This window comes from Tenacibaculum profundicola, assembly GCF_057220795.1.
Genome location: NZ_CM170137.1, coordinates 1733358 through 1790519, shown reverse-complemented (window position 1 = coordinate 1790519; position 57162 = coordinate 1733358). Strand labels below are relative to the sequence as shown.

The following is a 57162-nucleotide window of genomic DNA, read 5'->3' as shown; positions in this document are numbered from 1 at the left end:
TCAAAGGAATGCGTATGGCAGGTCGCATGGGTGGAGACAAAGTTAAAGTTCAAAATTTAAGAGTACTAAAGGTGGTTGCTGAAAAAAACCTTATTGTTGTTAAGGGCGCAATTCCAGGACACAAGAACTCTTATGTAACTATCTAGAAATAATGAAAGTAGCAGTATTAGATATTACAGGAAAAGATACTGGTAGAAAAGTTGAACTTTCTAGCGAAGTATTCGGTGTTGAACCAAATGATCATGCAATCTATTTAGATGTAAAGCAGTATTTGGCTAATCAAAGACAAGGTACACACAAGTCTAAAGAGAGAGCTGAGATTACTGGTAGTACAAGAAAGATTAAGAAACAAAAAGGTACAGGTACTGCGCGTGCAGGAAGTATTAAATCTCCAGTTTTCAGAGGAGGAGGACGTGTATTTGGTCCAAGACCAAGAAACTATTCTTTCAAGTTAAACAAAAACTTAAAGCGTTTAGCACGTAAATCAGCTTTGAGTATTCAAGCAAAAGATAACAATTTAGTAGTAGTTGAAGATTTCAATTTTGAAACTCCAAAAACGAAAGAATTTGTTAATGTATTAAAAGCTTTAGAGTTAGATACTAAAAAATCTTTATTCGTTTTAGGTGAGGAAAGTAAGAATGTTTACTTATCATCTCGTAACCTAAAGAAATCTAAAGTAGTTAATGCCACAGGTATTAACACATACAATGTTTTAAACGCTAACAGAGTAATTATTTCTGAGAGCTCATTGGAAGGTATTGAATCTAATTTAAGTAAATAGGGAAGAAATGAGTATTTTAATTAAACCTATTATTACGGAAAAAGCTACAAATGATAGCGAGGTATTTAACCGTTATACATTTGTTGTAAATAAAAAGGCTAACAAAGTTGAAATCAAAGGAGCTGTTGAAGCTACTTATGGTGTTGCAGTTGCTGCAGTAAGAACTATGAATCATCCAGCAGAACGAAAAACTAAGTATACTAAGAAAGGTTTAGTTTCTGGATTGACAGGTGGTTACAAAAAAGCAGTTGTACAGTTAGCAGAAGGTGAAACTATTGATTTTTATAACAATCTTTAAGAAAAGACAGAATGTCAGTTAGAAAATTAAAACCAATAACACCAGGTCAGCGTTTTAGAGTTGTAAATGGGTTCGACACCATTACTACTGATAAGCCGGAGAAATCATTATTAGCTCCGAAAAAACGATCTGGAGGTCGAAACAATCAGGGAAGAATGACTACACGTAATATAGGTGGAGGTCATAAACAAAAGTACCGTATTATTGATTTCAAAAGAAATAAAGAAGGTATCCCTGCAACAGTAAAAACTATTGAGTACGATCCAAATCGTACTGCATTTATTGCTTTAGTAGTTTATGCTGATGGAGAAAAGCGTTATGTAATTGCACAGAACGGATTAAAAGTAGGTCAAAAGATCCTTTCAGGAAAAGAGGCTATCCCAGAGGTAGGTAACGCTATGTATTTAAGCGATATTCCTTTAGGTACCACTATTTCTTGTATAGAATTACACCCTGGTCAAGGAGCAGTTATGGCTCGTTCAGCGGGTTCTTTTGCACAATTAATGGCAAGAGACGGGAAGTATGCGACTGTTAAATTACCTTCAGGAGAAACAAGATTAATCTTATTGACTTGTAAGGCAGCTATAGGAGTTGTTTCTAATTCTGATCATCAATTATTAGTATCTGGTAAAGCAGGTAGAAGTAGATGGTTAGGTAGAAGACCTAGAACGAACGCTGTAAGAATGAACCCAGTTGATCACCCAATGGGAGGTGGTGAAGGACGTTCTTCAGGAGGTCATCCAAGATCTAGAAATGGTATTCCAGCTAAAGGATTTAAGACTAGATCGAAAACTAAGGCTAGTAACAAGTATATTATAGAACGTAGAAAGAAATAATAAATCATGGCAAGATCATTAAAAAAAGGACCTTACGTTCACTATAAGTTAGAGAAAAAAGTGTTAGCTAACGTTGAATCTGGTAGTAAATCTGTTATTAAAACTTGGTCTAGAGCAAGTATGATTACACCTGATTTCGTTGGACAAACTGTTGCTGTTCATAATGGACGCCAGTTTGTGCCTGTATACGTTACAGAAAACATGGTAGGTCATAAATTAGGAGAATTTTCACCAACTCGTTCATTTAGAGGACATGCTGGTGCGAAAAATAAAGGTAAAAAATAGTAGGAAATTATGGGAAGTCGTAAACGAAACATGGCAACACAGTTAAAAGAAGCTAGAAAGCAAAAAGCTTTCGCTAAGCTTACTAACTGTCCTACATCACCAAGAAAAATGCGCTTGGTAGCAGACTTAGTTAGAGGAGTAGAAGTCGAAAAAGCTTTACAAATCTTAAAATTCAGCCCTAAAGAAGCATCTCGTAACTTAGAAAAGTTATTATTATCAGCTATTGCCAACTGGCAAGCTAAGAATGAAGATGCAAGTATAGAAGAGGCAGGATTATACGTGAGATCTATTTATGTAGATAGCGCAGGAATGTTAAAGAGATTAAGACCTGCTCCACAAGGACGTGCTCATAGAATTAGAAAACGTTCTAATCACGTAACTTTAGAGTTAGGAGCTAAAAATAACAGTAATTAATCAAGGTAGAAATGGGACAAAAAACAAATCCAATAGGAAATCGTTTAGGAATTATCAGAGGATGGGAATCTAACTGGTATGGTGGAAATGACTACGGAGATAAAATCGCTGAAGATGACAAGATAAGAAAGTATATCTATGCTAGATTATCTAAAGCAAGTGTATCTCGTGTAATCATTGAGCGTACTTTAAAACTTGTAACCGTTACTATCACTACGGCACGTCCAGGTATCATTATTGGTAAAGGAGGTCAAGAGGTAGACAAGTTAAAAGAAGAGCTTAAAAAGATTACTGGGAAAGAAGTTCAAATTAATATTTTCGAAATTAAACGTCCAGAACTAGATGCAAGATTAGTTGCTTCTAGTATAGCACGTCAAATTGAGAACAGAATTTCTTACAAGCGTGCTACGAAAATGGCTATCGCAGCAGCAATGCGTATGAATGCAGAAGGAATTAAAGTGCAATTATCAGGTCGTTTAAATGGTGCTGAAATGGCACGTTCTGAGCACTATAAAGAAGGAAGAATACCTCTTTCTACCTTTAGAGCAGATATCGATTATGCACTTGTTGAATCACATACTACATACGGAAGAATCGGTATTAAAGTATGGATAATGAAAGGTGAGGTTTATGGTAAACGTGAATTATCTCCATTAGTTGGATTGTCTAAACAAAAAGGGAATTCTAACAAAGGAGGAAAACGTCAACCTCGCAGAAGAAAATAATTTTTTAAAAGAAATTACACATGTTACAGCCAAAAAGAGTAAAGTTCCGTAGAGTTCAGAAAGGCAAGGGTAATATGAGCGGTAACTCTGGTAGAGGTACTCAGCTTTCAAATGGAATGTTTGGTATCAAGTCATTAGACCAGAACTTACTAACATCTCGCCAAATTGAAGCAGCTCGTATCGCAGCAACTCGTTATATGAAAAGAGAAGGGCAACTATGGATTAAAATTTTTCCAGACAAGCCAATTACTAAGAAGCCTTTAGAGGTACGTATGGGTAAGGGTAAAGGTGCTCCTGATCATTTTGTTGCCGTAGTAAAACCAGGTAGAATTTTGTTTGAAGTTGGCGGAGTGCCAATGGAAGTAGCAAAAGAAGCTTTACGTTTAGCAGCACAAAAACTTCCAGTAAAAACGAAGTTTGTTATCGCAAGAGATTATGATTTTAACGCTTAATTCTATATAAAATGAAACAATCAGAAATTAAAGAATTATCAATCGCCGACTTACAAGAAAAGTTTGGAGCGTTAAAGAAAAATTATACTGATCTTAAGATGGCTCATGCCCTAACTCCATTGGAAAACCCATTAGAGTTACGTAGCCTAAGAAGAACTGTGGCAAGAATTGCTACAGAATTAACTAAAAGAGAATTACAATAATTCTAGTCAGTTTTAAAGATGGAAAAAAGAAATCTTAGAAAAGAGAGAATAGGTGTTGTATCTAGCAATAAGATGGAGAAATCTATCGTGGTAAGCGAGGTAAAGAGAGTAAAACACCCAATGTACGGGAAGTTCGTATTAAAAACGAAGAAGTATGTTGCGCATGACGAGAATAACGATTGCAACGAAGGTGATACTGTAAAAATAATGGAAACTCGTCCATTAAGTAAATCTAAACGTTGGAGATTAGTAGAAATCCTAGAAAGAGCTAAATAATATGTTACAAACAGAATCAAGATTAAAAGTAGCAGACAACACTGGAGCAAAAGAGGTTTTAGTGATTAGAGTTTTAGGAGGAACAAGAAAGCGTTACGCTAGCGTTGGAGATAAAATCGTAGTTACGGTAAAGTCTGCAACTCCAAACGGAACTGTGAAGAAAGGTCAAGTTTCTCGCGCAGTTGTTGTTCGTACTAAGAAAGAAGTTAGACGTAAAGACGGATCATACATTAGATTTGATGATAACGCTTGTGTACTATTAAATCCTACTGAGGAGATGAGAGGTACACGTGTGTTCGGCCCTGTGGCTCGTGAGTTACGTGAGAAGCAATTTATGAAGATCGTATCATTGGCACCTGAGGTGCTTTAATAATGTATTTAAGATGAAGAAGTTCAAAATCAAATCAGGGGATACTGTTAAAGTGATAGCAGGAGCGCACAGAAGTACTAAAGACAATCCTATTACAGGTAAAGTCTTAACGATACTTAAGGATAGAGATATGGTTATTGTAGAAGGAGTTAATAAAGTGAAGAAACACACGAAGCCATCAGCAACTAACCCACAAGGAGGAATTGTTGAAAAGGAAGCTCCAATTCATATTTCAAATGTATCTTTAATTACTTCAAATGGAGAATCAACACGTGTTGGTTATAGATTTGAAGATGGAAAAAAAGTAAGATTTTCAAAAAAATCAGATAAAGCAATATAACCATGAGTTACGTACCAAGATTAAAAGAAGAGTACAAGAGCAGAGTTATCAAGGCTCTTACTGATGAATTTGGTTATAGCAATGTAATGCAAGTACCTAAACTACAGAAGATTGTGGTTAGTAAGGGTGTTGGTGCAGCTATAGCAGATAAGAAATTAATAGAGTATGCTATTGATGAGTTAACAACGATTACAGGTCAAAAAGCAGTTTCAACAATTTCTAAAAAGGACATTGCAAACTTCAAATTACGTAAAGGAATGCCAATTGGGGCTAAAGTTACGTTAAGAGGTGATAAAATGTACGAGTTTTTAGATCGTTTAATAACTGCTTCTTTACCACGTGTAAGAGACTTTAACGGAATTAAAGCAAATGGTTTTGATGGTCGAGGTAATTACAATTTAGGAATTACTGAACAAATCATTTACCCAGAAATTAATATTGATCAAGTGAAGAAAATTAGTGGTATGGATATTACATTTGTAACGTCAGCAATTACTGATAAAGAAGCTAAATCATTATTAGGAGAATTAGGTTTACCATTTAAAAAGAATTAAAAGATGGCTAAAGAATCAATGAAAGCGCGTGAGCGCAAAAGAGCTAAAATGGTAGCTAAATACGCTGAAAAGAGAAAAGCTTTGAAGGAAGCTGGAGACTATGAAGCCTTACAAAAGTTACCAAAGAATGCATCTCCAATTAGAATGCACAACCGTTGTAAATTAACGGGACGTCCAAAAGGATATATGCGTCAGTTCGGTCTTTCACGTGTTACTTTTCGTGAAATGGCTAATCAAGGTTTAATACCAGGAGTTAAAAAAGCGAGCTGGTAAAATAATCTTAAGATAATATTAAAAAAGTCATACTTATTATAAGTATGACTTTTTTCTTTTTAAAGATTTTGTGTCTCCACAAAAAAAGTACACATTACTATTTGTGATTTGAAGTTAGGTGTAACAAAAAATGACGTTTTATTGCGGTAAATTCAAATAGAAAATGGTATTAATTTTAGGTTAAAAATGGTTGATCAAAAATAATCGAAGATCTGATAACATTTTCGAAATCATTCATATCCCTATTGCTATAATTTTATAAAAGCTAGCTTAATAGATGTGTTATTTTTGTACGGACCATTAGTTTTTAGCTTAGATTTTTAATCTTTTGAAGTAATTTATACTGAATTAAATTTCCCTGTTTTGCTATTTCCTTCATACACTCGATCCTCTCACTGTTTTTATTTGGAATAGCTTTTCTTATTCAGAAATATGAATCAAAGATAAAACACGAATTCATTTTTCTTCTGACAGTTCTTATAGCTGTTTGAATTTGTTAATTTTAGATTCGTGACTTAATTTATAATCATAATACGAATTGTTCGCTAACATATATGTACGAATGAATACGAAATATTCTTTAGGTTTGTGAATTAGTGTTTTTTTCATAACATATATTAACCTATAATAATTTAAATTGTTGTTTTCAAAGTGAAAAGGAAAACTACTTTTAAACAGAACCTATAATTCTCTTCATGAAAATTTTGTTCCTATAGATAGGGAGGTTATATCGGATGATTTTTTGCTATAAGTTAATGATTTTATGTTTTTTTGGGGCCGGAATACGTAGGACTTCAGATACTGTTTTTTGGGTTCTGTGACGGAACCAAATAAAAAAAATGAAGTTAGCCTTTTTTTCTCTGTGATGTTTTATGGTTATGAGTTTATACCTTCAACATATGCAGAACCAATTCAATTTATAGAAAATAGCTGGAGTTCATGGTATGTGTTTTGCTCTTTTCTAGTATGAGCTGCAGTGCTAACTGTTTTAGTGTAAAGTCAACAATTTTTGAATAATAAGACAAGCTGTTATCAAATTAGGATAAGGCAGTTTATCCATTCTATATGCTTAATCTAATAGTAATTATTACTGTTGGATGTTATATAAAGAGTATATTAATATTTATAAGCTCTCTAATCATAATTTATGGTATATACCCTTTTAAAATCATGAGGTTTTTATTTGTGTAAAATACAACGTTGCTAAGACAGTTACATATAGAAAGTAAGATATTCAAAAGTTGAAGTTACTGATTAGAAAGCATTCATTGTATATTGACTAGGTTTATGGTTTATAAGATTAAGACCTGATTTCCATCGGTTTTATTTCAACAGAGGTCTTAAAAACAGTGTGATTTGATTAAAAAGTGTCATGTTAAGCCTTTAATTCAAGCGTTTTTCTAGTAACTATTGTTGTTTAACGATCCTTGTTCCATTAACTTTCTTCTTATGTGTTTTTATGTTTTTTTCAATTATAAGCAGCCCTTTAAAACGATCCCTAGCCTGAGATAATCAAAATAAGCTGTACGTGTATGATACATCGAACTGAGATATAAAACGTTACTTAGAATATACGGGCAAATATGTTATAATATTGATGTCACCCCAAGTTTATCTCATTGTTGATCTATATAAATATCAGATATAGTTATTTGGTTTTGGATGGTGATAGTTTTTTTAAAAGCAAAAAAATAGTGCGTACTAAGAATAAAAATATTCAATAAATTAACACTCAAAACGATAATTGCTAAAATCGTTTGATTTTCGAAAAGTTTATGTATATTTGCACTCTGTTTTTTATAGGCTGGTTATGTCTTTTCAGTAAGTACTCTGAATAAAACGCTATGTAGAATAGCATTTTGAAGAAAAATGAAGCTATAAAAACAAAAAACAAATATTAACTGGTTTCAGGTTTAATAGCTACGATTTTTCGTAGGAACAATAGAAGTTATTAAAAACCAAAACCACAATTTAATTAATTATGTACACAGATCCAATCGCGGATTTCCTTACTCGTGTGAGAAATGCTATTGCAGCAGGTCACAGGGTGGTTGAAGTTCCTGCTTCTAAATTGAAGAAGGAAATGACCAAAATTTTGTTCGATCAAGGGTACGTTTTAAGTTATCAATTTAATGATGATTCTGTTCAAGGGGTCATTAAGATAGCTTTGAAGTACGACAGACAAACAAGAGAATCGGTTATTAGAAAAATTCAAAGAGTTTCTACACCAGGTTTACGTAAGTACGTTGGCGCTAAAGAAATGCCAAGAGTATTAAACGGACTAGGTATTGCTATCGTTTCTACATCGAAAGGTGTAATGACGAACAAAAAGGCGCGCCTAGAAAACGTAGGTGGGGAAGTATTATGTTACGTTTACTAAAAACATTTTGTACAAATGAGTAGAATAGGAAATAATCCAATCGCATTGCCACAAGGTGTTGAAGTTAAAGTAAACGATAATGTGGTCACAGTAAAAGGTAAATTAGGAGAGTTAACGCAAAAGTTGACCTCTGATATTGCTGTTAAGATAGAAGATGGTAATGTATCAGTAGCTAGACCATCAGATAGTAAAGAGCATAGAGCAGCACATGGTTTATACCGTTCTTTAATCAGAAACATGGTTGAAGGTGTTACAAAAGGCTTTACTAAAGAACTAGAATTAGTAGGTGTAGGTTATAGAGCATCTAACCAAGGTCAAAAATTAGATTTAGCTTTAGGTTTTTCTCATAACATTATTTTAAATTTAGCTCCAGAAGTTAAGATTGAGACGGTATCTGAAAAAGGTAAGAACCCGATTATCAAATTAACTTCACATGACAAGCAATTAGTAGGTCAGGTTGCAGCAAAGATCCGTTCTTTACGTAAGCCAGAACCTTACAAAGGAAAAGGAATTAAGTTTGTAGGAGAAGTATTAAGAAGAAAAGCAGGTAAATCTGCATAATAAATAAGAGAAATTATTATGGCATTATCAAAGCTTGAAAGAAGACAACGAATTAAACATAGAATTAGAAAGATTGTTACAGGAACATCTGACAAACCAAGGTTGTCAGTGTACAGAAGTAATAAAGAAATATATGCTCAGGTAATAGACGATGTGTCTGGCGTTACTTTAGTATCTGTTTCATCAAGAGATAAGGAAATTGTATCTAGTTCTAAAGCGGAAGCTGCAGTAGCAGTTGGTAAAACGATTGCTGAGAAAGCTACAAAAGCTGGTGTAGAAACTGTTGCTTTTGATCGTAATGGATATTTATATCACGGAAGAGTAAAAGTATTAGCAGATGCTGCTAGAGAAGCTGGTTTAAAATTTTAAGAAATTATATTATGTTAGGATATAAAAACGTAGAAAGAGTAAAACCAAGCGGATTAGAGCTTGTAGATAAATTAGTAGGAGTTCAACGTGTTACCAAGGTAACGAAAGGAGGTAGAGCATTTGGTTTCTCTGCTATCGTTGTAGTTGGAGATGGTAACGGAGTTGTTGGACATGGATTAGGGAAATCTAAAGATGTTGCATCTGCTATTGCAAAGGCAGTAGAAGATGCTAAGAAGAACTTAATTCGTATTCCTATTTTGGATGGAACTTTACCTCACGAACAGAAAGGTAAATTTGGAGGAGCTAAGGTATTCTTAAAACCTGCTTCTCATGGTACAGGGGTTATTGCTGGTGGTGCAGTCCGCTCAGTATTAGAATCTGTAGGAATCAAAGACGTATTATCTAAGTCTCAAGGGTCTTCAAATGCACATAACGTTGTAAAAGCAACATTTGATGCGTTATTACAATTACGTAGTGCAGAGACAATAGCAAGGCAAAGAGGGATTTCTTTAGAGAAAGTTTTTAACGGTTAAAATTTAAGACGATGAGTAAAATTAGAGTTACACAAGTAAAAAGCCAAATTGGTCGCCTTAAAAACCAGAAAAGAACCTTAGAGGCGTTAGGTTTACGTAAAATTAACCAAACTGTAGAACACGATGCATCGGCTACAATTTTGGGTATGGTAGATAAAGTTAAACACTTAGTTTCTGTAGAGGAAATTAAATAAGATAATATAAAATGAGTTTACACAACTTAAAACCAGCAACTGGTTCTACAAAGAGCGGTAAAAGAATCGCTCGTGGAGAAGGTTCTGGTCACGGAGGTACTTCTACAAGAGGTCATAAAGGAGCTAAATCTCGTTCAGGATATTCTCGTAAAATTGGATTTGAAGGTGGGCAAATGCCACTTCAAAGACGTGTGCCTAAATTTGGTTTCACTAACATTAACCGTAAGGAATATGTAGGTGTTAATTTAGATAAATTACAAAATTTAGTAGATAGCGGAAAAATTACTGATACGGTTAGTTTAGACGTTTTAGTAGAAAACCGTTTAGCTCGAAAAAACGACTTGGTTAAAATATTAGGTCGCGGAGAGTTAAAAGCTAAATTAAATATTACTGTACATAAATTTACTGCTACAGCTAAAGCTGCTATTGAAGCTGCTGGAGGCGAAGCGGTTACCTTATAATAAAACTGTAAATGATGAATTTTATAAATACTTTAAGAGACATTTTCAAGATTGAAGAGTTAAAAGAAAAAATCATTTTAACTATTTTTTTAATCGCTGTTTATAGGTTTATGGCTTCTGTTCCTTTACCAGGAATTGATCCTACTCAATTGACGGCATTAAAAGATCAAACCGGAGGTGGTCTTTTAGGTTTATTAAACGCATTTACAGGTGGGGCATTTGCTAGAGCGTCAGTAATGGCACTTGGTATAATGCCTTATATTTCTGCGTCTATTGTAGTTCAATTAATGGGTATTGCTGTACCTTATTTGCAAAAACTGCAAAAAGATGGAGAAAGTGGAAGAAAAAAGATTACACAAATAACAAGATGGTTAACAATTTTAATCACGATGTTCCAAGGACCTGGTTATATTGGATTGATCCAAACTCAATTTGGGTTACCTGATTCAGCTTTCTTAGTTGGAGGCGCTACTTTTTGGATATCATCTATGATTTTGTTAACAGCAGGAACCATATTTGCAATGTGGTTAGGAGAGCGTATTACTGATAAAGGAGTTGGTAACGGTATTTCGTTATTAATTACCGTTGGTATTATCGCTAATTTCCCTGTAGCCTTCTTACAAGAAGTGGTTTCTAAAACAGAAAACGCTGGTGGAGGTGGAATCATGATGATTCTAATTGAATTAATCGTTTGGTTTGTTGTAATTCTATTAACCGTATTATTAGTTACTGCAGTACGAAAGGTTGCAGTTCAATATGCGCGTCGTACTGCGGTTACCAACATAAAAGATGTTGATGGTGCACGACAGTACATACCGTTAAAACTAAATGCAGCAGGAGTTATGCCAATTATATTTGCACAAGCAATCATGTTTTTGCCTGTAGCATTAGGGCAAAAATACCCGGCTTTAAATAGTTTGGCTGATAATTTCGGGTTATGGTATAACGTTATATTTGCAATCTTAATTATTGTCTTCAGTTATTTTTATACGGCGATTACAATTCCGACCAATAAAATGGCAGAAGATTTAAAAAGAAGTAATGGATTTGTTCCAGGCTATAAGCCAGGAGAAGAAACAGCGAATTATCTAGACTCTGTATTGTCTAAAATAACATTCCCTGGATCTTTGTTTTTAGCGGCTTTATCAATTTTGCCAGCAATCGTTGTAAAGTTTGGTGTTACGCAAAATTGGGCAATGTTTTATGGAGGAACTTCTCTAATCATTATGGTTGGAGTTGCCATTGATACAATTCAGCAAATTAACTCGTACTTATTAAACAGTCGTTATGACGGTTTAATGAAAACAGGTAACAGTAACAGAAAATCATTAAAATAATATGGCTAAGCAACCAGCAATTCAACAAGACGGAACCATTACAGAAGCATTATCAAATGCAATGTTTCGTGTAGAATTAGAGAACGGACATATTGTAACGGCACACATTTCGGGAAAAATGCGTATGCATTATATCAAATTATTACCAGGTGATAAGGTGAAATTAGAAATGAGTCCGTATGATTTATCGAAGGCAAGAATTACTTACAGATATTAAAAAACAAAACTGATGAAAGTAAGAGCATCATTAAAGAAAAGAAGTGCCGACTGCAAAATCGTTCGCAGAAAAGGCAGATTATATGTAATAAACAAAAAGAATCCTAGATTTAAACAAAGACAAGGGTAGTTATGGCAAGAATAGCAGGTATTGACATTCCAAAGAATAAAAGAGGAGTTATCGCTTTAACTTACATCTTTGGTATAGGAAGTAGCAGAGCTAAAGAAGTATTAGCAAATGCAAAAATAGAAGAGAGCATCAAAGTTCAGGATTGGACAGATGATCAAATCGCAGCAGTTCGTGAGCAAGTTGGAAGTTTCACAATTGAAGGTGAATTACGTTCTGAAGTTCAGTTAAGCATTAAACGTTTAATGGACATCGGATGTCAAAGAGGTATTCGTCACAGACTTGGACTACCATTAAGAGGTCAAAGAACGAAGAATAACTCTCGTACAAGGAAAGGTAAGAGAAAAACTGTAGCTAACAAGAAAAAATAATCGTTAGATTATTTTTACTAATAGTAAAGAATTATGGCAAAGTCTAAAGTAACAAAGAAACGTAAAGTTGTAATCGAGTCAGTGGGTGAAGCTCACGTAACGGCATCGTTTAACAATATCATTATATCTTTAACAAACAAAAAGGGAGATGTTATCTCTTGGTCTTCAGCTGGAAAAATGGGCTTTAGAGGTTCTAAAAAGAATACTCCATATGCGGCTCAATTAGCAGCAGAAGATTGTGCAACAGTAGCAAAAGATGCTGGACTGCGCAAAGTTAAAGTATATGTGAAAGGACCAGGTAACGGTAGAGAATCTGCGATCAGATCAATTCATAATGCAGGTATCGAAGTAACAGAGATTATTGATGTTACTCCAATTCCACATAATGGATGTCGTCCACCGAAAAGAAGAAGGGTATAAGCTATTATAGTTGTTTTATACTTTTTAACATACCAACTATTTAGCAATAGGTAGTTAATGATAATAAATTTTAACCTAAGTAGGAATAAGATTATCGAAGGAGTAAGCCTTAATTCATAATCCCTACTCAATTAATAAGAAATGGCAAGATATACAGGACCAAAAACTAAAATTGCTCGTAAATTTGGCGAGGCAATTTTCGGAGAAGACAAAAACTTCGAAAAAAGAAATTACCCTCCTGGACAGCACGGTGTTGGTAAAAGAAGAGGGAAAAAATCTGAATATGCTATCCAGTTAATGGAAAAGCAAAAGGCAAAATATACGTATGGTATATTAGAGCGTCAATTCAGTAACTTATTTAAAAAGGCATCTGCGTCTAAAGGGATTACAGGTGAAGTTTTATTACAATTATGTGAATCTCGTTTAGATAACGTTGTTTTTCGTTTAGGTATTGCTACATCACGAAGAGCTGCACGTCAATTGGTATCACATCGTCATATCACTGTTAACGGTAGTATAGTAAACATACCTTCTTATAATTTGAAAGAAGGAGATGTTATCGCTGTTAGAGAGAAATCGAAATCGTTAGAAGCTATAGAGAATGCTTTAGCTGGAAATAGTAGTGTTTACGAATGGTTATCTTGGAATGCCGATCAGAAATCAGGAACATTTGTTAAAGTTCCAGAAAGGTTGCAAATTCCTGTAAATATCAAAGAGCAATTAATCGTAGAATTATATTCTAAATAATCCTGATAAACTTATTATGGCAATTTTAAATTTTCAAAAGCCCGACAAAGTAATAATGATAGAATCTACCGATTTTACCGGAAGATTTGAATTCAGACCTTTAGAGCCTGGTTTTGGCTTAACAGTTGGTAATGCTTTACGAAGAGTATTATTATCTTCTCTAGAAGGGTTTGCCATTACATCATTACGTATTGATGGGGTTGATCATGAGTTCTCAACTATAGAAGGAGTTGTAGAAGATGTTACTGAAATCATCTTAAATTTGAAACAAGTTCGTTTTAAAAAGCAGATTGAAGAAACTGATAGAGAAACTGTTGCTATTGCTATATCAGGACAAGAGCAATTAACTGCTGGTGATTTACAAAAATTTATTTCAGGATTCCAAGTATTGAATCCTGATTTGGTAATTTGTAATATGGATAAATCAGTTAGTCTTAATGCAGAAATCAATATTGAAAAAGGTAGAGGTTTCGTTCCAGCCGAAGAAAATAAGAGAGCAGGAAGTCCATTAGGAACAATTTTCACTGATTCTATTTACACTCCAATTAAGAATGTAAAATACGCAGTAGAAAATTTTCGTGTTGAGCAAAAAACAGATTACGAAAAATTAGTTTTCGATATTGATACGGACGGATCTATAAACCCTAAAGAGGCTTTAACGGAGGCTGCTAAAATTTTAATTCACCACTTTATGTTATTCTCTGATGAGCGTATCACTTTAGAGGCTGATGAAATTGCCCAAACTGAAACATATGATGAAGAATCATTGCATATGCGTCAGTTGTTAAAGACGAAGTTAGTAGATATGGATTTATCGGTTCGTGCTTTAAATTGTTTAAAAGCAGCGGAAGTAGATACTTTAGGAGATTTAGTATCATTCAATAAAAGCGACTTAATGAAGTTCAGAAACTTTGGTAAAAAATCATTAACTGAATTAGAAGAGTTAGTGCATAACAAAGGTTTAAACTTTGGAATGGATTTAGGTAAATACAAATTAGATAGAGATTAACCTTTCATATTTTGCTCCTCCTAAAGAGTTGAAGCAAGATGGAAGCTAAACCCAAATGTCATGAGACACGGAAAAAAATTTAATCATTTAGGAAGAAAGACAGCGCATAGAAAGGCTATGTTGTCTAATATGGCTTGTTCTTTAATAGAACATAAGCGTATAAATACAACTGAGGCTAAAGCGAAAGCTTTACGTCAGTTTGTAGAGCCTTTAATAACTAAATCTAAAACGGATACAACGCACAATCGTCGTGTTGTATTTAGTTACTTGCGCGATAAATTTGCGGTTACAGAATTATTCAAAGAAATTTCTGTAAAAGTAGCAGATAGACCAGGAGGTTATGTTCGTATTATCAAATTAGGAAATCGTCAAGGAGATAATGCTCCTATGGCAATGGTTGAGTTAGTTGATTACAACGAGTTATATGACCCTAAAGGAAACAAAGCTAAAAAATCTACTCGTCGTAGTCGTCGAGGAGGAGGGAAAAAAGCGGAGACTCCAGTGGCTGTTGAAACTCAAGCAACTCAAGAAGAAGAGTAGAAATGAAAATTTTTATCAATCATATAAAAGGGATGAACAATTAATGTTTGTCCCTTTTTTTTATATATTTTTGCAACCAAATTATACAATAAATTAAATGAAATACCAGTCACGTAAAAAAGCTTTAGTATTATTAGCTGATGGAACGATTTTTTATGGTAAATCGATTGGAATAGATGGTACAGCTACAGGTGAAATCTGTTTTAATACGGGAATGACCGGCTATCAGGAAGTATTTACTGATCCGTCTTATTTTGGACAAATGATGATTACTACAAACGCGCATATTGGAAATTATGGCGTTAACAATGAGGAGGTTGAATCTGATGGGATTAAGATTTCTGGCTTAATTTGTAGAAATTTTAGTTTTACGCATTCTAGACCTTCTTCGGATGGTAATTTAAAGGAATGGTTTGAACAACATAATTTAGTAGCGATCTCTGATGTTGATACAAGGGCATTAGTGTCATATATTAGAGATAATGGTGCCATGAATGCTATTATTTCTACAGAAGTTAATAATATTGAAGACCTGAAAAAGCAATTAGCTTTGATACCTAATATGGAAGGTTTAGAGTTGGCGTCGAAAGTATCGACCAAAGAGCCTTATTTTATTGGAGATGAAAAAGCCCCAATTAAAATAGCGGCACTTGATATCGGAATTAAAAAAAATATACTTCGAAACTTTGTAAAAAGAGATGCTTATATTAAGGTATATCCCTATAACACTAGTTTTGAGCAAATGAGTGATTTTAATGCAGATGGTTACTTTATTTCTAATGGACCTGGAGATCCAGAGCCTCTTGTAGATGCTCAGAACACAGCCAAAGAGATAATTGATAGAGACTTACCATTATTTGGTATATGTCTAGGACATCAGATCATTGCATTAGCAAATGGAATTTCTACGTACAAAATGCATAATGGACATAGAGGAATTAACCACCCTGTGAAAAATCTAATCACCGGAAAGGGAGAAATTACTTCTCAAAACCATGGGTTTGCTATTAGTAGAGAAGAAACTGAAGCACATGGAGATGTTGAGATAACTCATGTGCATTTAAATGACAATACAGTAGCGGGGATTAAAATGAAGAACAAAAATGTTTTTTCAGTACAATACCACCCTGAAGCTAGTCCGGGTCCTCATGATGCAGAATATTTATTCGATCAATTTATAGAGAACATTAAGAAAACAAAAGCTTAGAATAAATTCCCGTTGAAATGCGGGAATTTGTATTTGATAACGTTTTCGCAAAATCACAACAATTTAAAATGATAAAAAGGTAGTATTTTGTAAATTGGCTACCTTAAACTACTAATAAATAAAACAACTATGAGTATTATAATCAACGTTCATGCACGTCAAATTTTTGATTCAAGAGGAAATCCTACGGTAGAAGTGGATGTAACTACTGAAAATGGTGTGTTAGGTAGAGCGGCGGTGCCTTCTGGTGCTTCTACTGGAGAACATGAGGCGGTTGAATTGCGTGATGGTGGAGATACATATATGGGAAAAGGTGTATTAACTGCAGTTGAAAATGTTAATACACTTATAGCTCAAGAATTATTGGGAGTATCGGTTTTTGAACAAAATATGATTGATAAAATCATGATTGACCTTGATGGAACCCCTAACAAATCTAAATTAGGAGCAAATGCGATATTGGGTGTTTCTCTCGCAGCAGCAAAAGCAGCCGCGACTGAATTAGGGCAGCCTTTATATCGTTATGTAGGAGGTGTTTCGGCAAACACATTGCCTGTTCCAATGATGAATATTATCAATGGAGGTTCTCATTCTGATGCACCAATTGCATTTCAAGAATTTATGGTGATGCCTGTAAAAGCTATAAGTTTCACGGAAGCTATGCAAATAGGTTCTGAAATTTTTCATCACTTAAAGAAAGTTTTGCACGACAGAAATTTATCTACGGCGGTTGGAGATGAAGGAGGTTTTGCGCCGACATTAAACGGAACTGAAGATGCTATCGAAACAATTGCGTTGGCAACGAAGAATGCAGGATATAAATTTGGAGAAGACATTATGATTGCTTTAGATTGTGCGGCAGCCGAGTTTTATGTAGATGGTAAGTATGATTATACGAAGTTTGAAGGAGCTAAAGGTAAGGTACGTACGAGTCAAGAACAAGCAGATTATTTAGCCGAATTATGTGAAAAGTATCCTATCATATCAGTAGAAGATGGTATGGATGAAAATGATTGGGATGGGTGGAAATATTTAACAGATAAGGTTGGTAGTAACGTACAATTGGTTGGAGATGATTTATTTGTTACCAATGTAGAACGTTTGTCTCGAGGAATTGAAAATGGAATAGCAAACTCAATTTTAATAAAAGTTAACCAAATAGGTACGTTAACCGAAACTATTGCAGCGGTTAATATGGCGCATAATGCCGGTTATACCTCGGTAATGAGTCATCGATCAGGAGAGACGGAAGACAATACTATTGCTGATTTGGCGGTAGCGTTGAATACTGGTCAAATTAAGACAGGGTCAGCTTCACGTTCCGACCGTATGGCAAAATATAACCAATTATTGCGTATAGAAGAAGATCTTGAAGAAGTTGCTTTTTATCCGCAAGAAAAAGCATTTAAAATTAAAAAATAATCTTAAAAAGCTACGTGCTAAGGTTTACAGAAGAACTCATATAATTTTTATATGAGTTTTTCTTTGGATATAAAACAAATACCTTTAAAAACGAATATGGTAATAATACCATTTCTAGTGTTACTTTGTCGACCATAATTGTTGATGACAATGTTAATTAGGAAAAATTCCCTACAAAAACGTTCTTAATTTATCGGTGTAAATGATCTTTATTAGCTGATAATGACATTTTTGTAAATTGAAAGATCTAGTGAACATACTCGTCATTCCACGTGTTATTTAGTTGTAGCGTTGTAGTTTTACTATAGAATTACTTTTCATCCATAATAAAAAGTATTGAATATTTAAATTGAAGTGCCTTTCTTTAACAATTTGCTAAATGGTTATGGTCGTCTGATATCATAAAAATGAACGATTATCAATTTTTTAAATTTTATAAAAAATGGTATCTTCGCGACTCACTTCAATTATAAAAATTTTAGATAAAAAATGTCAGACATAGCAAAATTACAAATTGGCGAAAATACGTATGAATTTCCTTTAGTAAAAGGAACAGAAAATGAAACGGCAATCGATATAAAAACGTTAAGAGGAGCATCAGAAGGAATTGTGACTATCGACCCAGGGTTCAAAAATACTGGTTCTTGCCAAAGTGCTATCACATTTTTAGATGGAGAGAAAGGAATTTTAAGATATAGAGGCTATTCTATTGAGGAATTAGCGGATAAAGCTGATTTTTTAGAAGTTGCGTATCTTCTTATTTTTGGAGAATTACCTACCAAAGAACAATTAGATAAATTTTACAATGATATTTTAGAAGAGTCGATTGTAGATGATGATATTAAAAAAATTATTGATGCATTTCCTAAGAATGCGCATCCAATGGGAGTGTTGTCGTCACTAACCTCTTCATTAACAGCGTTTAATCCTACTTCTGTAAATGTTGACTCAGAAGAAGAAATGTACAATGCAATTGTTAAAATTATGGGGAAATTCCCTGTTTTAGTTGCTTGGACAATGCGTAAGCAAAAAGGGTTACCATTGCATTATGGTTCTCGAAAATTAGGATATGTAGAAAATATCATGAAGATGATGTTTGAAAAACCAAATGAAGAGTATGAAATTAATCCAATTGTAAAAGACGCACTAGATAAGTTATTAATATTACATGCTGATCATGAGCAAAACTGTTCTACATCAACAGTTAGAATTGTAGGCTCATCTCAAGCAGGATTATTTGCCTCATTATCTGCTGGAATTTCTGCACTTTGGGGCCCTTTACACGGTGGAGCAAACCAAGCTGTTCTAGAAATGTTAGAGGCTATTAAAAAAGATGGAGGTGATACAAAAAAGTATATGGGTAAAGCCAAAGACAAGGAAGACCCTTTCCGTTTAATGGGATTTGGTCATCGTGTTTATAAAAACTTTGATCCACGAGCTAAAATAATTAAAGTATCAGCTGACGAAGTTTTAGCAGATTTAGGAATTGAAGACCCTGTACTAGATATTGCCAAGGGATTAGAACAAGAGGCATTAAATGACGATTATTTTGTAAAAAGAAAGTTGTATCCGAATGTTGATTTTTATTCTGGAATTATATATCGTGCGATGGGAATTCCTGTTGAAATGTTTACCGTAATGTTCGCTTTGGGACGTTTACCGGGTTGGATTGCACAATGGAGAGAAATGCGCTTACGCAAAGAGCCAATTGGAAGACCACGCCAGATGTATGTGGGAGAAAATTACCGTCCATTCGTTAAAATTAGTAAGAGATAAAACTGATAAAATGTCATTTAATGTTAAGATTAGATGACATTTTTTATTCAATTCAGACTTGCAAAATGAAAGAAGTAAAAATTATAAAAAATAGATCCGATATAGGAGCTGGAACAAGAGGTTCTGATATGGGAGTTGATGCGGTTGAAATAGCAGCAATAAATAAAGGAAGTAATTATTTTGAGAGATTTGAATTCGAGGATGTAATTACAGAGAATGAATCAATTTACAATAGAGAGAATAATTCGTTTGCGAAAAGAATTGAAAACGTTTTTAATCAGTGTAAACGATTATCGAATCACGTAAAGGTGAATTTACAGGAAGGAAAATTCCCCTTAGTAATTTCAGGTGATCACTCATCAGCTTTGGGAACGATAAGCGGGATAAAAGCCGCAAACTCAACTAAAGAGGTTGGGGTGGTTTGGATTGATGCCCATGGAGATTTACATTCACCATATACCTCTCCGTCAGGAAATATTCATGGTATGCCTTTAGCCGCTGCAATTGCGGATGATAATAAAGAATGTCAAGTCAATGATGTTGATAGAGAAACATCGGAATTATGGGAAAGAATGAAAAATGTTGGTGTGCCAGGACAAAAGGTGGCGCCTGAAAATATTGTCTTTTTTGGAGTAAGAGATACTGAGGCTCCAGAAGAAAAGCAAATGGAAAAGCACGGAATTAAAAATTATAAAGTAGCTGAAGTTCGTTTTCGTGGATTAGAAACTTGTGTAGCTGAGGCGCTCGATAGATTAAAAAACTGTGATGTGATTTATGTTTCATTTGATGTAGACGCAATGGATTGCGATATGGTGTCTTACGGAACGGGAACTCCTGTTCCTAAGGGTTTTGATCAATATGAAGTAATTGACATAATAAATCAATTATTAGAAAGTAAAAAAGTTGCTTGCTTAGAACTGGTTGAAGTAAATCCACTATTAGATTTGAGAGGAAATAAAATGGCAGAAACTGCTTTTGAAGTTCTTGAAGGTGTTACCAAGACAATAGAGAACTTATAGTTATTATAATGTAAAAATCTACATAAAAAACGAGCCTTTGTAAGAAGGCTCGTTTTTTATGTAGATTTTTTTTAAAAGAATAACAGGTATAATAATTACAATACGGATCTTACTCGTCGATCGTTTTTGACTTCTGCGATAGTATAAAAAATCTCTTTTTTGTTTCATAATTCGGGGTTAATCTTTTTATGGAGGAGCCTTCGTCCTATGGTTATGATAATCATTTACATATTTTAAAAATTTGAAAATAAAGGGTTTAACTTGTTTGCAGAGGTTTTGTGATAAGTGCTTTGAAATGAGGAACTAAAAAACACCAATCATAAAAATAAACTACTATATTTGCCATGGTAAACTTTAGGAGTAGCTAGGTAACTAGTTTGAGACATATCCTTAGAACCTGATATGGTTAACACCAGCGTAGGGAAAAGTTATAACATTCTTTTTAGCATTATGTAAAAAACTGAGCTAAAATTTCTTCTATAGTTTACTTTAAATAAATGAACATGATTGCCATTAAAGTAAACGATATTCAAAAATATTTTTCTAAAACATTAACTGTTATTGAATTGGTACACGAACTTAACGTTCGAACAAACGGTATTGCAATTGCAATTAATAACAATGTAGTTAAAAGAGAAAAATGGGCTTCTCAATTAATACAAAATAATGATAGTGTTCTAATTATTAAATCAACTCAAGGAGGCTAACAATAATAAAAAGTTATATAGTAACAAGCTAACAATAACCTTAAAATGAAGAAAAAAGACACAGCACCAAAACGAGATGGGATTACTAGAAACCCGTTTCCTAGTTCTAAAAAGGTATACGTAAAAGGGAAAATGTATCCGCAAATTAAAGTGGCGATGCGCGAAATTGAGTTGAGTGATACCATTGATTCTATGACTAAAAAAAGATCTCCAAATGAACCAGTCACTGTTTATGACACTTCAGGGCCTTATACGGATCCAAACAAAGAGATACATATTCATAATGGTATAGAACGTATTCGTGAACCATGGGTTCTAGAGAGAGGAGATGTTGAACAATTAGTAGATTTTTCATCAGAATATTGTAATAGCAGACTGAATGATTCGAGTTTAGATCATTTACGTTTTAATCACCTCAAAAAACCTTTGAAAGCAAAGAAAGGAAAAAATATAACACAATTACATTACGCAAAAAAGGGAATTATTACCCCTGAAATGGAATATATTGCTATTCGTGAAAATCAACGAATAGATGAAATGACCCGTTTATCCAAGCAACATCCTGGGCAGGATTTCGGTGCTAGTATTCCTGCTAAAATAACTCCTGAATTTGTAAGAGATGAAGTAGCAAGGGGCCGTGCCGTGATTCCTTCAAATATTAATCACCCAGAGGCAGAGCCAATGATCTTAGGACGTAATTTTTTGGTAAAAATAAACGCAAATATTGGTAATTCAGCAACCACTTCTTCTATTGAAGAGGAAGTTGAAAAAGCCGTTTGGGCTTGTCGTTGGGGTGCAGACAACATAATGGATTTATCTACAGGAAAAAATATTCATGAAACGCGTGAATGGATTATTCGTAATTCACCAGTACCCGTAGGAACAGTTCCTATTTATCAAGCCTTAGAAAAAGTAAAGGGAATAGCCGAAGATTTAACGTGGGAAATATTTCGTGACACGTTAATTGAACAAGCCGAGCAAGGAGTAGATTATTTTACAATTCATGCAGGAGTCCGACTGCGTTATGTACCTATGACGGCAAAACGAATTACAGGAATTGTATCACGTGGAGGTTCTATTATGGCAAAATGGTGTTTAGCACATCATAAAGAGAGTTTTTTATATACGCATTTTGAGGAAATTTGTGAAATTATGAAATCATACGATGTGGCTTTCTCGTTAGGGGATGGTTTGCGTCCAGGATGTATTGCAGATGCCAATGATGAGGCTCAGTTTGCTGAATTAGAAACTTTAGGAGAGCTAACAAAAATAGCAAGAAAGCATGAAGTACAGTGTTTTATTGAAGGTCCTGGACACGTACCGATGCATATGATAAAAGCGAATATGGACAAACAATTGGAAGCTTGTGATGAAGCTCCTTTTTATACGTTAGGCCCTTTAACAACAGATATCGCTCCGGGTTATGATCATATTACTTCTGGTATTGGAGCAGCTATGATTGGCTGGTTTGGCTGTGCTATGTTGTGCTATGTAACACCAAAAGAACATTTGGGCTTGCCTAATAAAGAAGATGTTCGTACAGGCGTGGTTACCTATAAACTAGCAGCTCACGCAGCTGATTTAGCAAAAGGACACCCAGGAGCGCAACATAGAGATGATGCTTTGAGTAAAGCACGTTTTGAGTTTAGGTGGGAAGATCAGTTTAATTTAGGGTTAGACCCTGAGTTGGCAAGAGAGTATCATGATGAAACATTACCTGCTGAAGGAGCCAAAATTGCTCATTTTTGCTCTATGTGTGGACCTAAATTTTGTTCTATGAAAATTTCACAGGAAGTACGTGATTTTGCTGCTGAAAACAAGGTAGAGGGAGATCAGGTTTTTGCCAAAGGAATGGAAGAAAAATCTAAAGAATTTAAAAGCAAAGGTTCAGAAGTATACTTATAATTAAATGTTAAACAGATAGTATGAATTGCAAATAAATATATAAAACTATTTGTAATTCATAATTCTCAAATTGAAATTTGTGATTGTTTTAATAGCACCAGAGAAAGATATTCATAATGAAATCAAGATCTTACATCAGCTTTTTGATGAAGGGTTAGAGTACTATCATGTTAGAAAACCTGATAAAAGTTATAAAGAACATGTAGCGTATTTACATCAGGTAAATAAAAAATATCATGATAGGATTGTAGTACATTATTTCCATGAATTGGTCAATGACTTTACTATAAAAGGAATTCATTTGCAAGAGCAATCTAGAATTGACTTGGGAGATAAACTAGTAGAATACTGCTTACGGTTTACCAATAAAGGATATACCGTAAGTAGTTCTTTTCATGAGCCTACCGTATTGGAAAATGAAATCTATGTTTTTGATTATCATTTATTAAGTCCGGTGTTTTCATCTATTTCGAAACATGGCTATGAAGGAAGAAGGTTCGATGTTACGCATATTAAGAAAAACATTGTCGGTATGGGAGGGATTAATACAGAAACGCTTCAAGAAACAATGAGGCTTGGTTTTCAGGGTGTTGGTGTTTTAGGCGGAGTTTGGAATACAGAGAATCCTGTTGACAGTTTTATAAAAATTAGAAATGGATACCAAAAATTAAATAGTAGTAATAAGATAAGAGGTAAATTTTGGAACAACAAACGTACATACTGACCATTGCAGGTTTCGATCCGTCCAATGGGGCAGGACTCACATCAGATGTTAAAACGTTTGAAGCCTATAATTTGTATGGATTATCCGTGTGCACGGCAATAACAATCCAAAATGATATAGAATTCAAGGATTGTTTTTGGGTAGAGGAACAGATAATTATCTCTCAATTAGAAACTTTATTTGAGCGCTTTTCTATTTCTACGGTTAAAGTAGGAATTATTCAATCATGGAAGGTTTTAAGTAATGTAATCCAGAAGCTTAAAGACTTAAATCCAACAATAAAAATTATACTAGATCCGGTTTTAAAGGCCAGTGCAGGGTTTAATTTTCATGAGAACCAAGAAATTGAAGTGCTTGAAAGTGTACTAAGAAGCTGTCATTTTGTAACGCCAAATTACGATGAAATAAAAGCGTTGTTTCCTGAGAAGTCCGTTGAAGAAACCATTGAATTTATAGCAGAAAGAACTAACGTGTACCTAAAAGGAGGTCATAGAACGGATAAAAAAGGATGGGATGAAGTGTATTTTTACAAAACAGAGCAATTATCAATAGAACCAAAAGAAATTCAAATATTCGAGAAACATGGAAGCGGCTGCGTTTTATCTGCAGCTTTAGCAGCTAACTTGGCAGTAGGGCTATCCATAGAAAAATCCGCTATAAACGCCAAGAGATATACAGAACAATTTTTACATTCAAATCAATCCCTTTTAGGGAATCACACCTATCAACATGATAAGTAAATTACATTATATCACTCAGGGTACAAAACCAGAGGAGCATTTAGAAAACATTCAGAAAGCATGTGCTACAGGAGCAGAATGGGTACAGCTTCGTATGAAAGATGTTGACGATAAAACAGTACTAAAAACTGCTCAAAAAGCCAGAGAAATTACGGCTCACTATCAAACAAGGTTAATTGTAAATGATTACTATAAGATTGCCAAAGAAGTAAAGGCAGATGGAGTACATTTAGGAAAAACAGACGCATGTCCATTAAAAGTAAGAAGCTATTTAGGAGAGCTGTATACAATAGGTGGAACAGCTAATACTCTAGAAGATTGTAAAGAACTTCTTGAAAAGAAAATAGACTATATAGGGTTAGGCCCTTATCGATTTACAGACACGAAGAAAAAATTAAGTCCAGTTCTAGGGTTAGCGGGTTATAAAATGTTGATGGAAATGCTACAAACAGAAATTCCGATTGTAGCCATAGGAGGAATAACTGTACAAGATGTTCCGGGAATTTTGAAAACAGGAATTTATGGCATAGCCGTATCAGGGGAGATTACAAGAAACTTTAATACAATACCGATACTCCATAAAATATTAAAAACAGATAGTACACGAGAGAAAGTGTACAAAATTTAGTAAACCATTAATTAGGGTGTTAAAAAACGTAATAAATGAAAACATTACAAATAGGGGACAAAGAATTTAACTCAAGATTATTTACAGGAACAGGAAAATTTAGCTCGTCACAATTAATGAAAGAAGCTTTATTAGCTTCAGAAAGTGAATTAATAACAGTGGCTTTAAAGCGCGTAGATGTTCAGGATGATGAAGATGATATGCTAACCCATCTAGGTCATTCAAGAATAAATTTATTACCGAATACATCAGGTGTTAGAACAGCAAGAGAAGCGGTTTTTGCGGCAGAATTATCACGAGAGGCTTTAGAAACCAATTGGATTAAGTTAGAAATTCATCCAGATCCTAAATATCTATTACCAGACCCTATTGAAACGCTTAAGGCTGCTGAAGAATTAGTAAAAAAAGGGTTTATAGTAATGCCTTATATTCATGCTGATCCAGTGTTGTGTAAACGACTGGAAGAGGTAGGAACACAATGCGTGATGCCTTTAGGGGCACCTATAGGAAGTAATAAAGGATTGAAAACACTCGAGTTTTTAGAGATTATTATAGAACAGTCTAATGTACCAGTTATTGTTGATGCGGGTATTGGAGCTCCATCACATGCTGCCTGTGCTATGGAGATAGGAGCCGATGCAGTGTTGGTAAATACAGCTATTGCAGTATCTCAAAATCCAGTAATCATGGCCATAGCATTTAAAAAAGCCGTGGAAGCAGGAAGGATGGCTTATGAAGCTAAATTAGCACCAGTAGCACATAAAAAGGCTGTGTCAAGTAGCCCTTTAACGAGTTTTTTGAGTTAAAGGATGGGGAGCTTCAAAAAAATATTTGACACCTATCAGTGGGAGGCTACTTTACAAGAAATTTTTGATAAAAAAACGGAAGATGTTCAGTATGCTTTAGGCAAAGACAAACGCGATTTGGAAGATTTTAAAGCGTTGATTTCTCCTGCGGCAAAACCATTTTTGGAACAAATGGCACAGATGAGTCGTATGATAACGAAAAAGCGATTTGGGAATACCATTCAGATGTACGCTCCTATGTACTTGAGTAATGAATGCCATAATATATGTACTTATTGCGGATTTAGTTTAACGAATAAAATCCCAAGAAGAACACTAACGGATGATGAGATCCTAAAAGAAGTCGCTTTTTTAAAACAAAAAGGATATGATCATATCTTGTTGGTAACTGGTGAAGCCAATAGAACTGTTGGTGTCGATTATATTAAAAATGCTATTCGATTAATTCGTTCTCAGTTTTCGAATATTACTATTGAAGTGCAGCCTTTAGATCAACATGATTATGAATTGTTGATAGATAATGGTTTATATGCTGTATTGGTGTATCAGGAAACCTATCATAGAGAAGAATACAAAAAACATCACCCTAAAGGAAAGAAATCAAATTTTGAGTATCGTTTAGACACACCAGATAGATTAGGAAAGGCGGGAATACATAAAATTGGTCTGGGGGCTTTATTTGGTTTAGAAGATTGGAGAGTCGATAGTTTTTTTACAGCACTGCATTTAAAATATTTGCAGAAAAGTTATTGGAAAACAAAGTATTCTATCTCATTTCCGAGATTACGTCCACATTCGGGAGGATTAGAACCAAAAGTTGAAATGACTGATTCGGATTTGGTTCAGTTAATCTGTGCTTTCCGGTTGTTAGATGAAGACGTAGAATTATCCATGTCAACTAGAGAGAGTGAAATATTTAGAAATAATATCGTTAATTTAGGCGCTACCTCTATGAGTGCTGAATCAAAAACCAATCCGGGAGGGTATTCGGTAGAGCCTCAGTCGTTAGAACAATTTGAAATTTCGGATGAAAGAAGTACAGAAGAAGTTGTAACAATGCTTAAAAAACAGGGGTTAGAGGTAGTTTGGAAAGATTGGGAACATTTCGGGTAATTTGTAAAAATGAATTTAACAAAACAAGAAAAACAACAGTATAATCGCCATCTTATCTTAGAACAGATAGGAGAAGAGGGGCAGTTAAAGCTTAAACAAGCAAAAGTACTTGTGATAGGAGCAGGGGGATTAGGATGCCCAGTATTACAATATTTAACTGCAGCTGGTGTAGGAACTATCGGGATTATTGATGATGATGTGGTAGATCAAAGTAACCTACAACGTCAAATCTTGTATACTGTGGATGACATTGGTTGTTCAAAAGCAGAAACGGCAGCAAATAAATTATCAAAACTGAATCCATTTATCAAATTCAATGTATATAAAGAAAAATTAACCAATCAGAACGCGATTGTATTATTTAAAGAGTATGATATCATTGTTGATGGAAGCGATAATTTCGCGACTAGATATTTGACAAATGATGCTTCAGTCATAGCAAATAAAGTATTGATTTATGGAGCTGTTTTTAAGTTTGAAGGTCAGGTAAGTGTTTTTAATTACCAAGGAAGTGCTACATATAGGTGCTTGTATCCAATACCTCCAAAACCTGAAGAGTCTCCTAACTGCTCGCAGATTGGTGTATTAGGGGTTTTGCCCGGAATCATAGGAAGTTTACAAGCTAACGAAGTACTTAAAATTATTTGTGGAATGGGAGAAGTTCTATCTAATAAATTATTGATGTATGATACGTTAAGTATGCGACAAATGATTTTGAAATTCCATAAAACAGATACATCTGAGATAACTAGTTTAGAAGATGATTATGAGTTGTTTTGTGGAATGAAAAGGATCAGTAAGGAAATCACTAGAGAAGAATTAGAGCAGAATCGTAGCTATTACAATTTATTGGATGTTCGAGAAACGTGGGAACGAAATGAACATCATATTGGAGGTCAACATATTCCTTTAGGAGAACTATCACAGCGATTTAGTGAGTTAAACACAACAAAGCCAATTGTAGTGTACTGTAAGTCAGGTGTTCGAAGTATAAGAGCTATTGGTTTTTTGGAGGAAGTACTAGATCGTTCGTCATTGATTAATTTAAAAGGAGGTATACTTTAATGACGCACATGACAGTTTTTTAAGTTCGATAAAAATTCAAAATTGTATCATTGGAGTACATAAAAGATAGCCTGCAATCGATTATTTGCTTCTTTTTGCTTTTTCCCATATAACAGGTTGTTTGTTACTAAAATATCGGAGAGCCCCTAAATAGACCGACCAATTCATGATAAAAAAATAGAAAGGAACAAAAAGAATTCTTGATTTAATAGATGTGTCTTTTAAAAACCAACCTATAATAGCGGTTGCATAAAATAGCGATTGTAAGAAAAAAAACAAACTATATTTTCCACTCAGTATAAACCCTTCATTATAGGCAAGAACTGTTGAAACAGGAATTAATAGAAATAAACAAATTGGTGTTAAGGTCCAGCGCAAAACTCTATGAGAGATATATTGAAAGGAAAGGGTTTTATACTTACATATATTTAACAGTTTCTTGAGCCTAATTATTGATTGAATACCACCTGCAGAGATCCGTATTTTTCTTTTGAATTCTTCCTTTACATTCATAGAAGCTTTTTCAATAGCGTATGCCTTTGGATCATATTGAATGGTATAACCTTTCATGGCAATTCTCAGTGAAATAATAAAATCATCAAGTAAGGTGTCTGGCTCAACCTCTTCATATAAGTGGGTTCTTACACCAAAAAGTTCTCCAGCGGCACCAACCACAGAATAAAGTTCGGCATCCCATTTTTTTAATAAGGATTCATATTTCCAGTAGATTCCCTCACCAGACCCAGAAGCAGTATCTGTTTTCTTTTTAAAAATCCGTTTTTCCCCTGAAACACAACCAACTTTTGGGTTGCTAAAACAGTTTACGATTCTTGAAATAGCATCGGTACTCAGTATTGCATTAGCATCACTAAAAATGACAATTGGAGTCACCACATAAGGCATAACTCTATTGATAGCGTTTATTTTTCCATTACGCTCTGCAATGTGAAATAATTGTATGTTATCGAATTTATTTAACAATTCTTTTGTGCCATCATTTGAACCATCTGAAACCCACATTATGGTTAGTTTACTTCTGGGATAATCTAACTGCTGGCAGTTTTTCATTTTTTGCTTTATATATTCTTTTTCATTATAAGCAGGAATTAACAAGGTTACTTCAGGTTGATACTTGACTTCGTTTTTTAAACGTTTACTGTTTTTAAATAGGCGTTTACCTTTAATTAGTACGTACAACAGAATACCATAACCTATATAAGTGTAAAAGATAAGGAATAGCAGTAAAGCGAAGAGCACTTCTAATGTTTTCATCTTATTTTTTGATTTTTTCCCAAATGGTTGTTTTGGGGTTATATTGTTTTATAACTTTGGCAGGGTTTCCGGCGACAACTGAAAAAGGAGGGACATTTTTTGTTACAACGCTACCAGCTGCAACAATTGAGTTTTTTCCTATGGTAACTCCCGCAACAATGACTGAATTTGCACCTATCCAAGAATTGTCTTCAACAGTGACCAAGGAAGTAGATACTCCTTGTTCATGTATGGGGCGTGTTACATCTGAATAGTTATGGTTTAAACCAGACAATACAATGTTTTGAGCAAACCTTATATCATTCCCAATGACTGCTGGTCCAATAATTGTATTCGACAACCCTATTCGCGTTCGATTACCTATAATAACATCACCTACTCCATTATTAATAGCTGAAAAATCTTCAATAGTTGATTCCTTGCCTAGGTCGAATTTGTTCCAGGGTACTACATCAAGACGAGTACGTTTTCTAACACAAGAAGCGTAACCTCTTTTATGAAAAAAAGGATTGACAAACCATTTAACCCATAACCTAGGTCTGGCTTGATTCGGGATAAGAATCGATTTATGAATAATTTTTTTAAGTCGTTTATTCGATTTTATTTTATTTTTTAATGTCTCCATAATCTATTTGTTATTTTTACTAATTGTAAAGAGAATACCAATGATATTTTTCATTATCATAGTAAATATAGACCGTTTAGTGTTTTGATATAAATGGTTAGAACTTTTTTAGCCATGGTTTTCCAAGAAAAATCTTTGCATCTTTCCAATCCTTTTTGAATAAGAAGGTTGCGATATTCTTCTTCTAAAATTATTTTCACCATAGCTTGCGAAATTTCCATGGGCTTTTCAGGGTTTATTACATGTGCAGCTTCTCCAGAAATTTCTGGCATAGAAGAAGTATTTGATGTTATAACCGGAACTCCGCAAGCCATGGCTTCAAGTAAAGGAATTCCGAAACCTTCTCTCTTTGAAGGAAATAAAAAGATGGTACTTTGTGCATAGATAGAAGGTAAATCTTTATCGTCAACAAAGTCTATCAATAGTAAATTGTTAAGGATCTGAGGCTCTTTTATATCTGATAATACTTTCCTAAGTTTAGCTTCTTCATAGTGCAACATCACTAATTTATACTTGGTGAATTGTTGTGAAAAATTAGCGAAGGCTTTTAAGGTGTTTTTGGTGTTTTTTCGTGGGTCTTGATTTCCCATGAAAAATAAGAAATGATCAGGTAATTTGTACTTTTCCTTAACCCTTTTAAGTTCCGATTTCTTTTTAATAGGCTTAAAGTGCGTGCTTACCCCATTATAAATGGTGGTGATACTTTGTTGTTTTTTAAGCTTAAAGTGATCTATAATTTGCGTTCTTTCAAAGTTGGAAACGGTTATGATGTTTTTACTTTTTTTAACTATTTGAGATGCAATAAATCGTCTGTAAATATTTCCAGATTTTTGATAGTTTGTTCCACCTCCTTTTAAAATATTAAAAAAATTATTTTCTAAGAAAATGGTATCATGTAGTGTTAAAATTAAAGGAATGTTAGATATAATCGGAGCTGTACTGCTTGTGCAGTGTAAAACTTGGCAGCCATATTTTTGAGCAACTTTTGGCAGGTGATATTGTTCCCAAATAGGGTATGAACCACCTTTTATTAAAACAATTTTGAAATTAGGCGATTCAGTTATAACATCATTGTCATCGCCAGGTCTCACAAATACATAGTATTCATTTTTTTTATCTATTTCTTGGAGATTTTTAATTAGCTCAATGGTAACTCTATCCATACCGTATTTTTTTAATCTAAACAACCGTTGTGCTTCAATTCCTATTTTCATAATGTATTATTATTAAATGATTGATGTTTTGTATGAATGAATTTTTTATCAACTCCTTTTAATTTAAATAGTAAGGTAAACATGATAAAGAAAGTTTTAGGGAGCATAAAAATTGCTATAAATGTTTTGAGGGTATAATACTTTTTAGGGGTAGCCATTAAAAATGAAGCAACAGTTATTAAAAATATCGAGTACCAATAATATGCGGGGATACTGGTGTTTTTAGAAACAAATAGAATATCAATTAAAAAGTAACAAATTGTTATGATTGTGACAATGCCTAATAAGAGTATTCTGGTTGGGGCAATCATTTGATATACTTTATCTAGAAAGATGAAATTGCCCTTAAAAAACTCTTGTATACCAATTAGAAAATTCTTTTTGAGATGAACAAATTTTGTTGATAGCCACCTCTTACGTTGATTTTTAAAATCTGCTGAACGCTGTATTTTTTCGTCAAAAATAAAAGCATTGTTTAAATAGTCAACAGTAAATCCTTTTCTCAAGATTTTAAAGTCTAAATCTTTATCGAAACCACCTATTGCTTTGATGGTTTTCATGATTTGCTTAAAAAATGAATAATGAAAAGCCATTCCTGAGCCTATTAAAGCTGATGATAACCCCAATGAGCTGTGACCTTTTCTAAAGATATGATTATTTATTTCTTCGCTAATGGCATCTAGCACAGCAATTGATGTATTTAAGTTTTTAGCTACTCTATGAGTTTGAATAGCATTTGACCCTTCATTAAAAGCTTTATTTATTTTTGAAATAAAAAAGGGTTCCATAATATTGTCGGCATCTAATATTAATGCAATATCGTATTGATTTCCAATAGTGTCTAGTGCTTTGTTCAATGCTTTTGCTTTCGTGCTATTTTTGAAGGATACTTCAATTAACCGGACAGGCATTTTTTTGAGATTAGAGAGAGTTTTCTCTAGAAAAGAATCTGCAATTACGATCACTTCGAAGAGATTTAAAGGGTATTTTTGTTGCATGGCAGATTTTGTAGTTTCTAAAATAACTTCATCTTCTTTATAGGCGGGAATTAGTATGGCTATTTTATGTTTTTTCAGGTCATTTTTACATTGCTTTTCACGATAGAAGCATCCCGAAATGGCAAAAACAAATATGTAAATACTAGCCAATCCAAAATAGATGCTTAGAGCGTATTCTATTACTTCAAATATTAGGTTTAAGATATGCATTCCTTATAATTTTTAGATATTATTATTATTATATTCTAGGGAAATATCCTCAGAAATTCCCGTATTTATTTTTCGTTCCAAAGCTTGTCTATAATTTGATCAAACTTTTCAGCTCTTCGTTCCCACGAATTTTTTTCAGCAAATTCAATTCTTTTCTGGATTTTTACTTTTGAATCAAGTTTTATTTCATTTTGAATGAATTGCATAAATTCTTTTTTAGTATTACTCACTCTCACAATCTCTTTAAACTCTGCAAGAGGAGCAAAACTTGTCATTACTATAGGAAGTCCTACAGCTAAGTATTCGTTTATTTTTAAAGGATATATCCCCTTATTTATTTCCAAATAATTATAAGGTATGATTCCTATATCATAACTAGCCAGTAGTTTCGGAACTTCTTTTGGTTTCACCGAATCGTAAAAATTAATATTCGAATATGATGACAGTCTTTCAACAATTGTTGTGTTTGATAAATGACCGGTAAATTCAAAAAGGACATCAGGCATTGACTGTAGTGTATATTCTACTAAATCAATATCAAAGCGGTAATCTAAACAGCCAACATATCCAACTTTTTTTATACGTTCTATTGGATGGGGTTCTTTTTTACCGAAAGGTTTGAACAACTTGAAGTCTACGCCATTTTTAACAACAAAACTCTTTGGATTCAATAGTTTTTTTTGATTTTTCAAAAAATCTGAGCTTGTAATTATTCCATCTACTTTTTTGCAATAAATTTTCTCTTGCATAATTGTCATCCAGTGGTTTCTTAAAAGATCCATTCCGTCGTAACAATAATAGATGTTTAAATGTTCGTTTAGTTTTCCAATAGTCGCCAACCCATAATCAGGATTATAGGCAGAGATAACGACTGGATTTTCAATGGTATGTTTTTTGCAAATTTTTTTAATTTGACGTCTATAAAGAAAAGTGTTTACCTTAGAAAGTATCATATAAACACTCTTATTTTTCACAAAATTAATGGGTAGCATAGGAGGCATTACAAGGTGTTTAATCCTTGTTCCTCTGTTGGATGTAATCTCTTTTAGTCTTTTTTTTATGCCAAGCATTCTTAATACAGGCGCTTTCTTTTTCCCTAAAACAGCAATTACTAAATCCTTTAAAGTTCGTGGATATTCAACAAATAGTACAGAATTATTCTTTGCTAATAAAGACAATATCTGAACTGTTGATTTTGTGAATTTTCCTTCCCAAGTTGTGAAGGAAATACAAATAATATTTTTTCCTTTAATCATGAGTATTTATGGTTTCATTATTTTATACTTTTATTATAGTGATACATGTTCTTACAAACCTTATAAGCTCAATTTATAATTTTAACGAGTTATAATTCTTTGATATACCTTCTGGATTTCTAGTGTCATTTTCTTGATATTAAAATTCATCTTAATTAATGATTCAGCTTTATTTCCGATTGATTCGATCAACGGTTTGTCGTAATGCAATCTAAGGAGCTGTTTTGCCAGCTCCTCTGGGTTTTTACAAGGTATTAGAATTCCGTTTTTATTGTGTTCTATAAGTTCGTTTGTGCCATCAACAGCTGATGCTACAATAGCTTTTTTCATACTCATTGCTTCCAGTAACCCTATCGGTAATCCTTCCCACAAAGAAGGTAAGCAGTAGATATCAATAGCATTTAACAAAGAAGGAATGTCATTTCTAAAACCTGTAAATAGCACATTGTTGGTTGTGTTAAGTTGTTTTGCTAATGATTCAGTTGGCTTCCTTAATTCTCCATCACCAATGATTAAAAAGAATATATTTTTTGTTTCTTTTAATACTATTTCAATAGCCCGAATCATTGTAAAAGGATCTTTTTGAGTTGTAATTCGAGCGATATATCCAACGAGTGTTACTTCATTTGGAATAGCCAACTCTTGTCTAATATCTTTGAATGTTAGGGTCGGATTAAATTTATTTCTGTTAATTCCATTACAAATAACAATGGCCTTTTTTAAATTGAATTTTTTTACGCCTTCGTTCAAATTACTTTCAGAAACATTAATAACAGTATCAGCTTTACGGGTTAAGAATTTTTCAATAAAAACTTTTATGGTATACACTAAAAAAAATTGATCTTGATGAAATGACCATCCATGAACTGTATAGATTAACGGAATAGAAAGCGTTTTTGCAGCCCAAAAAGAATTGGAAACAGCCCTAGTTCCATGAGCATGAATTAGATCAATTTGTAAATCTTTCACTAAATTTTTCACCTTTCTCCAAATGCTAAAATCAAATGGTTTTTCCGAATAAATTACATGACAAGGGATATTCATTTCAACAAGTTTCTCAACCATTTGACCTCTAGTAAAACAAAGAACATAGATTTTAAAAATCGAAGTATCAATCTCTTTTACTAGGTCTAATACATGGGTTTCACCACCGCCAATTTTTCCTTGCCTAATGGTCATTAATATGTTAAATTTTGTTTTTGTCATTACTTTTTATTTTGATTGAACCCATGTTGTCATAAAACCACTGGCAAAATTATTGGGTAGTAGGTCAGCCATCCAACAATCTATTTTTTGAAGAAAAATGATTCTTTTGGTAATTAATGAAAATGGAAAAACGGCCTCAATGAAATTTGATACTTCAAACTTTTGCAGTTTTAGTTCTTCATTAGAAATAGTTGTTAAAAGTGATTTTTTTGAAAAAAACTGCACATGAGTTAAGTCAGGTGCATTTGATTGAATTGTTGTACCCTTGAATCCAAGTATTTTTTTGATGTTAAGTAAGAGTTTGGATAGGGTTTTGTTATGTTTAAAAATCCATTGAACAGGTTTGGTAATAAATACTTCTCTTGGCCCAAATCCATTTGGAACAGTTACAATGAGTACTCCTTTTTGGGATAGTAATTTTTTTAATGAACGAATAACCGCTATAGGTTCATTTAGGTGTTCTATTACTTCACTGCATACAATAGCGTCAAATTTATTATGTATATCCAACTCTTCGGCAGCAATGGCTTTAAATTTGATATTTTTCAAGCTGTTTTTTCTTTTTGCCATCGCAATAGCATCTTTAGAAACATCTATTCCTAAAACGTTGTATCCAGCATAACCAAGCTGCATTGAGATATTACCGTTTCCGCATCCTACATCTAAAACTTTTGCCTCTTTCTTATTTAACAAGTTAATGCTTTTTTGAATAAACTTTAACCTTTTTAGATCTTCTATTCTTTTGTAATCAGTATAATTTTTGAATTCCATAATTAAACTATTTGAATTTTGAGGTATGAGGTGTATGAATAAAAACTTTAGTGGCTCTTTTTAATTTAAAAAGAGATAGAAACATTAAAATAAAAGCCTTGGGTATGTAAAGGGTTGCTTGCAAGGTTTTTAAGTTGTAGAATTTTTTCGGTATTGAGATAAAAAATGTAATCAATGTAACGATGAGTATAGCACACCAAAACAAGGTAATTGAACCTACACTTTTATTCCAAATCAAATCAATAACCAAGTGTATGACTGAAGAAATAAATACGATACCAAATAATAAAATTCTAGGAGGTGCAACTAATTGATATATTTTATTTGAAAAATTTATATTTCCTTTTAAAAGTAAAGCCTTTACTCCATGAAAAAAGTATTTTTTAAAGTATACCAGTTTCGTTGAAAGCCATCTTCGTCGTTGATTTTTAAAATCAGTTGATCGCTGAATTTTTTCATCGTACACGTATGCTTCATTTAAGAATTCTATAACCAAATTTTTGTTTAGTAGCTTTAATTCCAGTTCTTTGTCAAATCCTCCAATAGCATTAATTTCACTCATGATTTCTTTGAAAAAACGGTAATCAAATGCCATTCCTGAACCTATTAGTGCTGATGAGAACCCTAATGATCGATGCCCTTTTCTAAAAATATGATTATTTACTTCTTCACTAATAGCATCTAAAATAGCAAATGAAGTATTTAAGTTTTTCGCGACTCTATGTCCTTGTACGACTTTAAAACCGGCATTGAATGCTTCGTTGATTTTTGAAATAAAAAAGGGATCCATAATGTTGTCAGCATCTAAAACTACAGCGATATCATAATCGTCTCCTATAAGATGCATGGCTTTGTTTAGTGCTTTTGCTTTTGTGCTGTTTTTAAAATGTACCTCAATTAACCGAATGGGCATTTTTTGAAGAACATCAATAGTGCGTTCCAGAAAAGAATCTGCAATTACAATCACCTCGAAAAGATTTAATGGATAATTTTGCTGCATGGCAGACTTTGTTGATTCTAAGATTACTTCGTCTTCTTTATAGGCTGGAATTAACAAAGCCATCTTATACTTTTTCTCTCCATCCTTGAATTTTTTTTCTCTGTAAAAAATTCCGGCAATAGCAAAAACGAATATGTAAATACTTGATAAACCAAAGTATATAAGTAAGAAGAATTCTATTATTTCATATGTTGGAATAGCTATGTACATTTCATGTTTTTTTGATTATTCTGTGTTATTCTGTGTCAATTACTGTTCAGTAATTACCTGTCAATTTCTGAATCTTGTTCCGAGTCGCTAAAGCTATTTTTCTAATAAAGGGCAGATACTTTCCTCTTTTAATATTGAATACAATTGATTCCGCTTTATAAATCATTTCAAAATTTTCTGTACAGAGTACTGGCTTTTTACTTAGTTGATTGATTTCTATTGCTTGATGGAGGTCACTTTCGATAAAAAGTACATATGGTTTTGCAGAATATGCCTTTGCCTTATGTATTGCGTGATTGTTTGCTTTTTGTCTTGATTTTTTATCGGGAAGATCTAACATAATGAGTTCGTTGTACTCTATATTGTTAGCTTTAAGCCATTGTTGCGTTTGTGGTCGATATTTTTCTAATCGAGATGTTACAATGGTTCCAATTTTGGAACCTGGTACATATAATGGAGGTGCATTTAGTAAAAAGTCAATATATTTTTCTCCGTCGTCATTTTGTTCTGGTTTAGGGTCTGGGCATAGCACCCCATCGATATCAAAACAAGCTTTTTCTAAATCGGTATGATTAAATATATTCCATTGAAAATATCTAGGAGTAGGAACAACTTCAAAATAGTAGTCAACGTTATTTCTTTTTTCTGGCGAGGCGTAGACGACACAATATTCAAAAGTAAATTTGTGCACCAAATGCTTAAGTTTTGCTTTACATTTTTTTAATGCTGACCCCGAACCGATACTGTCGTCAACTACAAGGATTTTTTTGTGGTTTTTAGCGGTAACAGAGTGTCTTGCTCCAGATTTATAAATGTGCCCATTGATAAATGAATCAATGTCGGTATAGGATAAATTTAGATACAAGGCTAATAAATTTGCAGGGAGCATGCCGCTTCTGGGTACTCCTATGATCAAGTCAAGATCTCGGGGAATAATATCGAGTTTTTTGAGTATTATGCTATTTAAGTCTTTAATATCTCTATAGTTCATAAGAATGATTTTTTATGTTAATTTTTCTTTTAGAATATATTTTCTTTCTATTTCGGGTGACTTTATCATGAATGTAATAGTAACGTACATTAATATCCCTGTAGGCATTTGCCCAAAAACACCATTTCCATAGGAAGCCACTAAAATCCCTGCCATACCACAGGTAAGCGCCATAATTTTTATTCGAAATTCGTGATCTTTTAGTTTAAATAAAACGTTGTAAACACCGCTAAATAGGATGAATAATATCATAAAAGCATAGTATACGAGCCCGATTATCCCGGTATCGGACCATATGGTTACATACCAGCTATCAGTTGCTGTATTGGCAAGGAAGGTATGAGGGGTAAATCTTTTACCCCAGTTTCCTGTGGCTCCTATTCCTCCTCCGAATGGTCTGGAGGCTAGGTAGCTGACGAGTTTTCTTTGATTGGCAAGACGGATTTGCAATGAAGCATCTTTAGAATCGAAAGCAGTTCTCATTCTTCTTATTTCAGCATTACTTTGACCAATGAAGGTGTGTGCAAAAAAGAAATAAACACCGAATACAAGAACGGCTCCAATAATAAGAGATGTTATATTTTTTCTCAAAAAAATAAGAAGAATCCACCCCATTCCAGGAACAGAAATAGCACCTCGTGTTCCAGATATAAACATACCATAAAGTCCTCCTAGAGCAACAATAGTATACAAAACTCGTAGACGCGTATTTTTTTTCAAATAGAAAGCTAAAATTGAAAACACAACGGCAGTGTGCGCTTGAGAAGCTCCATATTGTCCTGCATCTGAATAGAAAGAGAAAATTCGTAATCTTCCGAAAAGAATATGGGTTGTAGCACCGCCGCCATCTAACCATCTTTGTTCAAAAGGATCTACTCCAAGATAAAATTGTTGCATTCCTTTTAGAGTTCCTAAAAGAGACAAAACACCCCAAATAATAAAGAATAAGTTAAGATCTTTAGGTTTGTTAAATAGAATAAATATAAGAGGGATTGATAGCCATTGATATAAGGCAATACCGCGCATGGCGTAAAACCAAGCAACAATACTTTGCGCTTCTGGGTTTCCTATTTGAATCAAGATATAAAGCATCCAGATAGATACTAATAAGACCACTTTTGATTTTGCTTGATTCCATATTGCTTTGTTTGAAAAACTCTTAAAAAATAAAGAAACAATAATGACAACCAACATAGAATCGATCGTAAGCCCCCAAGGAATGGCAACATATCTAGTGAGCCCTGTAACAAAAAAACTAGCGATGATTATAATGATTATTCCTATTCTCGGTTTGTTAAAAACAATGATTAGTACAATAAACAGTATTATAATACTAAAGCAAGCGATAATGCCAATTACTTCAGTTTTAGAAATTATAACAGTGATCATTATGATAGCTAAAACCAAAGGAATAAAGCTACTAAGATTAGAGAGCCTCGTAGATGGAGAAGGTAATTCAAAAGGGTTTATATGTTTGTCAAATAGACTCATATTTATTTTTTAAAAAAGTGGAATTGACGGATTATTATATTTGATTTTTTAAAAATCGACTGATAAAATTTGAAGCCACTTTTGAGAATATCAATTATTGAAACTGGAATTTCTTTGTTTAAAAAGTAGCTGCCTAGAAATACGCCTACTAGCGTAAATAAAATCGATGATATGGCTACTAAATTCAAAGATTTGAAAACAAACACAGCAATGAGGTCTCCTATAATATTGGTTGATAACATCACCAATACTTTTAATGCGTTAATGTTAGGTTTATTTATACTGTCTAGACCAATACCGGTCATGCGATCTATGGGTAAAAGAAGACCATATATAGATAGTATTTTGACTAAAATTACAATATCAAATCCTATGATTTCTGAGTTTAAGTATTTGTATCCAGATATTAAAATCACAAACTCTTCTGCAAAAATGGCGATACACAAAGACATGGCTATAAATAAATAGGTAATGGCACCTGTATATGAATTAAATAAATTTTTCACTAATTTTCGTTTCCCTTCTATGCTTGCTTTTGACATTTTAGGAAATGCCGTTGCGGCAAAGCTTCTGAGTGGGATGAGTTGTAATTCCGTTAATTTTAGAGGAATACTGAAAATGGCAACGGCACTGTTTCCTAGTGGACTTAAACTAAGTATTAAAACATCAGCACTCCTTAGTAAATTAGAACCAATGAGCGTAAAGGTGCTGTATTTTCCAAAATCTAGCAGTTTTTTTGTAGTTACAGCGGTTGCTTTTTTGTATAGAAATAAGCCATCCCACGATTTTAAAACACATAGAAATGAGGTGAATGAGTTAATAATAATCAGTAGTAAAACTAGTTGAGTAAGCGATAGGTTGAGCGTAATGGCATCAACAACTAAAACTAGAAAAAACAATCCGCTATTAATTATTTTAATTCGTAAAACTCTATCGAATCGCATATCTGCTTGTGCTATAATAAGTGCATTATTCCAAGGTAGATTTACGAGTGCCAATAGTGGATACCATTCGAAAAATAGTTTATACCCTGAATTATTGATGGCTTCATTAAATGATGTTTTAAATCCAATCAATATCAGAATGATAATAATAGTTGCTATAAATCCAATTTGAACATTAGATCCAATTAGTTGATCTCTATCATCATTTGTCGCACCAGAAAGGAATCTTATCAAAGCATTATTAGTTATTCCAAATCGAATCATTTCCACAAGAGATCCGCCTGAAATAAACAGCACCCATTGCGCAAAATGATCAGTTGACAAGCCTCTTACCAAAAGACCGAACCCTGCAAAACCAAGTACAGCAATAACAAGGTTTCCTAGGAAAGATAGGAAGTTGTCTTCATGTATTATTTTACGTAATAGGCTGCGCATATGAATTTATATTTGATTTCTTGAGTTAAACTGGAATCGAATAATATTTTTTATTTTTTTTCTAAAAATGGATCTGCCTTTAAAAATTTCCCCTAGAACAGTCTCTACTTCGTTAATTTCGGTACCGTTAATAATAAAGTTCAGTTTAGGTTCGATCATTGTTTTCAAACTTTCAAGTGAATTTTCATCAGCTTTAGACCAAGTTCTATTTGCTCTACATACAAGTATTGAAATAGCTGCTGTTCGTAGGAGTTCAATAGGATAGTTTTTTTCTAAAATATTCGGAAACTCAATAATTACATAATCCGGATTCGTAATATTTCTTTCCTTTTCATGAATCAGATCTTTGTATGTTTTAGCTTTAAAATAGTGCTGATCGAGATCAAATATTCTATATTCTTCTTTACTGAGGTAATTTTGAGGGTTATCAAGAAATGGTTCCGTGTAATCGCATCTTGGATCATTATATCCGAGAAGTCTTCGAAGTAATGTAAATTTAATTTTTCTCTCAATTACTTTCTCAAGTGGAGAGTGATTTAGAATTAAAACTGATTTACCTTCTTCTTTTAATTTTTTAGTAATATTTGCTGCTATTGTTGACTTTCCTTCTTTTCGTCGTGTACTTAAAATAGCTACTATTTTAGTTGATTTAGGAGTAAAGCTTGATGTTTTTTGAAATATATCTTTTAAGATAAGTTCAGTAAGACGTTCATAAATAGGTTTTAGGTTTAGTTTTCCATGAGTTCTAAAAATTTTAGGAATAACTCCCATGGCAGGAAGCTTTATTTTTTCAGAAGCTACTTCTAAATTTTTCAGTGTTCGATCAAAGAACTCCATGAATAAAATACTACCTAAAATGAGAATGAAACTCAATAAGAAAACGGCTAATACAATTAATTTTCTCTTAGAGGGCATTGGCTTTAAGGGGTAGTATGCCGCATCTACAATTTTAAGATTTGTTAATAACTGGGTATCTTGAAATTTTATTTTGGCTAAATTAAGCCCTTGTAAAATTTCTAAATACTCTTGTTCTGCTACTTTCGATTCTCTTTCGATTCTCTTTAAATTTGCGCCAGCGGGCATATAAACAGCATATTGTTTTTCAAATTCCTTATTTCGTGTTTTTCCAACATCAAGTTTTGCATTCAAATCTTCTGTATCTATAACATTATCCATTAATTCTGGCAATATTTGCTTTACTGGAATTCCGTCGAGTGTGTTTTCCATTCCATATAGTTCTTCAATACTTTGTTCCATATTGCTTTTTAGAGACTTGGCCTTCTCTTTCAGAGCTGTTAATTTGACTCTTACCTTTTCTTTCTCTTGATCAATAGATTTTGATTCCATCATGGTAATGTCAACGTTTAATTCCCCAAGTCTTTTTTTATTGATTAAAATTTGTTTTCTTTTTTCATTTATTAGCGCAAGTGTGTTAAGCTTTTGTTGGAGTTTTTTAGTTTTGGCTTTGGTACCTAATAACTCTCCTTTTTTTGTGTATAAATCAAGGCTCATCTCCTCTTTCATGAATGCAACAGCTTTACTCTGCTCATAATAGTTAATGATATTGTAGCGTTTGTTTACCTCTAGGAGTTCTTTTTCAATGGTTTTTAATTTCTTTTTAGCTTTACGTAGCTCGTTTTCAAAATATTTTATGATGGCATGAGATCCATTTTCTTTTAAACTTTTATATTTTTTAGCGCATACTTTGTATAGGATGTCTAAGGTCTGTTTACAAATACTTGGGTTGTTTGTCTCGTAGTTGATTTTTACTAAATCGCTATTAGAAATTCTATAGGCTCTAATTTTTGATATTGCCTCGATTGAATAGTGTGGATGTTCATAGTTTAAAAGAGCATTTACAAAATTCTCATGATTACTGTTTTTAATTTCTATAAGTTGATTAAATACTTTTTCATTAGCAATAGAATCTGATTGTACGTGCAAAGAATCTTCTGTATTTTTTAATAGTGCTAATTGATTCAAGAATTCCGTAGGTATAACTTCTTTCAACTCTTTAAGGTCTCTTTGAGATAAATAACTTTCGCGCAGCTTGATGTCGAGTAGATGGCGGCTTAGTAAACGGATAGCAACCTCTTCTAGAGTTTCTCTTGATTTTATGATATTGATAAGGTTATCAAATGCCATATTTGTAGTGAATGGATTGAATGATTTATCCATTTCAATAGAAGAGTCAGAACCAAGTCCAGTATAAATTACTGTTTGAGAAGAATACTTATGATTTGAATTACTCGTAAAAAATACAGCCAATACACCTGCTAATAGCGGAACTATTAGAAGTATTATTTTGTGTTTGATTAAAAGCCTTATGAAATCAATTAAATTCACGTGATATACCTTTTTTATTAGTTAATTTTAAATCCTACAACATTTTCTAGAAGTTGTTTTGATAGAAAAAACCGGGATTTAGATTTTTCATATTCTCTCATAATACTGGAAATAATGTTTGTTAATCTTGAATATTCTGAAATTGGTAAAAGGCCATTTTCATATTCTTTCTCGATCATTTTTGCATGAATTTGGGCATTTTCGAAGTTGAGAGATTCAATTTCAAGTAATTTTTGATTTAGTATAAGTTCCTCATAGTACCTATACACAGTTTCTTTAATAGCGTCTTCTTCAAGTTTTACTAGGTTATTAGCTTGATCAATTTCTATTTTCCCTCTTCTTATCATTGTTTTTTGGTTCAAAAAATCTTGAAGGGGAAACCTGAAGTATACTCCAACATTATAATTAAACTGGGTGGAGGTTGTTAGTGTGTTATTTGGGTTAATATAATCACCGCTGCTGGTAGAAAAATTATTGAATGTACCATAGACAGTTTCTCCACGTAGGCCTAAATTTCTAGTCCAATATGTTTTTTTAGTTTTTAAATCATGTTCTTTTGCGGTGATCTCTAGTTTTCTGTATTGTAGCATTTTGTTATGTGCCAAAGCCGAGTCCATAAGTACCGATAGTTTAGGGATTAAGAGCGCATAGCTTTTAGGAATAGTGATAGAGTCCGTTTCCTGAGAGAAAAGGTTGAAAGAAGTACTTAAAAGTACGACAAAAGCAATATAGATGTTTACATAATGTTTCATTTTCTAAATATTTTTTACACGGTGCTTCTTTGAAATAATGCGGGAATGGTTCTTAAGATTAATTTAAAGTCAAACCAAAACGAATACTTGTTATCCGTAAAATAATCTGCATACATATTGTCTAGATCCATCCGGTCTTTTTCAGACATTTTTCCTTTTCTTCCTCTTAACTCTACTTGCCATAAACCTGTTATTCCTGCAGGTGCTAAAAAGCGTTTTGATAGATAATCATCAGTTAGTAATTCTGCCTCGTACAAGGGTAATGGGCGATTTCCAACAATAGACATGTCTCCTTTAAGAACATTAATGAGTTGAGGTAATTCATCGATACTTGTATTCCGGATAAAACTTCCAATTCTAGTAATTCTAGGGTCGTTCATTATTTTAATGAATTTTGATTTTGATTTCAGTGCGTTTAGTTTATTAAAGTTATACCAGTATTCGCAAATTTCTTGAGAATCAATATAGAGAATGGTTGAACAGTTCTTGTCATTTGCCAAACTCACGCATTTAGGACAAGGTTCTTTCCAATCTGGCTGAATCTCTTTTTTAGCATACTGGTTGTTTGTTTTGGCAAGCTCGTCAACCATTTTGTCGGCTCCCGATCGCATAGAACGAAGTTTATAGAAGTCAAACGTTTTTCTTCCAACTCTTTTTGTGATATAGTATACCTTGCCTTTGGATTCTAGTCTAATTGCAATCATAAAGAATAATAATAGAGGGGAAACGATAATGAGTACCAATGAGGCAAAAACAATATCAAAAATTCTCTTTGATATAGGAAACTTGTATGCTTCTTCAATTGCAGTAACTACATTCTCAGTTTCGTTCGATTGATTAAATAAGTAAATGGATTTAGCCCTGTTAAGAATTTGTATAATGTCATCGGTTTTGACAACGAAATAATCATCAATTCCATTTTTAAAGGCTTTTTCATAGACCTTTTTACTATACTCATAAGAGACAAGGATAAAAGGTATGTTTATTGAAAATGGTTTTTTCTTTATTGTTTTAAATAGAAAAATTCCGTTACTTCCTGGTAGGTTATATTCGCAAATGATAAGATCGATATCATGTCTTTTTTGAAGAATGATAATGGCTTCACGGTTATTGTTTACCATAATACCGGAAAACCCTAATTTTTCTATCTTACTGTTATATGTATCAGGATTAGATCCAATGTATAATATATTCATTTTGAAACATCAATTGATTTGTGTTAAAATTTATACAGTTTATTTACCATGTATTTGAAAAGTTAATTGGGAACAGGTTTTTTTTGATAACTTCTTTAAGTTCTTCTGGATTAAATGGTTTAGTAAGGTAATCTTGAGCTCCCATGCGGTAACATTTAATTCGCTCTTTACTTTCGGTTTTACCTGAGAGCATAATTATTGGCGTATGCTTTACAAAGCCAATAAGTCGAATTTCTTTTAGTAACTCAAAACCATTCATTTTTGGCATTTGAATATCACTTATTATTAAATCAGGAATCATATTTTTTAATACACTAAGTGCTTCTAGTCCAGAAATAGCACGTACTACTTCATATTCCGATTTCAAGAAGTTCTCAAGTAATACACAAGTTGTTAATTCGTCATCTACAATTAGTATTTTTTTCTTCATTATTTATGGATATGTATATTATTTATTTTTCCAAAACAAGAGGTAGGGGTCTTATGTCGAGTAAAAGAATCCGATTATTATGCCAAAATCAATACTAGGGTTAATTGCTTGTTTATTAGTTTTTTGTGTTTTTTTTGTTTGTTCGTGATATTCTTTATTTAGGAATAGTTTTCCAGAATATAGAATCAAGATAATTGAGCTTATTTACGTTCGCTTTTTAAGGCTTTAACGGCTCAATGAACGATTGAAGGTATTAGAGTATGGAGTCAAAATACTCAACGGTTTTTAACAAACCTTCCTTCAGAGAAATTTGCGGTTCCCATCCAAGTTTTTCTTTAGCTAATTGGATATCGGGTTTTCTCATTAATGGATCATCAGGTGGCAATTCTTTGAAAATAATTTTTGATTTTGAATTTGTTAATGCAATAATTTTATGAGCGAGGTCTATAATTTTATACTCTTCAGTACTTCCTATGTTCACAGGTCCACAAAAAGAAGGATCTGTATTCATCATTTTTTCCATACCTGAAATCAGGTCATCTACATACTGAAAGCTTCTTGTCTGCGTTCCTTCTCCAAAAACAGTAATATCGCTGTTTTTAAGTGCTTGGACAATAAAATTAGAAACTACTCTTCCGTCATTCGGGTGCATTCTCGGCCCATAAGTATTGAAAATTCTAACTATTTTAGTGTTGATTTCATTTTGCCTTTTATAATCCATAAATAGAACTTCGGCGGCACGTTTACCAACATCGTAACAAGATCTTTTTCCAATCGGGTTTACATTTCCCCAATATGATTCTGGCTGCGGGTGAACCATTGGATCACCGTATACTTCACTGGTTGAAGCTTGTAAAATTGTAGCCTTCACTCTTTTTGCTAAACCTAGCATATTGATGGCTCCCATTACCGAGGTTTTCATGGTTTTAATAGGGTTGTATTGGTAGTGAATAGGCGATGCAGGGCATGCCAAATTGTATATTTCATCAACTTCAATTAAATACGGTTGAATTATGTCATGCCTAATCAATTCAAAGTAATTGTTCTCTAGAAGGGGAGTAATATTATCTTTTTGTCCAGTGAAAAAATTATCTAAACAAAATACTTCATTACCTTTTGACAAAAGAGATTCGCATAAATGGGAACCTATAAAGCCAGCGCCACCAGTAACTAAAATCTTTTTTCGTATCATGTTTTACTAATTTAAACTACTTGTAGAAATCCCGTTTTGTTTGTAATTTGAGATTTTTGTTTTCATCGCATTTCTTCCTATACAGTGATACTCAAAACCATGTTTAACCAGGTGTTTGATTTCAAAAATATTACGGCCATCAAAGATGACTTTTCTATTCATTGAATTTTTTAATTTTCTCATATTTGGATATTTGAATTCAGACCATTCAGTGAGTACGACCAGAGCATCAGCGTTACTAACGGTTTCGTATTCATTATCACAGTATTCAATTCGATTGCCAAAATGTTCTTTTGCTTCCTTCATAGCAATAGGATCATATGCTTTTATCGTGGCATTTTTGCTTAATAATTTCTCAATAATTGTTAAAGAAGGAGCTTCTCGTATGTCATTAGTTTGTGGTTTAAAACTAAGTCCCCAAACAGCAATTACCTTATCATCAAGCTGCCCATTGAAATAGTCATATATTTTAGTAAACATGAGTTCTTTTTGGTTATTATTTACATCTTCAACAGCTTTTAAAACTCTCATGATATAATTAAAACCTTCAGCTGTTTTTATAAGTGCTTTTACATCTTTAGGAAAACAAGATCCTCCATATCCAATTCCTGGATATATAAATTTGTTTCCAATTCTAGAATCTGCTCCGATAGCTTTCCTTACTTCATTAACATCGGCTCCAACCAATTCACAGAGGTTTGCTATATCGTTTATGAAACTTATTTTAGTGGCTAACATCGCATTGGCGGCATATTTAGTCATCTCTGCCGAAGTATTATCCATAAATAGGAGTGGGTGTCCATTCAGAGTGAATGGTTTATAAAGCTTTTTCATTATTTGCTTTGCACGAGGGCTTTGTGTTCCAATAACGATTCTATCAGGCTTTAAAAAATCATTAACGGCCGCTCCTTCTTTTAAAAACTCAGGGTTCGATGCAATATCAAACTCTATTGGAACGCCTCTTTTAATTATTTCATCTTGAATGATAGCTTGAATTTTTTCTGATGATCCTATCGGAACGGTACTTTTGGTTACCACCAACAAATAATGATTTATATAACGACCAATGCTTTTAGCCACATCCATAACGTTAGATAAATCAGCGCTACCGTCTTTTTTTGGAGGGGTTCCAACACAAATAAAAACCGTATGGCATTCTGAAAGTGCTTGTTTTAAATTTGTAGTAAAAGTCAATCTCTTCTTTTTACTATTCTTAATGATAATTTCTTCTAATCCAGGTTCATATATAGGTATGATTCCTTTGTTGAGGTTTTCTATTTTTACCGTATCAATATCAACACATGTTACCTCAATACCGATATCAGAAAAACATGCTCCTGTTACCAGACCTACATATCCGCTTCCTACGACAGCTATTTTCATGAAATAAAATTTTAAGTTCAGTTAAGAACTTCAATTGTAATGCCAATAGGGTTAGTGTGTTGTTTTTCAGTATTTTAGGTTTTTTTTAAAGTTGATGTTTTCCAATAATTGGAATGATTCTCTAAGGTCTAGATAGGTTCAATGAAGAAAACGTATTGTTTATGTAAAGTAGGTGAAAGCGCTTTAAAATCAAGTTATTTTGGTCATTGTTGTTAAAATGGTTAGGTAAGATTATTTCATGTTTTTCTTCTTCTAAAGGTTACAGTATGTAACAAGATTTTCATTCATCGATACTTCTAGTTTTCTTATATGTTGTTAATTATGATTCATCGATCATTAGTCTCAAAAATGGAAACATTCTATAACTTGGACATTGAATACTAATGCAAAAAAAATGAGTAAATCAGAGCCTTTTAAAATTTTCATTGTTGAAAATGATCCATGGTACGGAGGAGTTTTGAAATATCATTTAGAAATGAATCCAGATTATAGTGTTACCTTAATCCAATCAGGTCATGAGTGTATGTCAAAACTTACCAATAAACCTGACCTAATAACTATGAATTTATCAATTCCTGATTTTGAAGGAGAAAAATTATATTTGAAAATAAAAAAGATTGATCCAAGTATACCAGTAGTAGTTATTAGTTCTCAACAAAACATTTCTCTAGTGGTAGGTTTATTAAAGTTAGGTATTACCGATTATCTGATAAAAGATGAAACCACAAAAGATCAATTATGGGATACGGTGGTTCGTATAAAAGAAAATCAACAAACCAAACCTAAAATCCACGATATACATGCAGTAGAGACTGATTTTTCTTTTAACAAAACAATAATTGGTAAAAGTAATCGGTTGGAAGAAGTTTTTCGATTGATGAAAAAAGCAACAAAATCTAATATTAACGTTTCTGTTTTTGGAGAAACAGGTACTGGTAAGGAAGTAGCGGCGAAAGCGATTCATTATAATAGTCCAAGGAAAAATAGAAAATTTATTGCTATTAACATGGCTGCAATTCCTGAAGAATTAATTGAAAGCGAATTGTTTGGTCATGAAAGAGGTTCGTTTACAGGAGCTAGTAGTCTTAAAATAGGTAAATTCGAAGAGGCCAATGGAGGTAGTCTTTTTTTAGATGAAGTAGCAGAGTTAAACCTCAACTTACAGGCAAAATTATTACGTGTTTTACAAGAAAAAGAATTATCTCGCATAGGAAGTAATAAGATCATAAAATTAGACATAAGGATTATCATTGCGAGTCATAAAGATTTATTAGAAGAAGTGCGAAAAGGGAACTTTAGGGAAGATCTTTATTATAGGTTAATGGGGCTAACCATACACCTCCCACCATTAAGAGAAAGGGAGGATGATGTTTTAGTACTCTCTGAACATTTTTTAAAAGAATACCTACAAGAAAATAATTTAAAAGGGATCACTATTTCCGAGGAAGCAAAAAAGAAATTGGCATCTTATAAATATCCAGGAAATGTTAGAGAGTTAAAATCGATAATTGAATTGGCTATTGTGTTATGTGAAGGATCAGAAATAAATAAAAACAATATCCATTTTTCAAATATAGTAAGGGAGAAACAGCTTTTAGACGGGCGTAAGACGCTCAGACAGTATACTTTTGAAATAGTAAAACATTATTTGAAATTGTATCGAAATAATGTTGTTGAAACAGCGAAAGCCCTTGATGTAGGTAAAAGCACGATTTATAAGATGATTAAGGCTGGAGAATTAGACTAAAATAAATTACCACCTATTTTTGCCAGAAAATACTAGTACTAATAAAACCTCTTAAAGATTAACCAATTAGAGTTTGTCTCTTTCATCAGTTGGAGACATCAATCTTCACATAAAAAAGTTATAATAATTAAACTAGACTTATACGAGCCGTATAATTAATTATTTTCGCAGTATGAAACAAATAACCAATACCATTTTAATGGTTCGTCCTGCTAGTTTCAGAATGAATGAACAAACTGCAGTAAATAATTATTACCAGCAAGAGCTGTTGGGAATGCTACCAGCAACAATTAACGCAAAGGCACAAGAAGAATTTGATGCTTTTGTAGATAAGTTAAGAGTGGTAGGTATCAATGTGGTAGTTGTACATGATAAAGAGATACCTAATACACCAGATGCATTATTTCCGAATAATTGGATTTCGTTTCATGAAAATGGAGATGTTGCTATTTACCCAATGTTTGCCGAAAATAGACGTTTGGAAAGGCGAGAAGATGTTTTGGATGTGTTGGAAGATATGGGATTTGAAATAAGAAATGTCGCAGACTATACGGCTGCTGAAGAAGAAGGTTTTTTTTTAGAGGGCACAGGAAGTATGATTTTGGATAGAGAAAATAGAAAGGCATATTGTACTCTATCTCCAAGAGCAGATGAAGAATTGTTTATTGAGTTTTGTGAAGATTTTGAGTTTACACCCGTAATTTTCACGGCAAATCAAACGGTTGAAGGAAAAAGAGAAGCGATATATCATACAAACGTAATGATGAGCGTTGCTGAAACTTTTGCCATAGTTTGTTTAGATGCGATAGATGATAAAAAAGAAAGGAAAAATTTAGTAACTCATTTAAAATCTGATGGAAAGGAGGTAATAGCCATTACTGAAAAACAAGTAACCCAATTTGTGGGAAATATGTTACAGGTTCTAGGTGAAAATAATGAACGTTATTTAGTAATGAGCTCTTCAGCTTTTAATGCGTTGCAAAATAATCAAATAAGGAATATTGAAAAGCACTGTAAAATATTGCATAGTAGTCTTGAAACAATTGAAGCATGTGGTGGTGGTAGCGCACGTTGTATGATGGCAGAAGTATTTGTTAATAAAACGTCATAAACGAATTGTGGAAAAGAGAAAACTAATTATCCTTTCTGATTTATGGGGAAAAAACACAGCAAGCTGGCTTGTATATTATACACAAGAATTAAAAAGGAGTTTTGATATAACCTTTTATGATTGCTGTCAACTAGGAGGGGTTGACACATCAATTTTCATGGAAGAAAAACGACATCAACAATTTGTCAATGGAGGTATAGAGAAAGCCGTTGAAAAATTAAATGAGCTTGAAAAAGAGAGTGCAATAAGCATTTTAGCCTTTAGCATAGGTGGAACAATAGCATGGAAATATGCATTGAAAAATAAAAATGTAATGGCTTTGTATGGTGTTTCTGCTACAAGAATTCGCTATGAAACACTGCAACCTGAATGTCCAGTTTTTTTGTACTATGGAGATGAAGATCTATTTGCTCCAAAAGAAGCATGGTTTGATAGAATGAAGCTAACAGCGATTAAGGTAAATGGAGATCACAATTTGTATATGGAGCATGAATTTGCAAGATTAATTTGTAAAAAAATCAACGACGATTTTCACAATGATTTATGCTGTTACAATTGATAATATAAGATAAAAACTAAGTTTTTAAATCGTAGAGAGAAGACCTTTGTAATTCTGCTTAATTAATAAAAAGCCTCATTTTTTAAAATGAGGCTTTTTATTAATCATTTTTAGGTAAGAGCCGTATTTGTTAATTTGTAATTTTTATAATACTGCATTAATATAAATGAACAAATAACAGATGATGCAGTTCCTTCTATCGCCAAGGCGAAAACTACTAAAGGTAAACTTAGATCTTGGCCCCAAAATGAAGAGTTTTCAAGCACAGTTATAAATCCACTATCAATGAAGGTAACATACAGAATCAATCCTACAATGGTTAATCCTACGGCCAAAATAGAAGTTCCAGCTCCTAATAAAAAGTTTTGGAAATACACTAATTCCTGATTTTTCATGATATTTGTTTTTATAGCCTTGTTAATTCCCCAAAGCACAAAAACAAAATTAAGAAAACGTAATTCGGAAATATTTTCTAAACCAAGTACTTTCATTAAGAAAAAGAATCCTGTAATACCAACAAAAATAAGTAAAGCGTTAATAATAATTATTTTACTTTCTGACATAAGCGGTATATTTAAAGTTAAACAACACTTAAAAGTACGAAATATTTAAAGTATAATCAATTGATAACAAATAAAATAGTGTGCTGTGAGTTTTTGGTGACGTAGATTGTAGTTGAAATAGTGATTTTTTTTAGTGCTTTTGTAAGGATTTTCTAACTTGTTTTAAGGAACTACCAGTAACTTTAAAAGAGAAGAAGCCCAACGGTTTTCATTGAGCTTATTATTAATTTCACTAGTGATGAATTACTTTAAAGCTTCTTTTAATATGGTTATAGGGTGTTTAGCAATACGTTTTGTACCATCATAAATTTGATGACGGCAACTGGTTCCAGCGGCCACTATTTCCGTAGATGAATTACATTTTCTGATTTTAGGAAATAAAGTATCTTCTCCAACTTGCATACTTACTTTGTAATGTTCCTTTTCATACCCAAAAGATCCTGCCATTCCACAACAACCAGTATTTAAAATGGTTACTTTGTAGTTTTTCGGAATGTTTAAGATGCTGAAAGATGCATGAGTACTCGATAGTGCTTTCTGATGGCAATGTCCGTGTATTTTTAACGCTTTATTTTTGGTTGTAAAAGCATCCGTATTGATATTTCCTTTCTGATGTTCGTTAGCTAAGAACTCTTCAATAGTAAAGGTGTTTTTAGCAATAGACTGAGCGCTATCTTTGTCGTCCGATAAACGAATGTACTCATCTCTGAATGTCAATATCGCAGAAGGTTCAATGCCAATTAAAGGAGTTTTTGTTGTGATCAATTTTTTAAATATCGAAACATTTTTATTAGCGATTTCTTTAGCCTCTTTTAAAAAGCCTTTTGAGATATAACTGCGTCCACTTTCTTCATGTTTTATTGTTTTTACTTCATACCCTAAATTTTCTAAAACAAGAACAGTATCTCTTCCTATCTCGGCATCATAATAATTGGTGAATTCATCATTAAATAAATAAACTATTCGATGTGCGTTTTGGTAATGGTGCTTTCGAAGCCAAGTTTCCAAGGGCTGTTTTGCTAATTTTGGTACGTTTCGTTCAGTGGCCACTCCCATTATTTTTTTAGCCAATGTGGTATTGGTGAAAAAATTAGTAATTGATGGGAATTTGCTTCCTAGTTTGTTATACTTTGAATTATTAGCGAATAATTTACTTCTAAAAGGGTACCCATTTGTCTCTTGATATTGATATAAAAACTCAGCCTTCATAGATGCAATATCCACATTACTAGGGCATTCAGTGGCGCAAGCTTTACAGCTCAGACACAGGTCTAGTACCTTTTTTAGCTCTTTTGAATCGAATCTATTTTTAGCGGTATTATTCGTAAGTACTTCGCGTAGTGTATTAGCGCGCGCGCGCGTTGTTTCCTTTTCATTACGTGTTGCTCTATAACTTGGGCATAAAGTACCTCCAGCTTCGGGAGATTTTCTGCAATCACCCGATCCGTTGCATTTTTCGGCAAGTTTTAGAATTCCTTCACTATCAGAAAAATCTTGTATGGTTTTAATGTCTGGTTCAGCTCTATCAATTTCATAACGTAAGCTTTTATCCATAGGAAAAGCATCTGTTATTTTCCCTTTGTTAAATACATTGTTAGGATCAAATGCTTTTTTTACTCTTTGCAATAATTGGTAATTTTTCTCCCCTATCATTAATGGGATAAATTCAGCACGAACAATTCCATCGCCATGCTCTCCACTAAAGGAGCCCTGATATTTCTTAACTAATTCGGCAGTTTCTGTAGTGATTTTTCTAAAAAGAACTACATCTTCTGGTTTTTTTAAATTTAGAATAGGCCGTAAGTGTAACTCACCAGCACCAGCATGCGCATAATAAACTGCTTCTTGCTGATATTTAGTCATTATTTGAGTAAATTCTTCAATATATTCGGGTAAATCTTCAAGTGCAACAGCAGTATCTTCGATACAAGCAACTGCTTTCATATCACCTACCATATTTCCTAATAACCCTAAACCAGCTTTACGCAAATGATGAACTTTATTGATATCATCGCCATATACCTTCGGATGATGATACCCAAAACCATTATTTTGTAAGTCTTCAATTAGTGCATCTGCTAAAACCTCAGCTTCATTTAAGGTGTTGGCACTAACTTCAAGCATTAAAACAGCTTCAGGGTCATCTTGTAAAAAGAAACGGTTTTTAGCTTGTTCTCTGTTATTTTTGGTACAGTCTAAAATTACTTTATCCATTAACTCACAAGTGTACAGATTATGGTTCATGGTAGTCACAGTAGCTTTTAAACTTTCATTTATACTTGTGAAATGAGGGCATACCATGATGCTGTGAGAAGGAGGTAGGTCGTCTAATTGAATAGTTATAGCTGTAGAAAAAACAAGAGTTCCTTCACTTCCTGATAAGAATTTAGCAGGATTTATCGTAGTGTTATTTCCGCCAAATAAATCAGAGGTTAAAAACTCATCAACTGCATATCCTGTATTTCTTCTATGAATACTACTCTTTGGAAATTCTTTTTTTATTTCTTGTTGAATTGTTTCTTGAGAAAGTTCATTATAAATAGATTTATAAATAGAACCCTCTAGCGAATTTTCAAGTCTTTTTTGTTTGAATTCTTGAGAGCTCAATTCAGCAAAAGAAACATCGCTCCCGTCACTTAATAAACCAGCAATAGCAACTACTTTATCTCGAGTTACTCCATAGCGAATGGAAGTGCTTCCGGAAGAATTATTGCCAACCATTCCACCAATCATACATCGGTTAGACGTAGAGGTATTTGGACCAAAAAACAATCCAAAAGGTTTTAAAAACCGATTGAGATCATCTCTAATGATACCGGGTTCAACTGTAATAGTTTTCTTCTTTTCATCAAAAGCTAACATATTGGTAAAATACTTAGATACATCTACCACAATTCCATCACCAACACATTGACCAGCAAGAGAGGTGCCAGCAGTACGAGGAATTAAAGTAACCCCGTTAGTGGTTGCAAAAGCTATTAACTTTTTGAGGTCATTCTTGTTTTTAGGATAGGCAACAGCCATGGGTATTTTACGATACACAGATGCATCGGTAGCATAAATACTTTTGTGCAAGTTGTCATATAAGAGTTCTCCATCTAAAGAACTATGCAGGGCGTTAAGCTTATAGTTGCTCATTTTATTAGTCAATAAGTATGTTACGTTTAAAGCAAGTATCGAAACAAATAAAAGTATCGGTACCAGCTACTCCGTTTATTAAATGAACTTTATCATATAATATTTTTTGTAAATGTTCATTATCTTTAGCAAAGATCAGAATAAAAATTGCATAATTTCCAGAAACAAAGTTACATTCAATAATTTCTTCAATCTTTTCTAACTCTTTCATTACGTTTTTTGCAAACCTAGCTTCCCTTAATCGAATCCCTGTGTACGATTTTGTTTTGTATCCTAGTCTTTTCTCGTCTAGTATAAATGCGGCATTTTTTATAACACCTTCAGTTGTTAATTTCTTTATTCGTTGATGAATTAGAGAATTAGAAACTTTTAATTCGTCAGCGATTTGAGAGTATGCTTTTCTGGCATCCAAACGTAATTTTGAGAGTATTTGTTTGTCTATATAATCAAATTGACTATCCATAAGATTAATTATAAAGGTGTTGAAGTTATAATTTACTTTTTTTATGTAATTAAAATCAAAATAACATAAAATAACACGTAAGAGTGTAAAATTAATCATTATTATGTGTTTTTGAAAGAAATTCAATTTATTTTTGCTAAAAATTTTTATCACATGAACACAACGCAAATTTTTGATAAACTTTGGAAAGAGTATACTGAGAGAACTCCTTCTGCACAGAAAATAAAAGAGTTGTTTACGAACGAAGGAAATATGGTTTATAATGACCATGTGGCTTTTAGAACATTTGAAGATGAACGAGTGAATATTGATGTGTTGGCTACACCTTTTATTGAAGCTGGTTATGAAGAGAAAGACAGTTATGTTTTTGAAGCAAAGAAGCTATATGCAAAACATTTTGAGCATAAGACAGATAAAGACGCACCACGTGTATTTATTAGTCAGTTAAAAACAGGAGAGTTTTCTTCAGAACTGCAAGCTGAGGTTACAAAAATGATTGATAGTATTCCTGCTGATGAATTGAATCCGGCAGATTTAGTATTTAAAGGTCGTTTATGGGATCAGCCAAGTTTTGAATTGTATGAAAAATTACAAGAAGAAAGTGAATATGCTGCTTGGTTATATGTTAATGGGTTCTGCTCAAACCACTTTACGGTTGACACCAACAAATTGGATACTTTTAACTCCTTAGAGGAGGTTAACGAATTTTTGAAAGAGAAAGGTTTTAAGATGAATGTCTCTGGTGGTGAAATTAAAGGAACTCCTGAGCAAATGTTAGAACAATCTAGTGTATTGGCAGACAGAATTCCTGTAGAATTTAAAGAAACTACAAAAGAAATTACTTCTTGTTATTATGAATTTGCTTTCCGTCATCCAATGGAAAATGGAGAGTTGTATTCTGGGTTTATCGCAGGTTCTGCCGATAAGATTTTTGAAAGCACCGATATGAACGTAGCAGTGGTATAAAGATTTTATATCATTTGTGATTTCAAGTTATAAACGAGATTATATATTTTTGTTGAAAGCCCTTTACACACTTTAGTGGTGAGGGGCTTTTTTTTAATAAGATTCACTACAATCTTCTTTTAGAGGTGTATTATATGATTACCTTTTCGTTAGATTTTCTGTTTTAAATGTTGATATCTGTTGTGTTTTGTTTTGTCCTGCTTCTTTATAGTGAACCAATATCTTCTCTTCACCTGAAAAGTGGTTGTTCATATCAGAAATGGAATTCTTTTTTAAAGGGATTTCAAGTATATAGATTCCTTTTTTTGCAATGGTATCAATATATTTTGGTGAATTACTTAGCTTTAATAAAAAATGAGGTGTATAATAGGTGTTATTTTGAAATACGTTGACGCTATCTATGACAATATAGGTGTCAGACTTTACAGAAAATGTTAATACGTAATTTGTGTGTATTTTTTGGGTGTGCCGACCTGGGTAAACCGTTTGTTTTACCGCCGATAATAATG

Annotated in this window: 65 protein-coding genes and 1 riboswitch (2 of these 66 running past the window's edge); of the genes, 44 read left to right on the top strand and 21 right to left on the bottom strand. The window is 33.1% G+C overall.

All coding sequences use genetic code 11. The features are described 5' to 3' along the window. The 40 genes from rplC to moeB form a co-directional block, all read left to right on the top strand. On the top strand, nucleotides 1-146 hold the end of the coding sequence (gene rplC / locus AC2TDS_RS07625; RefSeq protein ID WP_484738502.1) for a 50S ribosomal protein L3. 466 nt of this gene lie to the left of the window's left edge; the window shows 146 of its 612 coding nt (coding positions 467-612); its start codon lies beyond the left edge, outside the window; it ends in the stop codon at nucleotides 144-146. A 5-nt stretch (nucleotides 147-151) separates the two neighbouring features. Further along, a complete protein-coding gene (gene rplD / locus AC2TDS_RS07620) occupies nucleotides 152-781 on the top strand; it encodes a 50S ribosomal protein L4 (RefSeq protein WP_484738501.1) in 630 nt (209 codons plus the stop codon). Between the two features lie 7 nt (nucleotides 782-788). Next, nucleotides 789-1079: a 50S ribosomal protein L23 gene (rplW, locus tag AC2TDS_RS07615; protein ID WP_484738500.1), complete on the top strand. Its 291-nt coding sequence runs from the start codon at nucleotides 789-791 to the stop codon at nucleotides 1077-1079. Between the two features lie 11 nt (nucleotides 1080-1090). Next, nucleotides 1091-1915: a 50S ribosomal protein L2 gene (gene rplB / locus AC2TDS_RS07610; protein WP_484738499.1), complete on the top strand. Its 825-nt coding sequence runs from the start codon at nucleotides 1091-1093 to the stop codon at nucleotides 1913-1915. Between the two features lie 6 nt (nucleotides 1916-1921). Next, a complete protein-coding gene (rpsS, locus tag AC2TDS_RS07605; protein WP_484738498.1) occupies nucleotides 1922-2200 on the top strand; it encodes a 30S ribosomal protein S19 in 279 nt (92 codons plus the stop codon). Nucleotides 2201-2209: 9 nt separating this feature from the next. Next, complete coding sequence (gene rplV / locus AC2TDS_RS07600; RefSeq protein ID WP_484738497.1) at nucleotides 2210-2614, top strand: 50S ribosomal protein L22; 405 nt, start codon at nucleotides 2210-2212, stop codon at nucleotides 2612-2614. Between the two features lie 11 nt (nucleotides 2615-2625). Then, nucleotides 2626-3339, top strand: coding sequence for a 30S ribosomal protein S3 (rpsC, locus tag AC2TDS_RS07595; RefSeq protein ID WP_484738496.1), 714 nt, complete (start codon nucleotides 2626-2628; stop codon nucleotides 3337-3339). 20 nt (nucleotides 3340-3359) lie between these two features. After that, a complete protein-coding gene (gene rplP, locus AC2TDS_RS07590; protein ID WP_484738495.1) occupies nucleotides 3360-3791 on the top strand; it encodes a 50S ribosomal protein L16 in 432 nt (143 codons plus the stop codon). Between the two features lie 11 nt (nucleotides 3792-3802). Next, entirely contained in the window at nucleotides 3803-3994 is a 192-nt protein-coding gene (rpmC, locus tag AC2TDS_RS07585; protein ID WP_484738494.1) for a 50S ribosomal protein L29, read from the top strand. A gap of 18 nt (nucleotides 3995-4012) precedes the next feature. Next, the gene (rpsQ, locus tag AC2TDS_RS07580) at nucleotides 4013-4270 is read left to right on the top strand and encodes a 30S ribosomal protein S17 (RefSeq protein ID WP_093668855.1); all 258 of its coding nucleotides are present in this window, start codon (nucleotides 4013-4015) and stop codon (nucleotides 4268-4270) included. Nucleotide 4271: 1 nt separating this feature from the next. Then, a complete protein-coding gene (gene rplN / locus AC2TDS_RS07575) occupies nucleotides 4272-4640 on the top strand; it encodes a 50S ribosomal protein L14 (RefSeq protein ID WP_093668857.1) in 369 nt (122 codons plus the stop codon). Between the two features lie 13 nt (nucleotides 4641-4653). Then, nucleotides 4654-4980 (top strand): 50S ribosomal protein L24, encoded by a 327-nt coding sequence (rplX, locus tag AC2TDS_RS07570; protein ID WP_484738493.1) that lies wholly within the window; start codon nucleotides 4654-4656, stop codon nucleotides 4978-4980. Nucleotides 4981-4982: 2 nt separating this feature from the next. Next, on the top strand, nucleotides 4983-5534 hold the full coding sequence (gene rplE / locus AC2TDS_RS07565) for a 50S ribosomal protein L5 (protein ID WP_484738492.1): 552 nt from the start codon (nucleotides 4983-4985) through the stop codon (nucleotides 5532-5534). Nucleotides 5535-5537: 3 nt separating this feature from the next. After that, complete coding sequence (rpsN, locus tag AC2TDS_RS07560) at nucleotides 5538-5807, top strand: 30S ribosomal protein S14 (RefSeq protein WP_484738491.1); 270 nt, start codon at nucleotides 5538-5540, stop codon at nucleotides 5805-5807. A 1981-nt stretch (nucleotides 5808-7788) separates the two neighbouring features. Continuing rightward, nucleotides 7789-8187, top strand: a complete 399-nt coding sequence (gene rpsH, locus AC2TDS_RS07555) for a 30S ribosomal protein S8 (protein WP_484738490.1) — start codon at nucleotides 7789-7791, stop codon at nucleotides 8185-8187. Between the two features lie 15 nt (nucleotides 8188-8202). Next, the gene (rplF, locus tag AC2TDS_RS07550; protein ID WP_484738489.1) at nucleotides 8203-8748 is read left to right on the top strand and encodes a 50S ribosomal protein L6; all 546 of its coding nucleotides are present in this window, start codon (nucleotides 8203-8205) and stop codon (nucleotides 8746-8748) included. An 18-nt stretch (nucleotides 8749-8766) separates the two neighbouring features. Continuing rightward, on the top strand, nucleotides 8767-9117 hold the full coding sequence (gene rplR / locus AC2TDS_RS07545) for a 50S ribosomal protein L18 (RefSeq protein ID WP_484738488.1): 351 nt from the start codon (nucleotides 8767-8769) through the stop codon (nucleotides 9115-9117). A gap of 11 nt (nucleotides 9118-9128) precedes the next feature. Beyond that, nucleotides 9129-9650 carry a 30S ribosomal protein S5 gene (gene rpsE / locus AC2TDS_RS07540; RefSeq protein WP_484738487.1) on the top strand — a complete coding sequence of 174 codons (522 nt, stop codon included), beginning with the start codon at nucleotides 9129-9131 and terminating at the stop codon, nucleotides 9648-9650. Between the two features lie 11 nt (nucleotides 9651-9661). Continuing rightward, nucleotides 9662-9844, top strand: a complete 183-nt coding sequence (gene rpmD, locus AC2TDS_RS07535; protein WP_484738486.1) for a 50S ribosomal protein L30 — start codon at nucleotides 9662-9664, stop codon at nucleotides 9842-9844. A gap of 11 nt (nucleotides 9845-9855) precedes the next feature. Beyond that, entirely contained in the window at nucleotides 9856-10305 is a 450-nt protein-coding gene (gene rplO, locus AC2TDS_RS07530; protein WP_484738485.1) for a 50S ribosomal protein L15, read from the top strand. Between the two features lie 14 nt (nucleotides 10306-10319). Continuing rightward, nucleotides 10320-11642: a preprotein translocase subunit SecY gene (gene secY, locus AC2TDS_RS07525; protein ID WP_484738927.1), complete on the top strand. Its 1323-nt coding sequence runs from the start codon at nucleotides 10320-10322 to the stop codon at nucleotides 11640-11642. Nucleotide 11643: 1 nt separating this feature from the next. Beyond that, entirely contained in the window at nucleotides 11644-11859 is a 216-nt protein-coding gene (gene infA, locus AC2TDS_RS07520; protein WP_024740627.1) for a translation initiation factor IF-1, read from the top strand. Nucleotides 11860-11871: 12 nt separating this feature from the next. Further along, a complete protein-coding gene (gene ykgO, locus AC2TDS_RS07515; protein WP_010181906.1) occupies nucleotides 11872-11988 on the top strand; it encodes a type B 50S ribosomal protein L36 in 117 nt (38 codons plus the stop codon). A gap of 2 nt (nucleotides 11989-11990) precedes the next feature. Then, complete coding sequence (gene rpsM / locus AC2TDS_RS07510) at nucleotides 11991-12356, top strand: 30S ribosomal protein S13 (protein WP_484738484.1); 366 nt, start codon at nucleotides 11991-11993, stop codon at nucleotides 12354-12356. A 33-nt stretch (nucleotides 12357-12389) separates the two neighbouring features. Continuing rightward, nucleotides 12390-12776, top strand: coding sequence for a 30S ribosomal protein S11 (gene rpsK, locus AC2TDS_RS07505; protein WP_484738483.1), 387 nt, complete (start codon nucleotides 12390-12392; stop codon nucleotides 12774-12776). A gap of 141 nt (nucleotides 12777-12917) precedes the next feature. Next, nucleotides 12918-13523: a 30S ribosomal protein S4 gene (gene rpsD, locus AC2TDS_RS07500; protein ID WP_484738482.1), complete on the top strand. Its 606-nt coding sequence runs from the start codon at nucleotides 12918-12920 to the stop codon at nucleotides 13521-13523. 16 nt (nucleotides 13524-13539) lie between these two features. Further along, nucleotides 13540-14532: a DNA-directed RNA polymerase subunit alpha gene (locus AC2TDS_RS07495; RefSeq protein WP_484738481.1), complete on the top strand. Its 993-nt coding sequence runs from the start codon at nucleotides 13540-13542 to the stop codon at nucleotides 14530-14532. Nucleotides 14533-14592: 60 nt separating this feature from the next. Then, nucleotides 14593-15072: a 50S ribosomal protein L17 gene (gene rplQ, locus AC2TDS_RS07490; RefSeq protein WP_484738480.1), complete on the top strand. Its 480-nt coding sequence runs from the start codon at nucleotides 14593-14595 to the stop codon at nucleotides 15070-15072. Between the two features lie 97 nt (nucleotides 15073-15169). Beyond that, nucleotides 15170-16279 carry a glutamine-hydrolyzing carbamoyl-phosphate synthase small subunit gene (gene carA / locus AC2TDS_RS07485; protein WP_484738479.1) on the top strand — a complete coding sequence of 370 codons (1110 nt, stop codon included), beginning with the start codon at nucleotides 15170-15172 and terminating at the stop codon, nucleotides 16277-16279. A 129-nt stretch (nucleotides 16280-16408) separates the two neighbouring features. Continuing rightward, the gene (gene eno, locus AC2TDS_RS07480; RefSeq protein ID WP_484738478.1) at nucleotides 16409-17701 is read left to right on the top strand and encodes a phosphopyruvate hydratase; all 1293 of its coding nucleotides are present in this window, start codon (nucleotides 16409-16411) and stop codon (nucleotides 17699-17701) included. Between the two features lie 489 nt (nucleotides 17702-18190). After that, a complete protein-coding gene (locus AC2TDS_RS07475; protein WP_484738477.1) occupies nucleotides 18191-19477 on the top strand; it encodes a citrate synthase in 1287 nt (428 codons plus the stop codon). A 65-nt stretch (nucleotides 19478-19542) separates the two neighbouring features. Next, nucleotides 19543-20496 (top strand): arginase, encoded by a 954-nt coding sequence (locus tag AC2TDS_RS07470; protein WP_484738476.1) that lies wholly within the window; start codon nucleotides 19543-19545, stop codon nucleotides 20494-20496. 346 nt (nucleotides 20497-20842) lie between these two features. Continuing rightward, nucleotides 20843-20937: riboswitch (TPP riboswitch) on the top strand. 62 nt (nucleotides 20938-20999) lie between these two features. After that, nucleotides 21000-21203 (top strand): sulfur carrier protein ThiS, encoded by a 204-nt coding sequence (thiS, locus tag AC2TDS_RS07465; protein ID WP_484738475.1) that lies wholly within the window; start codon nucleotides 21000-21002, stop codon nucleotides 21201-21203. Nucleotides 21204-21248: 45 nt separating this feature from the next. Next, complete coding sequence (gene thiC, locus AC2TDS_RS07460) at nucleotides 21249-23108, top strand: phosphomethylpyrimidine synthase ThiC (protein ID WP_484738474.1); 1860 nt, start codon at nucleotides 21249-21251, stop codon at nucleotides 23106-23108. A gap of 79 nt (nucleotides 23109-23187) precedes the next feature. Next, complete coding sequence (locus AC2TDS_RS07455) at nucleotides 23188-23832, top strand: thiamine phosphate synthase (protein WP_484738473.1); 645 nt, start codon at nucleotides 23188-23190, stop codon at nucleotides 23830-23832. Next, nucleotides 23808-24572, top strand: coding sequence for a bifunctional hydroxymethylpyrimidine kinase/phosphomethylpyrimidine kinase (locus tag AC2TDS_RS07450; RefSeq protein WP_484738472.1), 765 nt, complete (start codon nucleotides 23808-23810; stop codon nucleotides 24570-24572). The genes AC2TDS_RS07455 and AC2TDS_RS07450 overlap by 25 nt, the downstream gene beginning before the upstream one ends. After that, nucleotides 24562-25200, top strand: a complete 639-nt coding sequence (gene thiE, locus AC2TDS_RS07445; protein ID WP_484738471.1) for a thiamine phosphate synthase — start codon at nucleotides 24562-24564, stop codon at nucleotides 25198-25200. Before AC2TDS_RS07450 ends, thiE begins: the two co-directional genes overlap by 11 nt. Before the next feature lie 35 nt (nucleotides 25201-25235). Then, nucleotides 25236-26006, top strand: coding sequence for a thiazole synthase (locus AC2TDS_RS07440; protein WP_484738470.1), 771 nt, complete (start codon nucleotides 25236-25238; stop codon nucleotides 26004-26006). Between the two features lie 3 nt (nucleotides 26007-26009). Then, on the top strand, nucleotides 26010-27119 hold the full coding sequence (gene thiH / locus AC2TDS_RS07435) for a 2-iminoacetate synthase ThiH (RefSeq protein WP_484738469.1): 1110 nt from the start codon (nucleotides 26010-26012) through the stop codon (nucleotides 27117-27119). Nucleotides 27120-27128: 9 nt separating this feature from the next. Continuing rightward, nucleotides 27129-28184, top strand: a complete 1056-nt coding sequence (moeB, locus tag AC2TDS_RS07430; RefSeq protein WP_484738468.1) for a molybdopterin-synthase adenylyltransferase MoeB — start codon at nucleotides 27129-27131, stop codon at nucleotides 28182-28184. Between the two features lie 81 nt (nucleotides 28185-28265). Here the strand turns inward: moeB and AC2TDS_RS07425 are convergent, their stop codons facing one another. The 17 genes from AC2TDS_RS07425 to AC2TDS_RS07345 form a co-directional block, all read right to left on the bottom strand. Beyond that, entirely contained in the window at nucleotides 28266-29456 is a 1191-nt protein-coding gene (locus AC2TDS_RS07425) for a glycosyltransferase family 2 protein (RefSeq protein ID WP_484738467.1), read from the bottom strand. A 1-nt stretch (nucleotide 29457) separates the two neighbouring features. Next, nucleotides 29458-30081: an acyltransferase gene (locus AC2TDS_RS07420; RefSeq protein ID WP_484738466.1), complete on the bottom strand. Its 624-nt coding sequence runs from the start codon at nucleotides 30079-30081 to the stop codon at nucleotides 29458-29460. A gap of 56 nt (nucleotides 30082-30137) precedes the next feature. Then, nucleotides 30138-31295, bottom strand: coding sequence for a glycosyltransferase family 4 protein (locus tag AC2TDS_RS07415; RefSeq protein ID WP_484738465.1), 1158 nt, complete (start codon nucleotides 31293-31295; stop codon nucleotides 30138-30140). Next, nucleotides 31292-32503, bottom strand: coding sequence for a glycosyltransferase family 2 protein (locus tag AC2TDS_RS07410; RefSeq protein ID WP_484738464.1), 1212 nt, complete (start codon nucleotides 32501-32503; stop codon nucleotides 31292-31294). Before AC2TDS_RS07410 ends, AC2TDS_RS07415 begins: the two co-directional genes overlap by 4 nt. A 65-nt stretch (nucleotides 32504-32568) precedes the next feature. After that, nucleotides 32569-33759: a glycosyltransferase gene (locus AC2TDS_RS07405; RefSeq protein ID WP_484738463.1), complete on the bottom strand. Its 1191-nt coding sequence runs from the start codon at nucleotides 33757-33759 to the stop codon at nucleotides 32569-32571. Between the two features lie 81 nt (nucleotides 33760-33840). Next, nucleotides 33841-34965, bottom strand: a complete 1125-nt coding sequence (locus AC2TDS_RS07400; protein WP_484738462.1) for a glycosyltransferase family 4 protein — start codon at nucleotides 34963-34965, stop codon at nucleotides 33841-33843. A gap of 6 nt (nucleotides 34966-34971) precedes the next feature. Then, nucleotides 34972-35736 (bottom strand): class I SAM-dependent methyltransferase, encoded by a 765-nt coding sequence (locus AC2TDS_RS07395; protein ID WP_484738461.1) that lies wholly within the window; start codon nucleotides 35734-35736, stop codon nucleotides 34972-34974. A gap of 7 nt (nucleotides 35737-35743) precedes the next feature. Next, nucleotides 35744-36946, bottom strand: a complete 1203-nt coding sequence (locus AC2TDS_RS07390; RefSeq protein ID WP_484738460.1) for a glycosyltransferase family 2 protein — start codon at nucleotides 36944-36946, stop codon at nucleotides 35744-35746. Between the two features lie 46 nt (nucleotides 36947-36992). Continuing rightward, nucleotides 36993-37937, bottom strand: coding sequence for a phosphoribosyltransferase family protein (locus AC2TDS_RS07385; RefSeq protein WP_484738459.1), 945 nt, complete (start codon nucleotides 37935-37937; stop codon nucleotides 36993-36995). Nucleotides 37938-37949: 12 nt separating this feature from the next. Then, nucleotides 37950-39428, bottom strand: coding sequence for an O-antigen ligase family protein (locus AC2TDS_RS07380; protein ID WP_484738458.1), 1479 nt, complete (start codon nucleotides 39426-39428; stop codon nucleotides 37950-37952). Nucleotides 39429-39430: 2 nt separating this feature from the next. Continuing rightward, nucleotides 39431-40807: a lipopolysaccharide biosynthesis protein gene (locus AC2TDS_RS07375; protein ID WP_484738457.1), complete on the bottom strand. Its 1377-nt coding sequence runs from the start codon at nucleotides 40805-40807 to the stop codon at nucleotides 39431-39433. Between the two features lie 6 nt (nucleotides 40808-40813). Then, nucleotides 40814-43153, bottom strand: coding sequence for an exopolysaccharide transport family protein (locus AC2TDS_RS07370; RefSeq protein ID WP_484738456.1), 2340 nt, complete (start codon nucleotides 43151-43153; stop codon nucleotides 40814-40816). A gap of 17 nt (nucleotides 43154-43170) precedes the next feature. Then, entirely contained in the window at nucleotides 43171-43905 is a 735-nt protein-coding gene (locus tag AC2TDS_RS07365; protein ID WP_484738455.1) for a TolC family protein, read from the bottom strand. 14 nt (nucleotides 43906-43919) lie between these two features. After that, entirely contained in the window at nucleotides 43920-45101 is a 1182-nt protein-coding gene (locus tag AC2TDS_RS07360; protein ID WP_484738454.1) for a sugar transferase, read from the bottom strand. A 43-nt stretch (nucleotides 45102-45144) separates the two neighbouring features. Beyond that, entirely contained in the window at nucleotides 45145-45531 is a 387-nt protein-coding gene (locus AC2TDS_RS07355) for a response regulator (protein WP_484738453.1), read from the bottom strand. 253 nt (nucleotides 45532-45784) lie between these two features. After that, on the bottom strand, nucleotides 45785-46723 hold the full coding sequence (locus AC2TDS_RS07350; protein WP_484738452.1) for a UDP-glucuronic acid decarboxylase family protein: 939 nt from the start codon (nucleotides 46721-46723) through the stop codon (nucleotides 45785-45787). A gap of 6 nt (nucleotides 46724-46729) precedes the next feature. Further along, nucleotides 46730-48106 (bottom strand): UDP-glucose dehydrogenase family protein, encoded by a 1377-nt coding sequence (locus AC2TDS_RS07345; protein WP_484738451.1) that lies wholly within the window; start codon nucleotides 48104-48106, stop codon nucleotides 46730-46732. Between the two features lie 394 nt (nucleotides 48107-48500). On the opposite strand from AC2TDS_RS07345, the gene AC2TDS_RS07340 reads away from it, so the two are divergent. The 3 genes from AC2TDS_RS07340 to AC2TDS_RS07330 all read left to right on the top strand — a co-directional run bounded on the left by AC2TDS_RS07340 (nucleotide 48501) and on the right by AC2TDS_RS07330 (nucleotide 51523). Further along, nucleotides 48501-49853 carry a sigma-54-dependent transcriptional regulator gene (locus AC2TDS_RS07340; RefSeq protein ID WP_484738450.1) on the top strand — a complete coding sequence of 451 codons (1353 nt, stop codon included), beginning with the start codon at nucleotides 48501-48503 and terminating at the stop codon, nucleotides 49851-49853. 172 nt (nucleotides 49854-50025) lie between these two features. Next, complete coding sequence (ctlX, locus tag AC2TDS_RS07335; protein WP_484738449.1) at nucleotides 50026-50964, top strand: citrulline utilization hydrolase CtlX; 939 nt, start codon at nucleotides 50026-50028, stop codon at nucleotides 50962-50964. A gap of 7 nt (nucleotides 50965-50971) precedes the next feature. Next, nucleotides 50972-51523 carry a dienelactone hydrolase family protein gene (locus AC2TDS_RS07330; protein ID WP_484738448.1) on the top strand — a complete coding sequence of 184 codons (552 nt, stop codon included), beginning with the start codon at nucleotides 50972-50974 and terminating at the stop codon, nucleotides 51521-51523. Nucleotides 51524-51633: 110 nt separating this feature from the next. Here AC2TDS_RS07330 and AC2TDS_RS07325 read toward each other — a convergent pair whose 3' ends face one another. From AC2TDS_RS07325 to AC2TDS_RS07315, 3 genes are all read right to left on the bottom strand, one after another. Next, nucleotides 51634-52086 (bottom strand): hypothetical protein, encoded by a 453-nt coding sequence (locus AC2TDS_RS07325; RefSeq protein WP_484738447.1) that lies wholly within the window; start codon nucleotides 52084-52086, stop codon nucleotides 51634-51636. Between the two features lie 243 nt (nucleotides 52087-52329). Next, complete coding sequence (locus tag AC2TDS_RS07320) at nucleotides 52330-55224, bottom strand: FAD-binding and (Fe-S)-binding domain-containing protein (RefSeq protein WP_484738446.1); 2895 nt, start codon at nucleotides 55222-55224, stop codon at nucleotides 52330-52332. 4 nt (nucleotides 55225-55228) lie between these two features. Continuing rightward, nucleotides 55229-55786 (bottom strand): Lrp/AsnC family transcriptional regulator, encoded by a 558-nt coding sequence (locus AC2TDS_RS07315; protein WP_484738445.1) that lies wholly within the window; start codon nucleotides 55784-55786, stop codon nucleotides 55229-55231. Between the two features lie 54 nt (nucleotides 55787-55840). Here AC2TDS_RS07315 and AC2TDS_RS07310 point away from each other — a divergent pair, with 54 nt between their 5' ends. Then, nucleotides 55841-56653: a DUF1338 domain-containing protein gene (locus AC2TDS_RS07310; protein ID WP_484738444.1), complete on the top strand. Its 813-nt coding sequence runs from the start codon at nucleotides 55841-55843 to the stop codon at nucleotides 56651-56653. Nucleotides 56654-56791: 138 nt separating this feature from the next. Here the strand turns inward: AC2TDS_RS07310 and AC2TDS_RS07305 are convergent, their stop codons facing one another. After that, on the bottom strand, nucleotides 56792-57162 hold the 3' portion of the coding sequence (locus AC2TDS_RS07305) for a hypothetical protein (RefSeq protein WP_484738443.1). It continues 64 nt past the right edge of the window; 371 of the gene's 435 nt are visible here — the last part of the coding sequence; its start codon lies off the right edge, out of view — the gene reads right to left on this strand; its stop codon occupies nucleotides 56792-56794.

Excerpts from the sequence above, each read along its gene's own strand:
- rpsK (WP_484738483.1), top strand. The coding sequence starts at position 12,390 with ATGGCAAAGTCTAAAGTAACAAAGAAACGTAAAGTTGTAATCGAGTCA.
- thiC (WP_484738474.1), top strand. The coding sequence starts at position 21,249 with ATGAAGAAAAAAGACACAGCACCAAAACGAGATGGGATTACTAGAAAC.
- AC2TDS_RS07410 (WP_484738464.1), bottom strand. The coding sequence starts at position 32,503 with ATGCATATCTTAAACCTAATATTTGAAGTAATAGAATACGCTCTAAGC.
- AC2TDS_RS07405 (WP_484738463.1), bottom strand. The coding sequence starts at position 33,759 with ATGATTAAAGGAAAAAATATTATTTGTATTTCCTTCACAACTTGGGAA.
- eno (WP_484738478.1), top strand. The coding sequence starts at position 16,409 with ATGAGTATTATAATCAACGTTCATGCACGTCAAATTTTTGATTCAAGA.
- AC2TDS_RS07475 (WP_484738477.1), top strand. The coding sequence starts at position 18,191 with ATGTCAGACATAGCAAAATTACAAATTGGCGAAAATACGTATGAATTT.
- moeB (WP_484738468.1), top strand. The coding sequence starts at position 27,129 with ATGAATTTAACAAAACAAGAAAAACAACAGTATAATCGCCATCTTATC.
- AC2TDS_RS07320 (WP_484738446.1), bottom strand. The coding sequence starts at position 55,224 with ATGAGCAACTATAAGCTTAACGCCCTGCATAGTTCTTTAGATGGAGAA.
- rplB (WP_484738499.1), top strand. The coding sequence starts at position 1,091 with ATGTCAGTTAGAAAATTAAAACCAATAACACCAGGTCAGCGTTTTAGA.
- AC2TDS_RS07340 (WP_484738450.1), top strand. The coding sequence starts at position 48,501 with ATGAGTAAATCAGAGCCTTTTAAAATTTTCATTGTTGAAAATGATCCA.
- rpmD (WP_484738486.1), top strand. The coding sequence starts at position 9,662 with ATGAGTAAAATTAGAGTTACACAAGTAAAAAGCCAAATTGGTCGCCTT.
- rpsC (WP_484738496.1), top strand. The coding sequence starts at position 2,626 with ATGGGACAAAAAACAAATCCAATAGGAAATCGTTTAGGAATTATCAGA.
- thiS (WP_484738475.1), top strand. The coding sequence starts at position 21,000 with ATGATTGCCATTAAAGTAAACGATATTCAAAAATATTTTTCTAAAACA.
- rplQ (WP_484738480.1), top strand. The coding sequence starts at position 14,593 with ATGAGACACGGAAAAAAATTTAATCATTTAGGAAGAAAGACAGCGCAT.
- ctlX (WP_484738449.1), top strand. The coding sequence starts at position 50,026 with ATGAAACAAATAACCAATACCATTTTAATGGTTCGTCCTGCTAGTTTC.
- rpsE (WP_484738487.1), top strand. The coding sequence starts at position 9,129 with ATGTTAGGATATAAAAACGTAGAAAGAGTAAAACCAAGCGGATTAGAG.
- rpsD (WP_484738482.1), top strand. The coding sequence starts at position 12,918 with ATGGCAAGATATACAGGACCAAAAACTAAAATTGCTCGTAAATTTGGC.
- rplV (WP_484738497.1), top strand. The coding sequence starts at position 2,210 with ATGGGAAGTCGTAAACGAAACATGGCAACACAGTTAAAAGAAGCTAGA.
- rpsH (WP_484738490.1), top strand. The coding sequence starts at position 7,789 with ATGTACACAGATCCAATCGCGGATTTCCTTACTCGTGTGAGAAATGCT.
- rplO (WP_484738485.1), top strand. The coding sequence starts at position 9,856 with ATGAGTTTACACAACTTAAAACCAGCAACTGGTTCTACAAAGAGCGGT.
- AC2TDS_RS07315 (WP_484738445.1), bottom strand. The coding sequence starts at position 55,786 with ATGATTAATTTTACACTCTTACGTGTTATTTTATGTTATTTTGATTTT.
- rpsS (WP_484738498.1), top strand. The coding sequence starts at position 1,922 with ATGGCAAGATCATTAAAAAAAGGACCTTACGTTCACTATAAGTTAGAG.
- AC2TDS_RS07350 (WP_484738452.1), bottom strand. The coding sequence starts at position 46,723 with ATGATACGAAAAAAGATTTTAGTTACTGGTGGCGCTGGCTTTATAGGT.
- rplX (WP_484738493.1), top strand. The coding sequence starts at position 4,654 with ATGAAGAAGTTCAAAATCAAATCAGGGGATACTGTTAAAGTGATAGCA.
- AC2TDS_RS07395 (WP_484738461.1), bottom strand. The coding sequence starts at position 35,736 with ATGGAATTCAAAAATTATACTGATTACAAAAGAATAGAAGATCTAAAA.
- AC2TDS_RS07440 (WP_484738470.1), top strand. The coding sequence starts at position 25,236 with ATGAAAACATTACAAATAGGGGACAAAGAATTTAACTCAAGATTATTT.
- AC2TDS_RS07360 (WP_484738454.1), bottom strand. The coding sequence starts at position 45,101 with ATGAATATATTATACATTGGATCTAATCCTGATACATATAACAGTAAG.
- ykgO (WP_010181906.1), top strand. The coding sequence starts at position 11,872 with ATGAAAGTAAGAGCATCATTAAAGAAAAGAAGTGCCGACTGCAAAATC.
- AC2TDS_RS07425 (WP_484738467.1), bottom strand. The coding sequence starts at position 29,456 with ATGAAAACATTAGAAGTGCTCTTCGCTTTACTGCTATTCCTTATCTTT.
- rplP (WP_484738495.1), top strand. The coding sequence starts at position 3,360 with ATGTTACAGCCAAAAAGAGTAAAGTTCCGTAGAGTTCAGAAAGGCAAG.
- AC2TDS_RS07355 (WP_484738453.1), bottom strand. The coding sequence starts at position 45,531 with ATGAAGAAAAAAATACTAATTGTAGATGACGAATTAACAACTTGTGTA.
- AC2TDS_RS07400 (WP_484738462.1), bottom strand. The coding sequence starts at position 34,965 with ATGACAAAAACAAAATTTAACATATTAATGACCATTAGGCAAGGAAAA.
- AC2TDS_RS07415 (WP_484738465.1), bottom strand. The coding sequence starts at position 31,295 with ATGAAAATAGGAATTGAAGCACAACGGTTGTTTAGATTAAAAAAATAC.
- rpsM (WP_484738484.1), top strand. The coding sequence starts at position 11,991 with ATGGCAAGAATAGCAGGTATTGACATTCCAAAGAATAAAAGAGGAGTT.
- rpsN (WP_484738491.1), top strand. The coding sequence starts at position 5,538 with ATGGCTAAAGAATCAATGAAAGCGCGTGAGCGCAAAAGAGCTAAAATG.
- AC2TDS_RS07375 (WP_484738457.1), bottom strand. The coding sequence starts at position 40,807 with ATGCGCAGCCTATTACGTAAAATAATACATGAAGACAACTTCCTATCT.
- AC2TDS_RS07365 (WP_484738455.1), bottom strand. The coding sequence starts at position 43,905 with ATGAAACATTATGTAAACATCTATATTGCTTTTGTCGTACTTTTAAGT.
- secY (WP_484738927.1), top strand. The coding sequence starts at position 10,320 with ATGAATTTTATAAATACTTTAAGAGACATTTTCAAGATTGAAGAGTTA.
- infA (WP_024740627.1), top strand. The coding sequence starts at position 11,644 with ATGGCTAAGCAACCAGCAATTCAACAAGACGGAACCATTACAGAAGCA.
- AC2TDS_RS07325 (WP_484738447.1), bottom strand. The coding sequence starts at position 52,086 with ATGTCAGAAAGTAAAATAATTATTATTAACGCTTTACTTATTTTTGTT.
- rplN (WP_093668857.1), top strand. The coding sequence starts at position 4,272 with ATGTTACAAACAGAATCAAGATTAAAAGTAGCAGACAACACTGGAGCA.
- carA (WP_484738479.1), top strand. The coding sequence starts at position 15,170 with ATGAAATACCAGTCACGTAAAAAAGCTTTAGTATTATTAGCTGATGGA.
- AC2TDS_RS07495 (WP_484738481.1), top strand. The coding sequence starts at position 13,540 with ATGGCAATTTTAAATTTTCAAAAGCCCGACAAAGTAATAATGATAGAA.
- rplE (WP_484738492.1), top strand. The coding sequence starts at position 4,983 with ATGAGTTACGTACCAAGATTAAAAGAAGAGTACAAGAGCAGAGTTATC.
- AC2TDS_RS07470 (WP_484738476.1), top strand. The coding sequence starts at position 19,543 with ATGAAAGAAGTAAAAATTATAAAAAATAGATCCGATATAGGAGCTGGA.
- AC2TDS_RS07310 (WP_484738444.1), top strand. The coding sequence starts at position 55,841 with ATGAACACAACGCAAATTTTTGATAAACTTTGGAAAGAGTATACTGAG.
- AC2TDS_RS07390 (WP_484738460.1), bottom strand. The coding sequence starts at position 36,946 with ATGTACATAGCTATTCCAACATATGAAATAATAGAATTCTTCTTACTT.
- AC2TDS_RS07380 (WP_484738458.1), bottom strand. The coding sequence starts at position 39,428 with ATGAGTCTATTTGACAAACATATAAACCCTTTTGAATTACCTTCTCCA.
- rplR (WP_484738488.1), top strand. The coding sequence starts at position 8,767 with ATGGCATTATCAAAGCTTGAAAGAAGACAACGAATTAAACATAGAATT.
- rpsQ (WP_093668855.1), top strand. The coding sequence starts at position 4,013 with ATGGAAAAAAGAAATCTTAGAAAAGAGAGAATAGGTGTTGTATCTAGC.
- rplF (WP_484738489.1), top strand. The coding sequence starts at position 8,203 with ATGAGTAGAATAGGAAATAATCCAATCGCATTGCCACAAGGTGTTGAA.
- AC2TDS_RS07385 (WP_484738459.1), bottom strand. The coding sequence starts at position 37,937 with ATGAACTATAGAGATATTAAAGACTTAAATAGCATAATACTCAAAAAA.
- thiE (WP_484738471.1), top strand. The coding sequence starts at position 24,562 with ATGATAAGTAAATTACATTATATCACTCAGGGTACAAAACCAGAGGAG.
- thiH (WP_484738469.1), top strand. The coding sequence starts at position 26,010 with ATGGGGAGCTTCAAAAAAATATTTGACACCTATCAGTGGGAGGCTACT.
- rplD (WP_484738501.1), top strand. The coding sequence starts at position 152 with ATGAAAGTAGCAGTATTAGATATTACAGGAAAAGATACTGGTAGAAAA.
- AC2TDS_RS07420 (WP_484738466.1), bottom strand. The coding sequence starts at position 30,081 with ATGGAGACATTAAAAAATAAAATAAAATCGAATAAACGACTTAAAAAA.
- rplW (WP_484738500.1), top strand. The coding sequence starts at position 789 with ATGAGTATTTTAATTAAACCTATTATTACGGAAAAAGCTACAAATGAT.
- AC2TDS_RS07345 (WP_484738451.1), bottom strand. The coding sequence starts at position 48,106 with ATGAAAATAGCTGTCGTAGGAAGCGGATATGTAGGTCTGGTAACAGGA.
- rpmC (WP_484738494.1), top strand. The coding sequence starts at position 3,803 with ATGAAACAATCAGAAATTAAAGAATTATCAATCGCCGACTTACAAGAA.